At 66.4% G+C, this 56,599-nt stretch carries 50 protein-coding genes (1 of these 50 cut by a window edge); 23 read left to right on the top strand and 27 right to left on the bottom strand.

The genetic code is table 11. The annotated features are described in order from the left end of the window. From ASD75_RS22350 to ASD75_RS22335, 4 genes are all read left to right on the top strand, one after another. Positions 1-115 carry the 3' end of a MoxR family ATPase gene (locus ASD75_RS22350; RefSeq protein WP_056748171.1) on the top strand. Its footprint begins 812 nt before the window's first position, so 115 of the gene's 927 nt are visible here — the last part of the coding sequence; its start codon lies off the left edge, out of view; the stop codon is at positions 113-115. A 10-nt stretch (positions 116-125) separates the two neighbouring features. After that, positions 126-1,340 (top strand): VWA domain-containing protein, encoded by a 1,215-nt coding sequence (locus ASD75_RS22345; RefSeq protein WP_056748169.1) that lies wholly within the window; start codon positions 126-128, stop codon positions 1,338-1,340. 94 nt (positions 1,341-1,434) lie between these two features. Next, the gene (locus ASD75_RS22340; protein WP_056748168.1) at positions 1,435-2,067 is read left to right on the top strand and encodes a CoxG family protein; all 633 of its coding nucleotides are present in this window, start codon (positions 1,435-1,437) and stop codon (positions 2,065-2,067) included. Positions 2,068-2,096: 29 nt separating this feature from the next. Further along, positions 2,097-3,170 carry an XdhC family protein gene (locus tag ASD75_RS22335; RefSeq protein WP_056748166.1) on the top strand — a complete coding sequence of 358 codons (1,074 nt, stop codon included), beginning with the start codon at positions 2,097-2,099 and terminating at the stop codon, positions 3,168-3,170. A gap of 13 nt (positions 3,171-3,183) precedes the next feature. Here the strand turns inward: ASD75_RS22335 and ASD75_RS22330 are convergent, their stop codons facing one another. The 5 genes from ASD75_RS22330 to ASD75_RS22310 form a co-directional block, all read right to left on the bottom strand. Then, positions 3,184-3,693 (bottom strand): low molecular weight protein-tyrosine-phosphatase, encoded by a 510-nt coding sequence (locus tag ASD75_RS22330; RefSeq protein WP_056748163.1) that lies wholly within the window; start codon positions 3,691-3,693, stop codon positions 3,184-3,186. A 15-nt stretch (positions 3,694-3,708) separates the two neighbouring features. Next, positions 3,709-4,398 (bottom strand): glutathione S-transferase family protein, encoded by a 690-nt coding sequence (locus ASD75_RS22325; protein WP_199170833.1) that lies wholly within the window; start codon positions 4,396-4,398, stop codon positions 3,709-3,711. Positions 4,399-4,469: 71 nt separating this feature from the next. Continuing rightward, positions 4,470-5,237 (bottom strand): MHYT domain-containing protein, encoded by a 768-nt coding sequence (locus ASD75_RS22320; RefSeq protein ID WP_056748161.1) that lies wholly within the window; start codon positions 5,235-5,237, stop codon positions 4,470-4,472. Positions 5,238-5,494: 257 nt separating this feature from the next. Further along, positions 5,495-6,229 carry a response regulator gene (locus ASD75_RS22315; RefSeq protein ID WP_056748160.1) on the bottom strand — a complete coding sequence of 245 codons (735 nt, stop codon included), beginning with the start codon at positions 6,227-6,229 and terminating at the stop codon, positions 5,495-5,497. Continuing rightward, positions 6,226-6,867 carry an excisionase family DNA-binding protein gene (locus ASD75_RS22310; protein WP_156401075.1) on the bottom strand — a complete coding sequence of 214 codons (642 nt, stop codon included), beginning with the start codon at positions 6,865-6,867 and terminating at the stop codon, positions 6,226-6,228. The genes ASD75_RS22315 and ASD75_RS22310 overlap by 4 nt, the downstream gene beginning before the upstream one ends. Before the next feature lie 181 nt (positions 6,868-7,048). Between ASD75_RS22310 and ASD75_RS22305 the strand changes: the two genes are divergently transcribed. The 4 genes from ASD75_RS22305 (at position 7,049) to ASD75_RS22290 (ending at position 11,619) form a co-directional block, all read left to right on the top strand. Further along, the gene (locus ASD75_RS22305) at positions 7,049-7,420 is read left to right on the top strand and encodes a response regulator transcription factor (protein WP_056066973.1); all 372 of its coding nucleotides are present in this window, start codon (positions 7,049-7,051) and stop codon (positions 7,418-7,420) included. An 80-nt stretch (positions 7,421-7,500) separates the two neighbouring features. Then, complete coding sequence (locus ASD75_RS22300; RefSeq protein ID WP_233193875.1) at positions 7,501-8,196, top strand: HD-GYP domain-containing protein; 696 nt, start codon at positions 7,501-7,503, stop codon at positions 8,194-8,196. A 71-nt stretch (positions 8,197-8,267) separates the two neighbouring features. After that, positions 8,268-9,080, top strand: coding sequence for an ABC transporter substrate-binding protein (locus ASD75_RS22295; protein ID WP_082565131.1), 813 nt, complete (start codon positions 8,268-8,270; stop codon positions 9,078-9,080). Position 9,081: 1 nt separating this feature from the next. Then, positions 9,082-11,619, top strand: coding sequence for a PAS domain S-box protein (locus tag ASD75_RS22290; RefSeq protein ID WP_056066977.1), 2,538 nt, complete (start codon positions 9,082-9,084; stop codon positions 11,617-11,619). Positions 11,620-11,707: 88 nt separating this feature from the next. Here ASD75_RS22290 and ASD75_RS23980 read toward each other — a convergent pair whose 3' ends face one another. The 6 genes from ASD75_RS23980 to ASD75_RS22265 all read right to left on the bottom strand — a co-directional run bounded on the left by ASD75_RS23980 (position 11,708) and on the right by ASD75_RS22265 (position 16,187). Then, a complete protein-coding gene (locus tag ASD75_RS23980) occupies positions 11,708-11,878 on the bottom strand; it encodes a hypothetical protein (protein ID WP_008902830.1) in 171 nt (56 codons plus the stop codon). A 117-nt stretch (positions 11,879-11,995) separates the two neighbouring features. Beyond that, on the bottom strand, positions 11,996-12,883 hold the full coding sequence (locus ASD75_RS22285; RefSeq protein ID WP_056748158.1) for a transglutaminase family protein: 888 nt from the start codon (positions 12,881-12,883) through the stop codon (positions 11,996-11,998). Positions 12,884-13,216: 333 nt separating this feature from the next. Continuing rightward, positions 13,217-13,891, bottom strand: a complete 675-nt coding sequence (locus tag ASD75_RS22280; RefSeq protein WP_235511674.1) for a histidine phosphatase family protein — start codon at positions 13,889-13,891, stop codon at positions 13,217-13,219. Further along, entirely contained in the window at positions 13,863-14,831 is a 969-nt protein-coding gene (locus tag ASD75_RS22275) for an MBL fold metallo-hydrolase (protein ID WP_056748157.1), read from the bottom strand. The genes ASD75_RS22280 and ASD75_RS22275 overlap by 29 nt, the downstream gene beginning before the upstream one ends. Before the next feature lie 162 nt (positions 14,832-14,993). Further along, a complete protein-coding gene (locus ASD75_RS22270) occupies positions 14,994-15,362 on the bottom strand; it encodes a hypothetical protein (RefSeq protein ID WP_056748156.1) in 369 nt (122 codons plus the stop codon). A gap of 45 nt (positions 15,363-15,407) precedes the next feature. Then, complete coding sequence (locus ASD75_RS22265) at positions 15,408-16,187, bottom strand: IclR family transcriptional regulator (RefSeq protein ID WP_056748155.1); 780 nt, start codon at positions 16,185-16,187, stop codon at positions 15,408-15,410. A gap of 62 nt (positions 16,188-16,249) precedes the next feature. On the opposite strand from ASD75_RS22265, the gene ASD75_RS22260 reads away from it, so the two are divergent. From ASD75_RS22260 to ASD75_RS22210, 11 genes are all read left to right on the top strand, one after another. After that, positions 16,250-17,080 carry an SDR family oxidoreductase gene (locus ASD75_RS22260; protein WP_056748153.1) on the top strand — a complete coding sequence of 277 codons (831 nt, stop codon included), beginning with the start codon at positions 16,250-16,252 and terminating at the stop codon, positions 17,078-17,080. A gap of 31 nt (positions 17,081-17,111) precedes the next feature. After that, complete coding sequence (locus tag ASD75_RS22255) at positions 17,112-18,461, top strand: NAD(P)/FAD-dependent oxidoreductase (protein WP_056748151.1); 1,350 nt, start codon at positions 17,112-17,114, stop codon at positions 18,459-18,461. 4 nt (positions 18,462-18,465) lie between these two features. After that, positions 18,466-19,401, top strand: a complete 936-nt coding sequence (locus ASD75_RS22250) for a bile acid:sodium symporter family protein (RefSeq protein ID WP_082565127.1) — start codon at positions 18,466-18,468, stop codon at positions 19,399-19,401. Next, positions 19,398-20,408, top strand: coding sequence for an SDR family oxidoreductase (locus ASD75_RS22245; protein ID WP_056748150.1), 1,011 nt, complete (start codon positions 19,398-19,400; stop codon positions 20,406-20,408). Before ASD75_RS22250 ends, ASD75_RS22245 begins: the two co-directional genes overlap by 4 nt. Further along, the gene (locus ASD75_RS22240) at positions 20,405-21,322 is read left to right on the top strand and encodes an EamA family transporter (RefSeq protein ID WP_056748148.1); all 918 of its coding nucleotides are present in this window, start codon (positions 20,405-20,407) and stop codon (positions 21,320-21,322) included. The genes ASD75_RS22245 and ASD75_RS22240 overlap by 4 nt, the downstream gene beginning before the upstream one ends. A 30-nt stretch (positions 21,323-21,352) precedes the next feature. Next, positions 21,353-21,973, top strand: a complete 621-nt coding sequence (locus tag ASD75_RS22235) for an ABC transporter ATP-binding protein (RefSeq protein WP_056748146.1) — start codon at positions 21,353-21,355, stop codon at positions 21,971-21,973. A gap of 143 nt (positions 21,974-22,116) precedes the next feature. Further along, complete coding sequence (locus ASD75_RS22230) at positions 22,117-22,758, top strand: LysE family translocator (protein WP_056748144.1); 642 nt, start codon at positions 22,117-22,119, stop codon at positions 22,756-22,758. A 150-nt stretch (positions 22,759-22,908) separates the two neighbouring features. Then, positions 22,909-24,693 carry an efflux RND transporter periplasmic adaptor subunit gene (locus ASD75_RS22225; protein WP_056748142.1) on the top strand — a complete coding sequence of 595 codons (1,785 nt, stop codon included), beginning with the start codon at positions 22,909-22,911 and terminating at the stop codon, positions 24,691-24,693. Positions 24,694-24,747: 54 nt separating this feature from the next. Then, positions 24,748-27,861, top strand: a complete 3,114-nt coding sequence (locus ASD75_RS22220; RefSeq protein ID WP_056748140.1) for an MdtB/MuxB family multidrug efflux RND transporter permease subunit — start codon at positions 24,748-24,750, stop codon at positions 27,859-27,861. A 171-nt stretch (positions 27,862-28,032) separates the two neighbouring features. Continuing rightward, positions 28,033-31,206, top strand: a complete 3,174-nt coding sequence (locus ASD75_RS22215; protein WP_056748139.1) for an efflux RND transporter permease subunit — start codon at positions 28,033-28,035, stop codon at positions 31,204-31,206. A gap of 59 nt (positions 31,207-31,265) precedes the next feature. After that, entirely contained in the window at positions 31,266-32,696 is a 1,431-nt protein-coding gene (locus ASD75_RS22210) for an efflux transporter outer membrane subunit (RefSeq protein ID WP_056748349.1), read from the top strand. Positions 32,697-32,709: 13 nt separating this feature from the next. On the opposite strand, the gene ASD75_RS22205 is transcribed toward ASD75_RS22210, so the two are convergent. From ASD75_RS22205 to ASD75_RS22175, 7 genes are read right to left on the bottom strand one after another with little or no spacing between them, the layout of a single operon-like run. Further along, positions 32,710-33,585 (bottom strand): LytTR family DNA-binding domain-containing protein, encoded by an 876-nt coding sequence (locus ASD75_RS22205; RefSeq protein ID WP_056748137.1) that lies wholly within the window; start codon positions 33,583-33,585, stop codon positions 32,710-32,712. Continuing rightward, positions 33,582-34,670 (bottom strand): sensor histidine kinase, encoded by a 1,089-nt coding sequence (locus ASD75_RS22200; protein ID WP_056748135.1) that lies wholly within the window; start codon positions 34,668-34,670, stop codon positions 33,582-33,584. Before ASD75_RS22200 ends, ASD75_RS22205 begins: the two co-directional genes overlap by 4 nt. Then, complete coding sequence (locus ASD75_RS22195; RefSeq protein WP_056748347.1) at positions 34,667-34,957, bottom strand: 2TM domain-containing protein; 291 nt, start codon at positions 34,955-34,957, stop codon at positions 34,667-34,669. The genes ASD75_RS22200 and ASD75_RS22195 overlap by 4 nt, the downstream gene beginning before the upstream one ends. 57 nt (positions 34,958-35,014) lie before the next feature. Continuing rightward, positions 35,015-36,091, bottom strand: coding sequence for an alpha/beta hydrolase family protein (locus tag ASD75_RS22190; protein WP_369817520.1), 1,077 nt, complete (start codon positions 36,089-36,091; stop codon positions 35,015-35,017). A gap of 37 nt (positions 36,092-36,128) precedes the next feature. Then, complete coding sequence (locus tag ASD75_RS22185; protein WP_056748131.1) at positions 36,129-36,422, bottom strand: 2TM domain-containing protein; 294 nt, start codon at positions 36,420-36,422, stop codon at positions 36,129-36,131. A gap of 37 nt (positions 36,423-36,459) precedes the next feature. Then, the gene (locus tag ASD75_RS22180) at positions 36,460-37,029 is read right to left on the bottom strand and encodes a DUF6622 family protein (protein WP_056748130.1); all 570 of its coding nucleotides are present in this window, start codon (positions 37,027-37,029) and stop codon (positions 36,460-36,462) included. A gap of 40 nt (positions 37,030-37,069) precedes the next feature. Beyond that, positions 37,070-37,480, bottom strand: a complete 411-nt coding sequence (locus tag ASD75_RS22175; protein WP_056067036.1) for a DUF2306 domain-containing protein — start codon at positions 37,478-37,480, stop codon at positions 37,070-37,072. Between the two features lie 216 nt (positions 37,481-37,696). Here ASD75_RS22175 and ASD75_RS22170 point away from each other — a divergent pair, with 216 nt between their 5' ends. The 3 genes from ASD75_RS22170 to ASD75_RS22160 all read left to right on the top strand — a co-directional run bounded on the left by ASD75_RS22170 (position 37,697) and on the right by ASD75_RS22160 (position 40,920). Next, positions 37,697-38,521, top strand: coding sequence for an undecaprenyl-diphosphate phosphatase (locus tag ASD75_RS22170; protein WP_056067100.1), 825 nt, complete (start codon positions 37,697-37,699; stop codon positions 38,519-38,521). A 10-nt stretch (positions 38,522-38,531) separates the two neighbouring features. Further along, complete coding sequence (locus ASD75_RS22165; RefSeq protein WP_056748128.1) at positions 38,532-39,425, top strand: MipA/OmpV family protein; 894 nt, start codon at positions 38,532-38,534, stop codon at positions 39,423-39,425. Between the two features lie 169 nt (positions 39,426-39,594). Next, positions 39,595-40,920, top strand: coding sequence for a diguanylate cyclase domain-containing protein (locus tag ASD75_RS22160; protein ID WP_056748127.1), 1,326 nt, complete (start codon positions 39,595-39,597; stop codon positions 40,918-40,920). A 44-nt stretch (positions 40,921-40,964) separates the two neighbouring features. On the opposite strand, the gene ASD75_RS22155 is transcribed toward ASD75_RS22160, so the two are convergent. From ASD75_RS22155 to mutS, 9 genes are all read right to left on the bottom strand, one after another. Then, entirely contained in the window at positions 40,965-42,452 is a 1,488-nt protein-coding gene (locus ASD75_RS22155; protein ID WP_056748124.1) for an FAD-binding oxidoreductase, read from the bottom strand. 130 nt (positions 42,453-42,582) lie between these two features. Beyond that, positions 42,583-44,379, bottom strand: a complete 1,797-nt coding sequence (locus tag ASD75_RS22150; protein WP_056748121.1) for a diguanylate cyclase — start codon at positions 44,377-44,379, stop codon at positions 42,583-42,585. Continuing rightward, complete coding sequence (locus tag ASD75_RS22145; RefSeq protein ID WP_056748118.1) at positions 44,376-46,166, bottom strand: diguanylate cyclase; 1,791 nt, start codon at positions 46,164-46,166, stop codon at positions 44,376-44,378. Before ASD75_RS22145 ends, ASD75_RS22150 begins: the two co-directional genes overlap by 4 nt. 5 nt (positions 46,167-46,171) lie before the next feature. Then, positions 46,172-47,959 carry a diguanylate cyclase gene (locus ASD75_RS22140; RefSeq protein ID WP_056748116.1) on the bottom strand — a complete coding sequence of 596 codons (1,788 nt, stop codon included), beginning with the start codon at positions 47,957-47,959 and terminating at the stop codon, positions 46,172-46,174. Between the two features lie 11 nt (positions 47,960-47,970). Further along, positions 47,971-49,494: an oxygenase MpaB family protein gene (locus tag ASD75_RS22135; RefSeq protein ID WP_056748114.1), complete on the bottom strand. Its 1,524-nt coding sequence runs from the start codon at positions 49,492-49,494 to the stop codon at positions 47,971-47,973. Then, positions 49,491-50,312, bottom strand: a complete 822-nt coding sequence (locus ASD75_RS22130) for a carotenoid biosynthesis protein (RefSeq protein ID WP_056067063.1) — start codon at positions 50,310-50,312, stop codon at positions 49,491-49,493. The genes ASD75_RS22135 and ASD75_RS22130 overlap by 4 nt, the downstream gene beginning before the upstream one ends. 174 nt (positions 50,313-50,486) lie before the next feature. Continuing rightward, on the bottom strand, positions 50,487-51,308 hold the full coding sequence (locus ASD75_RS22125) for an alpha/beta fold hydrolase (protein WP_056748346.1): 822 nt from the start codon (positions 51,306-51,308) through the stop codon (positions 50,487-50,489). An 81-nt stretch (positions 51,309-51,389) separates the two neighbouring features. Further along, a complete protein-coding gene (locus ASD75_RS22120) occupies positions 51,390-52,217 on the bottom strand; it encodes a proteasome-type protease (protein WP_056067065.1) in 828 nt (275 codons plus the stop codon). Positions 52,218-52,450: 233 nt separating this feature from the next. Further along, complete coding sequence (gene mutS, locus ASD75_RS22115) at positions 52,451-55,069, bottom strand: DNA mismatch repair protein MutS (RefSeq protein WP_056748113.1); 2,619 nt, start codon at positions 55,067-55,069, stop codon at positions 52,451-52,453. A gap of 199 nt (positions 55,070-55,268) precedes the next feature. On the opposite strand from mutS, the gene ASD75_RS22110 reads away from it, so the two are divergent. Beyond that, positions 55,269-56,599: PAS domain-containing protein (locus tag ASD75_RS22110; protein ID WP_235511673.1), on the top strand; the 1,331-nt coding region annotated here is incomplete at its 3' end.

Genomic DNA, 56,599 nt, shown 5'->3' with positions numbered 1-56,599 from the left:
CCCCGAGGTGGTGTCCGATACCGCAGGCATCCTGTTCAAGCAGCGGGAGGATGTGGCGGCGCTTACCCGCGACATGGCGGTGCAGTTGCTGCAACCCGCCGATGCCGATGCATGAGAACCGGCCGATGGCCGAGGGCGCGATGTTCTCCCAACTCGGCGATGCCCGCACCGGCAAGCTGGCCGACAACCTGAGCGGCTTTGGCCGCACGCTGCGCCGCGCGGGCGTGCGGGTGGATGCGGCCCGCATGGCGCTGGCCCAACAGGCGGTGATGCTGGTGGGCCTGCAGCGCGAGGACTTCGGTGCTGCGCTGGAGGCCGTGCTGGTCAGCCGCGAGCAAGACCGCATGGTGTTCCGCGAGCTGTTCGATGCCTACTTTCGCAATCCCAACGTCGCACAAAAGCTGCTGGCGCAGATGCTGCCCAGCGCAGAATCCAAGGCCGAGCCCGTCAAACGCCGCCCGCGCGTGAGCGAGGCACTGGCGCCCGTGCGTGCCGCGCGCAACGCACCGCCCGCGCGCGAAGAAGACAAGATCGAATTCGATGCCGCCATGACGGCCAGCGACCTGCAGCGCCTGCGGCAGGCGGATTTCAACCAGCTCTCGGCCAGCGAATACATCCTGGTGGAGCGCCTGGCGCGCGATGTGCCCTTGCCGTTGCCTCACTACGCGGCCCGCCGCACCCGGCCGGGCGCACGCGGCAGCCGCCCGCACTGGCCCGGTGCCATGCACCATGCGGCGCGCAGTGGGGGCGAGGTGCTGCACATCCCCTTGCTGCAGCGCCGCCAGCAACCGCTGCCGCTGCTGGTGCTGGTGGACGTTTCGGGCTCGATGGAGCGCTACGCGCGTTTACTGCTGGCCTTCTTGCACGCCGCCACCGCGCCGCGCCACACCGGCGCTGCCGTGCGCCGGGACGTGTTTGCCTTTGGCACTGGCTTGACCGATCTCACGCCCGCCTTCCGCCTCGCCGACACCGACGCCATGCTGGAGACGTCCAGCCATGCCATCACCGACTTTGCGGGCGGCACCCGCATGGGCGACAGCCTGGGCCAGTTGCGCCTGCAGCATGCGCGGCGCCTGGTGGGGCGGCGCACGCTGGTGCTGCTGATCAGCGATGGGTTGGACACGGGCGCCCCCGAGGTGCTGGAGCGCGAGCTGGCATGGCTGCGCCGCCACTGTGGCCGCCTGCTGTGGCTCAACCCGTTGCTGCGCTACGAGGGGTATGCCCCCACGGCGCGCGGTGCGTCGGCCCTGCACCGCCAGGCCCACGGCATGGTGGCCGTGCACAACCTGAGCCACCTGAAGGACCTGGCCGCCGGCCTGGCAAGCGTGCTGCGGCAATGAGGGCGCGGCCCCGTACCGCATCGAGCCCAGCCATGCAGCGGACCGATTGAATTCCCACAACATCCACACCCAATGAAGACCGAGAGGACCCACCATGGAAATGCAAGCCAGCCGAACCCTTGCCGTCAGCCAGCAACAGGCCTGGGAGGCGCTCAACGACCCTGAGGTGCTCAAGCTGTGCATTCCCGGCTGCGACAAGGTCGAGCCCACGGCCGAGAACCAGTATTCGGTGGCCATGGCGCTCAAGATCGGGCCCGTGTCGGCCAAGTTCGCCGGCAAGATCACGCTGTCCGACATCGTGCCGCCCGAGAGCTACAACATCGCCTTTGACGGCTCCGGCGGTGTGGCGGGCTTTGGCAAGGGCAATGCCCAGGTCAAATTGGTGCCGTTGCCCGCCGATGCGTCGGGGCAGGCCAGCTGCGAGCTGCATTACACCGTGCATGCCTCGGTGGGCGGCAAGATCGCCCAGCTGGGCCAGCGCCTCATCGACGGCGCCGCCAAGAGCATGGCCGAAGACTTCTTCAAACGGTTTGACGACGAGATGCAGCGCCGCTTTCCGCGTGCTGAAGCCGCCCCGGCAGATGCAGTAGCCAGTGCCGATGCCGTCACCCAGCCGGGCGCCGTGGAAGGAGGGAGTGCCACCCAGGGCGGCGGTATCCCTGCGTGGATGTGGGGTGTTGGCGTGGCGGCCCTCGTACTGCTGGCCTGGTGGTTCAATCGGGGTTGAGTGCTATGGGTACCGGAAGGAAGTGAGTCATGGAAAATTTGGACGTCGTCGTGCTGCGCACGCTGCAGGGCTGGCGTGCCGCAGGGCGCCGTGCGCTGCTGGCCACGGTGGTGCGCACGTGGGGCTCGTCGCCACGGCCGGTGGGCTCAATCATGGCGCTGTGCGAAGACGGCGCGGTGGTGGGTTCGGTGTCGGGCGGGTGCATTGAGGACGACCTGATCGACCGCCACACCCGCGCCTATGCCCAGGCGGGCGCTGCGGCAGACGGTGCCGAGCACCGCATCCCCAGCGGGCCGCCATCGTTTGTCAAATACGGTATCAGCGCCGACGAAGCACACCGCTTTGGCCTGCCCTGTGGCGGCACGCTGGAGCTGCTGCTGGAATACGACCCAGATCCCGCTCTGCTGGCCGATTTGATTGCCCAGCTGGCCGCCGGGCGCCTGGTGCAGCGCACCGTGCGCCTGTCCGATGGCGCAGTGACCCTGGCGCCTGCGCAGGCACCCGAGGATCTGAAGGTGGATGCACAGCAGCTCACCAACACCTTCGGGCCCGAGTACCGCATGCTGCTGATCGGGGCGGGGCAGCTCACCGAGTACCTGGCCACCATGGCCTTGTTCAACGGCTTTGCCGTGACGGTGTGCGACCCGCGCGAGGAGTATCGGGGCAGCTGGAGCGTGCCGGGTGCCACCGTGGTGAGCGACATGCCCGACGATGTGGTGCTGACCTTCAAGCCTGACCGCCGCACCTGCGTGGTGGCCCTCACGCACGACCCCAAGCTGGACGACCTGGCGCTGCTGGAGGCTTTGAGCACCGAGGCGTTCTACGTGGGCGGCATCGGATCGCGCCGCAACAACGAGGCGCGGCGCGCCCGCATGATCGAGCACTTTGACCAGACCGAAGCCAGTCTGCAGCGCCTGCGCGGGCCCATTGGCATCTACATCGGCAGCAAGACACCGCCCGAAATCGCGGTGAGCGTGATGGCCGAGATCCTGGCCGTCAAGAACGGCGTGACCCTGCCGCGCGACATGGAAGTGGCCCAGGCCAAGAACGACCGCGAGCAGGCGCACAACGACCCCGGCGCCCTGGTGTGCGGAGTGCGGTAGCCACGCAAGCAGGTCAGTGCCGGGCTTTGGGTTCCTGCGCCTGCGCCTGCAGTTGTCGCTGCGCGTGCCTGAGCAGCCCTTCGCAGGCGTCTTCCACCAGGTCCAGCACCTCCTCAAACCCCTGGCTGCCGCCGTAGTACGGGTCGGGCACCACCGGGCTGTCGAATTGCAGACAGAACTCCGTCATGCGCCGCAGCTTGTGCGCGTGTGCAGGCGGGCATTGGTCTTGCGCCAGGGCCAGGTTGTCCCAGTCCATGGCCAGGATCAGGTCGTAGCGGGCAAAGTCGGCATCAATGATTTGCCGTGCCCGCAGGTCCGAAAGGTCATAACCGCGCTGCGCCGCGTGGCGCTGGGTGCGGGTGTCGGGCGGCTCGCCGGGGTGGTAGTTGTGCGTGCCTGCCGAGTCCACCACCACACTGTGCGCCAGGCCGCTGTGGATGATCTTGTGGCGGAACACGCCGTGGGCTGTGGGGCTGCGGCAGATGTTGCCCATGCACACAAAAAGAATCGCGTAGCGAGACATGGTGGTGGCGTGCGTTCAGGCCTCGATCACCACCGGGCCGCCCTTGGCGATGCCCCGTTGGTAGGCCGGGCGTGCGTGCATGCGTTCCAGGTAGGCCTGCAGGTGCGGGCAGCGGCTTGCGTCGTTAGCGCGTGACATCAGTGCCTCCACCGCAAAGCTCATCTGAAAGTCCGCCATGGTCAGGTGCTCCCCCGCAAACCAGCGGTGGGTGCCCAGGTGCTCTTCAATGAACGCCAGCGCCGTGTCCACGTTGGGGTCGATGAGCTTTTGCTGCACCGTGCCGCACAGGGCGCGCGCAATGGGCTTCACGAAGAACGGCATGGGCTGCGTGGGGATGGTCTTGAACACCAGCTTCATCACCAGCCAGTTCATCAGCGAGCCCTCGGCGTAGTGCATCCAGAAGCGGCACTGGCGGTGCTCGGCGGTGCGGGCTGCTGGCTGCAGGTGGGCCAGGTCGCCACGGGCCTGTTCGCCATAGGTGTCCACCAGGTATTCGATGATGGCGCCCGACTCGGCAATCACTTCCTCACCATCGGTGATGACTGGCGACTTGCCCAGGGGGTGAATGGCCTTGAGCGCAGGCGGGGCCAGCTTGGTGGCCTTGTCGCGTGGGTAGATCTTGAGCTCGTAGGGCACACCCAGCTCTTCCAGCAGCCAGAGAATGCGTTGCGAGCGCGAGGTTTCGAGGTGGTGCAGGGTGATCATGGTCGCCATCTTATTGAAGAGTGGGCCGAATGCACCCTGGTGCAGCCCTTGTTTTGCGGTTGCTGTCTGGTTCAGGCCTCACGGCGGCGCTGCTGGCCGATGGAGCGTTGCATCCATTGCACATACAGATCCACCGAAATCAGCACGGCCATGGCAAATGCGCAGGCGGCCACGATGGGGCCGAGGCCCAGCGAGCTGACCAGCCCGACGCCCTGCACGGTGGCAAAACGGTTGGGGGTGGTGCAGACGAACTCGGCCGCGCCCATGCCGGTGTAGTGCATGGCGCACACGGCGGTGGCCATTAGCAGGGCGGCCCCCACGCGGCTGCCCAGGCGGCGGGTGTTGAAGGCCAGCCACAGGGCAGCCGTGCCTGCTGCCACCGCAATCAGCACCGACAGCGCCACGGTGCGCAGGTCCCAGTGGATGTAGCCGCCAATCTTCATGCCGTACATGCCCAGGTAGTGCATGCCCGCCACACCCAGGCCCAGCAGCAGTCCTGCGCCCAGAATCCGTGCCAGCTCCCGGGGGGCCTTGGACACCACGATGAGTGCAGCCGAAGTGCAGGCCACGGCCACCAGCAGAGACACCGCGCTTTCAACGATGCCGTAGCTGCTGGCGACGTCCAGCCGCAGAGCCACCATACCCACAAAGTGCATGGACCACACCCCGATGCCGCCCAGCGCCACGCCGGCCGTCAACGTGGCTGCGCGGTTGAGCGAGCCGTCCTTGTGGCGGATGCGGCGCGTGACCATCAGCGCGATCAATGAACCAATGAACGCCAATGCGAACGAGATGGCGACAAGGTGGGGGCGGTATTCGGAAACGACGGTGGGGTCCATGGAGCGCTGCCTGAGACGGGGGTGGAGGAGAGCTTCACACCGCATTTGAGGCGATTGAAACCAATTGTTTAAATATTAGACAAATTGGTTATTTTTTGCTCTGAATGGTTACGTTTCAGAAAAAAGGGTCCACCCCGGCTTGCTCATGGGTCTTCACGTTCGCCTTCCGGAGACGGCGATGGGGTGGGTGAATCGCCCGTCATCGGGCCTCTTCAAGGCCAGGGCGGTTGGTGGCCAGCCGGGCTGCTGGCGTGGGATCAGAGTTGCAGCAGGAAAGCGCGCAGCATGCGCCAATGTTCCTGGCATGCCTCTGCGGCAGACTGGGCGGCTGCGTTTTCCAGCTGGCGGGCGCGCACGCTCTGCGTCGGATGGCCCAGGGTGAGCAGCACGGTGGCCAGGCTGTGTGCCAGGCGCCGCAGCGCCGGCCAGTCTTGCGCTGCGCAGGCCGCGTCACCTTGCCGCACGTCGGTAGGGAACTGCTGCAGGCAACTCGCGCAGTAGGCCTTGAACAGAAACTCGTCGCCCGCAAAGTGGGTGGCAATGGCCTTAGCCTCATCGTCGGCCGCTTCATCGGCAGGCGTGGCTGTTGTGGCTGGCGCATTGGCAGGGGTATCCGCCACCAGCGCCAGCGCATCGGTTACGCAGGCCTCCAGCTCTGCCACCGATGCAGGTTTGGACAGCATGCGCCACACCTTCATGGCCTGGAGTTGCTCGCGCACTGGCGGCGTCAGGCCCGCGCTGAATACCGCCACCGGAATTCGGCGTTCGTGCACAGGCTCTTGCAGCAGCCGCTGTACCAGGTCAATGCCGGACTCGCCCGGCAGCATAAGGTCCGTGATGATGAGTTCCACGCCTCCCGCATGCAGCGCCTGCATGGCGTCAGGCACGTTGGCGCAGGTCACCAGCTCGATGGGAAGTTCCTCGAGCGCCATCTGCACAAAGCGTGCGATGGAGCTGTCGTCTTCCACGAGCAGGACCTTGGGCGCGCTCATGCGGATACCTGGGCCTGTGGAATGCACGCGGCCAGAGCGCTAGGTAACTCGGCCACCAGCCGGGGCTTGTGGATCACCTTCACACCCTGCAAGGCAAATGCATACGGCTCGCGCTGTTGCTCGTCGAGCGAGGTGACCACGATGAGGTGGCTGCGCGCAAATTGGGGGTGCGAGCGCAGCGTGGTGATCAGGGTGGCGCCGTCGATGCCTGGCAGCAGGATGTCCACGATCAGCACCTCGGGCTGAATCTGCCCATACAGCGCAAGGCCGGTGATGCCATCGTTCGCCACATGCAACTGCACTCCTGGCAGGTGCTGCTGCACGATGAGGCCCACGAGGTTCTGGAAATGGATGGAGTCCTCGATCAGCAGGATTTGTGGTGCATGCCCTTTGGCAGGTGCCACCGGTGCGGCCAGGGGCGCGCGGGCGGCGACTGGAGCGCCGACGGCGGGTGCCTGGGTAGCGCCACCGGCGCCATGGGCGGTCATCCAGCGTTCCACCGATGCACGCGAGATGCGACGGTGCCCGCCAGGGGTCTTCCAGGCCTCAAGTTCGTTGCGGTCCACCATCAGCTGGACCGACCGCACGGCCATGCCCAGCATCTTGGCGACTTCCAGCGTGGTGTAGTGGTCCGCCATGGCGTGCTCCGCGAGGGAATTGTCAGATTGCATAGATCACGCATTTTCTCCTAATTTTAATTTTTACTCGACTTGCATTTGATAAAAATGATTGATATGATTCAATCAATGGCAAGAAATCACGTTAAAGCGTGTTTTTTTGTATTCCAAGCCGATTCCCGGCCCCACAAAGGCTACCGCCATGAAAAAGATCCTGATCGTCGAAGACCACATCGATATCCGCAAACTGCTCAAGATGACGCTGGAGTTTGATGACTTTGAGATCCACGAAGCCGCTACGGGCGATGCGGGCTGGCTGCTGGCCAGTGAGTTGCAGCCGGACATCGTGCTGCTGGATGTGATGATGCCGGGCACCCTTAACGGCCTGGATGTTTGCCGCCGCATCAAGTCCGACCCGGACATGCGCCACACCAAGGTGATCATGTTGACGGCCCGGGTGCAGTCGGACGACAGGGCGGCAGGCTTCGCGGCGGGAGCCGACGACTACCTGATGAAGCCCTTCAGCACTCTGCAGGTTCTGGAAACCATCTACCGCATGGAGGCAGCGCTGTGACCTCCGTGCCTCGACCCGAGCACGAACTGCTGGCGCAGCCCATCGATGCACGTTGCTTTGATGAGGCTGCTGCAGCTCAGATGGAGAGTTTTGTGCGCGACTTCGGGCGCATGTATCGAGAGCGGAATGAAGCCCTGCGCGAGGTCACCCGCGCGCACCACGCCGCACTGTTGCACCTGTCGGCTGCGGCCGACCTCAAGGACGATGACACCGGCGTGCACATCGTGCGCATTGGTTACCTGGCCGAGGCCCTGGCCCTGGCTCTGGGGCAGACGGTGGGCTACGCACGCATGCTGCGCAAGGCCGCGCCCATGCACGATATCGGCAAGATCGGCACCCCCGACAGCGTGCTCAAGAAGCCCGGCAAGCTCACCCCAGAAGAGCGCCAGACCATGAACTGCCACGCCGCGATGGGTGCCGAGATCCTGGGGCGTTCGCACATTCCAGTGTTTCGCATGGCGGCCGAGGTGGCGCTCACGCACCACGAGCGCTACGACGGCCAAGGCTACCCGGCGGGCCTGTCGGGAGAGTCGATTCCTTTGTCGGGCCGCATCACCGCCGTGGTGGATTTTTTTGACGCGCTGACCATGGACCGGGTGTACCGCCCTGCCTTTGCGGTGCCGGTGGCGCTGGAGATGCTGGCGGCCGAGCGCGGCCGTGCTTTCGACCCGGTGATCGTGGACACGTTTTTGGCGCATGCTGAAGCCATCGATGCGCTGCGTTGCAAGATCACGCAGGAATGTCCCTCTTTTGATGCACTGATCGACGCGCCCTGATCCCCTTTTTTCTGACCGCTCAGCGGCAGGCCACTGCGGGCACGGTGGTGTTATTGATTCAAGGATTCTCAATGATGATGACGATGATGCAGTGGCTGAAACCGTGGGCGTTGACCGTCACCCGCGTGGCTCTGGCCGTTTGTGCGACCAGCGCGCTGGCGGGGCCTGTGGCCGAGCGGATCCAGAGCCAGTCGGTGTTGCGTGTGTGTGTCTGGCCGGACTACTACGGCGTGACCTACAGGCACCCGCGTACACAGCAACTCGGGGGTATCGACATCGACCTGTCTGCCGAGCTGGCGCGCGACCTCAAGGCCAGGGTCGAATATGTGGACTCTTCTTTTCCCACCCTCATTGACGACCTGAACCAGGACCGTTGCGATGTGGCCATGTTTGCCATCGGCATGCTGCCCCAGCGGATGGAAAAGCTGGCTTTTACCCAGCCCTACATGCGCAGCGACATTTACGGCATCACCACCAAATCCAATACGGTCATCAAGCAGTGGGCCGACATTGACAAGCCGGGTGTGTTGGTGGGCGTGCAGGCAGGCACATTCATGGAACCCATCATGGCCCAGCGCCTCAAGCAGGCCACACTGGTGCGCATCCAACTGCCCGCCACCCGCGAGCGCGAACTGACTGCCGGGCGCATTGACGTGTTCATGACCGACTACCCCTACAGCCGGCGCCTGATGGACAACGCCGACTGGGCCCGGCTCATCGAGTCTCCCGAACCATTTTCGGTGCTGCCCTATGGCTATGCAGTCAAGCGCGGCGATGCCGCCTGGCTGGCTACGGTGGATGCCTTTGTGGCGCGCATCAAGGCCGACGGCCGCCTGCAGCGCGCGGCCTCTCAAAATGGCCTGAACGCCATCGTGGTGCGCTGATATGGCCGACCTCCAGGCGCTCCCTTCGGTCTGGACCAGGCTGCGCACGTGGGTGTCGCAGACCAGCCATCTGGTCCTCATCACCGGAGGGCTGTCGGCATTGGCGGCACTGGTGGCCGTCGGCGCGTTGGCCGTGAACGACTTTCGCACGGTGCGTACCAGCCACCAGAACCATGCCGCCATGCTGGCTCGGGTGCTGGAGGATCAGGCTACGCGCACCATGCAGACGGCCGAACTGGCGCTGGAGTCGCTGGCCACATCGCCAGCCCTCACGACGGTGGCCTCGGAACCCCGGCGTATGCAAGATGCCCTGGGCCAGGCGCTGGCGGCGCTTTCATTTCTTCGGGGGTTGGCCGTGGTGGACGCTGGTGGGCGAGTGGTCGCCAGCACCCAGCCCGGCGATGCCGAGAGTTTTGTGGACCTGGCCAAGCTCGGCCCTCTGGTGGCCGTGGGGCGGACGGTTCAGGGCGGCCTCACCCCGGGCCGCAGCCTACAAAGTGTGCGGCTGGGAGGCGCAGCGGCGGCGGCTCCTGCGGGTGTCGCTTTTATCCCTGTGATGCACGGCTACAAGAACGAAGCAGGGCAGGCGCTGGTGCTGGTGGCTTTGGTCAATCCCGACTCGCTGTCCAACTTTCAGCACCTGACGCTGGAGTCCGAGGTTTTTGACTCGGTGGTGACCTCGTACAACGGCCAGGTGTTGGCCACTTCGGGGGCCGCAGCTGCTCTGGCAGGTACGCGGGTGAACAACATCCCCGTCTTCAGCCAGTTCCTGCCCCGGCAGGAGCACGCCACCTACCTGGGCGTGGGTGTGCTGGGTGAGCGGCAGGTCGTCAGTTTTCGGGCCTCTGCCGCCATGCCGCTGGTGGTGGTGGTCGAGACCTCGTACCGAACAGCCGTGCAGAGCTGGCTGGCGGATGCCCGCGCGCTGATCGGTATTGGCCTGGCCCTGGTGGCCCTGGTGCTGGGCCTGACCTTTGCCGTGTGGCGTGGCCTGCGCACCCGTGAGCGGGCGCGGCTGGCCATTGACGCTGCACAGGCCCGCATTGCCCGCAACGAGCGGGATCTGTCGGTGCTGATGCGCAGCGTGCAAGAGCTGATTTTTCGTACCGATGCGCAGGGCGTGATCACCTATGTGAATGCCCATTGGACTGTGATGACGGGCACGGCGCCTGACCGTGCCATTGGCAAACGTCTGCACGACCTGGTCGAGCCACAAAGCCGCAATGATGTGGCGCGGGCCATCGACCCCCGGTCGCCGGATGGAGTGCGGGTATGCCAGGTGGTGTCCCGCTCTGCCGAGGGCAAGGAGATGATGTTCCAGGTGGCAGTGGTGCCTCTGGTGGCTGCCGGGCGTGTGATTGGTTTTGCGGGCAGCGCGGTGGATGAAACCAAGCGCTGGATGGCCCAGCAACAGCTACAGGCCCAAATTGCGTTTCAGGATCTGCTGCTGGACACCAACCCGCTGCCCATCTCTGTGACTGACGCCCAGAACCGCTTTGTGCGCGTGAACAAGGCCTGGGAGGAATACAAAGGCCGTACTCGCACCGCCGTGTTGGGCAAGGCCTTTGACGAGTGCCTGCCGCCAGACGAGGCAAACGTACATAAGTCGGCCAACAAGCAGCTGCTGCGCTGGGGGGGGCGTGCCCTCGTCGAGACCCAGGTGCGCCATGGCGACGGATCGCGCCGCGACACGCGCCTGGCCAAGGCGGCCATTGCCGATGAGCACGGCCAAGTCACAGGTGTGCTCACCATCCTGATGGATGTGAGCGAGTTCCGTGAGGCCGAGCGCGCCACCCGGGAGGCGCGTGACGCGGCCGAGGAGGCATCCCGCACCAAGTCGGAGTTTGTGGCCAACATGAGCCACGAGCTGCGCACGCCGCTGCAGTCCATTCTGGGCTATGCCGAACTGGGCATGCTGCGTGGTCGCGCGCAGCCCAAGCTGGCGGGCATGTTTGAAGACATCCATTCTGCGGGCCAGCGCATGTTGACGCTGGTGAACGACTTGCTAGATGTCTCCAAGCTGGAGAGCACGGTGGGCACATTCCACATGGAGCGCATCGACTTGCGCGGCGTGGTGCGCCCGGTGATCCGGGAGCTGGAGCCTTTGCTGGAGCGCAGCCACCTGATGATGGATTTGCGCATGCCTGACCTTCCGCTGGTGGCGAAGGCCGACCCGTTGCGGTTTCAGCAGGTGATCCGCAACGTGGTGGCCAACGCCATCAAGTTTTCGCCGCCTGGCAGCACGATCACCCTGGAGGGCTACGCGGACCCGCAGGGCCAGACGCATCTGGTGGTACGGGATGAGGGCCCGGGCATCCCTCCTTCAGAGCTGCAGAGCATTTTTGAGGCCTTTGTGCAGTCCAGCAAAACCAAGGATGGATCTGGGGGCACTGGCCTGGGCCTTGCCATCTGCCGCAAGATCGTCGAGGCCATGGGCGGGCGGATCTTTGCCGAGAACGTTCCGGCCAGCGGTGCAGCGTTTCACATCATCCTGCCCGCCAGAGGCCACGTGGAAACCATGCCGGCCCCGTTGCAATAGACGGCTGTATCGCCCGCAAAAAAAGCCCTCTGACGAGGGCTTTTTTTGTGGGTGCTGGCGGGGCGCCGCAGCGCCCCCGGAGGGCTGATCAGCCGCCCTTGCGCGAGCGCTTGCCAGGGTTCTTCTTGCTGCGCGTGGCGACACCACGCTCCAGGCTCACACGCTGACCACGGCCAGGGGTGTTCAGCGTCACGCCGGGCATTGGCTTGGGTTGGGGGGTGCGCTTGCGGTCTGCTTCGGTGACGATCTTGTTGCCCATGGTAGGTCTCTGAGAAAGTGGAGAAAAGGGGCATATTAGGCCACAGCCGCAATCAGGGGTGGCCAACAGGCCTTTCTGCCGCCCCCGCCAGAGGCGGCAGGCGGAAGGTCGAACTCCCTATTGCGCGACGAAACGCGCCCCGTAAGACGTCCCCTGGTCGGTGGACAGCGCCTCGGCGCAGTGGTGCGGCAGCACCCACCCCTGAGCAGGGTCCTCCACCGCGCGGGTGTGGATGGTGGGGGGCTGTGCCCGCACTCCGCCAAAGATGGTGGCAAACGCCACGTCGGCGGCATCTCGGCCGGTGCCAAACCGCAGCAGCCCCATGGGGATGGCCGTGCCGGAGGGGTCGAACAGATACCAGCGGTCGCCCAGATACACCTCCACGTAGGCATGAAAGTCCGGCGGGCCCAGCGCTGGGTCGGCACCGTAGTCGGTGCCCGTGGTGAAGCGGGCCGGAATATTCACGGCGCGGCACAGTGCAATCATCAGGTGGGCGAAATCCCGGCACACCCCGACCTGTTCCACCAGCGTGTCGACGGCCGAGGTGTTGGAGTTGGAGGTGTTGGACGTGAACGCCACATGCCGGTTCACCCAGTCACGGATAGCCTGCACGCGGCTGTGGCCCTGCCACAAGGCGCCGAACTCGTTCAGGGCCAGCCGCAGCAGGCGGTCAGACTGGCAATATCGGCTGGGGTAGATGTAGCCCATCACATGCGGCGGCAGGTGCCGCACAGGCACCTCGGCCAGTTGGGTGGGGTCGGCACGGTGGTGGCGGATGTCCACCGTAGCGCTGTAGGTCAGCTCCAGCATGCCGGGCTCGCCATGCAGCCGGAGATAGCGGTTACCCGTCGCAGGGTCTGTGTTGATCTGGTGGGGAATGTCCTGGCTGAGCACCAGGCGCTCGTTGTGGACGATCTGGTGGGGTGTTTGTGCGGCGTGGATGTTGAACACGAAATCGGCGCCGTAGCTGTCGATCTCATAGCGCAGGTCAATCTGCAGGTCCATGCGAACACCACGCTGGCTGCCTGGGATTGCCTGCGCCAAGGGCGCGCCGGTATTCGCGGGCCATCGCGCAGGCTCGTTGGACGCGGTGGTAAGGCGAGGGGCACTGGAGAGGAAGGCCATAGCAGCTCTCAGCGACGTGGCCTGCAGGCTGCGGGTTCACCCAGTGTGTGGGACGGTGTCATCGGCGGCTCCTGGGTGTGCGCCGCGCCGGGGTATCTGGCAGGGCTGGGAATCTTCAGGATACGCCCCAGGGCATCGCCAGCGTGTAGTCCGATGGCCCGTGCACCACGGTGCGCGGGAGCGCGATCTCCCGCCAGCATCAGCAGGCGCTGGTCAGGTTGATCCGGTGACCGAGAGCTTCGCCAGCACCTGCACGTCGCCACCTCGAGGGGCTCGCAAGATCAGCGCATCGCCCGAGCTGGTGCTGTCGCGTGCCAGATCGGACTGCACAAACATGTGGCTGAACCACACCTCAAACCGGCCATTGCGCGCAGATGCTGCGGCCAGCGCCTGGCGCAGTTCGCGCAGGTGGCTCTCACCCGTGGTCTCGGAGTAGCCCCTGGGCGAACCCAGAGCCGTCCACACCTGTGGTGCACCGAAAGCCAGGGTGGCACTGTCGATGCAGCGGCACCAGGGGCTTGACAGCACCTTCTCCGGACGCAATTGCCGTGTCTGGAACCACTCGCCAATGCGCCGGGCCTGGGTCCGGCCTTCATCGTTCAGGTTGCGCTGGGTGCTGCAGTCGCCCAGGCGGAAACCCGGGGGATCGAAGGTGCCGGGGGCCAGCGCGTGGCGAAACAACGCCACCACTCCGCCCTGGCGCAGCAAGACCTCGGCACCCGCTTCCTGGGCTGCCCAGGTCTGCAGGGCTGTGAGGGCCAGTCCGCTACCCAGTGCGCCTGCCGCGCCCCTGCCCAGCAAGGTGCGACGTGTGACGCGCGTACCTTGCGTCGCAGCCTGATCCCCGGCTGCTTCGGCCTCAGGCAGCTGGCTGGAAGGCATAGCCATTGCCCGCTGCTGCTACGCGACCAAACGCAGGGAAGGGGAAGTGGAAGCCACCCAGCATGGCATTGCTGGTGGTGATGCGCTGGAACACCTCGCGGCGGACCTTTCGCGCAGCCTCTGCGTCCATGTCAAAGGTCACGGCCCAGTCGGGATTGCGCGCGAACAATGCGGGCACGTTGGTCAGGTCTGCCACATAGAAGAAGTTCTGGCCTGCCGACTTCAACTCGAACAACGTGTGGCCCGGCGTATGGCCGTAGGCGGCCACCGACTGGATGCCTGGCGCAACCTCGGTGCCCGCTTCAAACCGCACCAGCGTATCGGCTGGCATGGTGGCAAAGGTGCGGCGCACATTGTCAAACGCACCCTTCATGCCGGCGGGGGCGGCGGCTATGCGCGCGTCGTCCATCCAGAAGGCATGTTCGGCTGCAGGCACCATCACCTTGGCTTTCGGAAACACCAACTCACCCGCCTTGTTGCGGATTCCATTGATGTGGTCGCCGTGGTAGTGGCTGACGAGCACGGTATCGATGTCTGAGGCCTGCATGCCCGCAGCGCGCAGACTGTCCAGCAGCTTGCCGGTGGTGGCACCACCAAACTCGCCCAGGCCGGTATCGATCAGGATCTTGCGTGCGCCCGCCACCACCAGGAAGGGGGTGTACGGCACATCGATGTAGTCGGTGGGCAGTCCTTGCGATGCGAGCAGCGCACGCACTTCGGCCAGCGGTGCGTTCTTCACAAATTCTTCCCCCAAAGGGCGGCGAGTGATGCCATCGTTCAGTGCGATCACCTCCACGTCTCCCACCTTCATGCGACGGAAACCAGGGCTGGGCAAGGTGGGCGTGCCGAAATTGGGTGCGTTCTGCGCCCACACGGGCACGAACGAGCCCGCAGCGTAAACGGTGGTGGCCAGGCTTGCGCCCAGGAAGTGACGGCGTGACAGCATGAAACTCTCCAGTCTCGGGTTGAACTAATGAGTCGCAACTGTAGCGCTGGACCTCAGGAAAGCGTGGGCTGGCGCACTAACCTGTTTGCAACGTGGGGCTTTTGGTCGCTAATTGGGGTTAACCCTTTGAATTGGCTGGGGAAGAGGCCATGAGGAGGAGGCTCATTCCATATCGAAGGCTTCGCGCAAAGCGGTACAGAAGTCGCTGCTGCCACTGAGGGTGAGGGTCAGCGTGGTGCGCGGTGGCGCGGCACTGCCTGTGGTCATGTGCAGTTGCCCCGTCGCATCGTCAAATGACAAGGTCAAGGGGCTCTGCACCTCTTGCACGCCGTGCAGGTCATAGTGCCACGCGCCGCCGTCTTCCTGCGGTGCGCAGGCGCCGGGCCAGTGCGCATGCGCCCAGGCCAGCACGGCAGCGATCTCGTTCTGCAAGGCAGGCAGTTGCGCGGGCAAGACGCTGGCCATGGCATCCAGGGTGCCGTTGCCGTCAGCGTCTTCGCTGTAGTCAAAGTCGAGGTAGTTCAGTGGCATGGTGAGCGCAGATGGTGAATGCGTCAGGGGTTGTTGCGTGATGGCTCAAGCCCAGGTCCGGCCCAAGGCCTGTGCGGCTTCTCCCAGCCGGGGCACCAGTTGCAGCGCCCGCGTCAGTGGCATGCGGGCAGAGGGTGCCTGCAGTGCCACGGCGCTGCGCACCTGGCGCCGCCCACCGGCCAACACGGGCACGGCCACACAGACGAGGCCGTCCACAAACTCCTCGGCGTCCGTGGCATAGCCTTGCCGCAGGATCTGCTCTAGCTCTGCTTCCAGAGCGGCGCGGTCGGTCAGGGTGGTGGCCGTGTGGCGGGTGAGGGGCAGGCCGTCCAGGATGGCGGCCCGGCGTGCGGACGACAGGTGGGCCAGAAACAGCTTGCCGCTGGCCGAACAGTGGATGGGCACCCGGGTGCCAGGCCGCAGTTCCATGCGCAGCGGAAAGGCTGACTCCACCCGGTCCAGGTAGATCACTTCTGCGCCGCTCAGCGCCGTGAGGTTGCAGCTTTCTCCAATGTCTGCCACCAGTTGCCGCAGCACAGCGTGGCGCACCCCATGCTGGGTGCCCGCGCTCAGCGTGCTTTCGGCCAGGCGCAGCAGACGTGGTGCGGGGGTGTAGCGCCGCCCGTCTGGCTCGCGCGCCAGCAGGCCACCGGCCTCCAGCTGGCCCAGCATGCGGTGCACGCTGGGCTTGGGCCAGCCGGTGGCCTCGATGGCATCGCCCAGGCTGAAGGGCTGGCCCTGGGCGCACATCGTTTCCAGCAGTTCAAACAAGCGCAGGCTGGGCGGTGTGTTGATCACAAATCTCGGAATTCGAGACGAATTCATAAAACATTTCGGGATTATTCAGCATTGTGGCTAAGCTGCAAACCCAATTCACCGGGAGCTTCATGACCGCCTTTTTCCAGAACGTAGTGCTCACCGGCGCCTGTGGCGGGCTGGGCCAGGCGCTGGCGCGCGAGCTGATCGGCCAGGGCGCCGCCGTGGCGCTGGTGGGCCTGAGCCGGCCCGTGCTGGAGACCCTGGCCGCGCTGGCGCCAGAGCGCTGCGCCGTCTACACGCCCGATGTGGCCGACACCACCGCCATGCAGGCCATGGCCGCCGACTGGATGGGCCGCCGGGGAACGCCTGACCTCGTCATCGCCAATGCCGGGGTGGCCGGGGGTTTTGACACCGCCCAGGTCGACGACTTGGTTGTGATGCGGCGCATGCTGGAGATCAACCTGCTGGGCGCCGCCACCACCTTCCAGCCCTTTGTGTCGGCCCTGCGCGCGCAGCGGCGCGGCGCGCTGGTGGGGGTGGCCAGCATTGCGGGCTGGCGGGGCATGCCGGGCAATGGCGCGTACTGCGCCAGCAAGGGCGGGCTCATCCGTTACCTGGAGAGTCTGCGTGCCGAGCTGCGCGGCGATTCCATCGTTGTGAGCACGGTCAGCCCTGGCTACCTGCGCACCGCGCTCACGGCAGGCAACCGTTTTGCCATGCCCGGCCTGATGGAGCCCGAGGACGCCGCGCGTGCCCTGCTGGCCGCTGTGGCCCGGGGGCGCACCCACATCGTGCTGCCCGCGCGCATCGGCTGGCTGGCGCGCCTGTTGAACCTGTTGCCTGATGCCCTGCACGACCGGCTGCTGCTGGGCCAGCCGCGCAAGCCGCGCGTGGGCGAGGCGGGGGCCACCGCCATTCCGGGGTTGCCCGTGCGCGAAGACAAGAACATCGACACCTGAGAGAAAAAAGCGAATGACGACAACAACAACGATGACGGAGACAAGCCCTTCGACGCCGCTCGCACAGGACATGCGCTGCCACATCGCCCTCATCGGCGCCGGCCCCAGCGGGCTGGCTGCGGCGCGCAATCTGCAGAAGCTAGGTGTGCCTTTTCAGGGCTTTGAAGCACACACCGATGTGGGTGGTTTGTGGAACATCGACAACCCGCGCAGCACGGTCTACGAATCGGCGCACTTGATCTCCAGCAAGCACACCACGGAGTTCACCGAGTTCCCCATGCGCCCCGAAGTGGCCGACTATCCGAGCCACCGGGACATGCGCCAATATTTCTTCGACTTTGCAGAGCACTTTGGCCTGCGCCAGCACTTCTGGTTTGGCACGCGCGTGCTCCGGGTCGAGCCGGTGGGGGAGGGCACTGCGCCGCTGTGGCGCGTGACGTGGACGCAGCACGGTGGGCCCGCGCAAACGGCAGAGTTCAAGGGCGTGGTGATTGCCAACGGCACGCTGGCCGAACCCAGCATGCCGCGCTTTGAGGGGCACTTTGACGGGGAGCTGCTGCACACCAGCGCCTACAAGAGCGCCGAGCTGTTCAAAGGCAAGCGCGTGCTGGTGGTGGGCGCGGGCAACTCGGGCTGCGACATTGCGGTGGACGCGGTGCACTACGCGCGCAGCGTGGACATCTCGGTGCGGCGCGGCTACTACTTTGTCCCCAAGTATGTGTTCGGCAAGCCCGCAGACACGCTGGGCGGCAAGTTCAAGATGCCGCCCTGGCTCAAGCAGAAGGTGGACAGCGTGGTGCTGCAATGGTTCACTGGCGACCCTGCGCGCTTTGGCCTGCCCAAGCCCGACTACAAGATGTACGAGTCGCACCCGGTGGTCAACTCGCTGGTGCTGCACCACCTGGGCCATGGCGACATCCACGTCAAGCCCGATATCGCGCGTTTTGAAGGTCACACGGTGCACTTCAAGGACGGCAGCGCGCAGGACTACGACCTGGTGCTCTGCGCCACCGGGTACAAGCTGCATTACCCCTTCATCGACCACAGCCTGCTCAACTGGCAGGGCATGGCGCCGCAGCTCTACCTCAACATCCTATCGCCCCGGTTCGACAACCTGGCCGTGATGGGCATGATCGAGGCCAGTGGCATCGGCTGGCAGGGGCGCTATGAACAAGCGGAGCTGGTGGCGCGCTTTTTCAAGGCGCAGGCCGAGGGATCGCCGCGCGCCGAGGCGCTACGACAGGCCAAGGCCGGGCCGCCGCCCGATCTGTCGGGTGGCTTCAAGTACCTCCAGCTCGAACGCATGGCGTATTACGTGCACAAGGACACCTACCGCAACGCGGTGCGCGCTGCCGCCGCAGCCCTCGCCAGAAAGGACTGACGCCATGCTGCCTGTGGACGAAATACGCCTCAACTTCAACCCCGCGTCGCTGGTGGTGCTCAATGTGGTGCTGGGTTTTCTCATGTTCGGCATTGCGCTGGATACGCGCGTGGCGGACTTCAAGCGCGTGCTGCGCATGCCCGGTGCCATGGCGGTGGGCATTGCCGCGCAGTTCATCGTATTGCCTGCGGTGACCTTTGTGCTCACGCTGCTGCTCAAGCCCGGGCCCAGCATCGCGCTGGGCATGATTCTGGTCGCCTGCTGCCCGCCCGGCAATGTGAGCAACATCCTCACGCACCGCGCAGGAGGCAATGTGGCGCTGTCGGTGTCGATGACGGCCATCTCCAACGCGCTGGCCATCGTGCTCATGCCGCTCAACTTCGCGTTCTGGGGCGGCATGCACCCCACGGCGGCGCCGCTGCTGCGCAGCATTGCGCTTGACCCGTTGGAGATGGCGGGTCACATCGTGGTGATCATCGGGCTGCCTTTTGTGCTGGGCATCCTGTGCGCAGAAAAGCTGCCGCGCTTCACACAGCGCGTGAACAAGCCCGTGCGCATCCTCAGCTTTCTGTGTCTCATCGGTTTCATCGTGGGCGCGGTGGCGGGCAACTGGCGTTACTTTCTGGACTACGTGGGCCTGGTGCTGCTGGCCGTGGCACTGCACGATGCGCTGGCCTTCGGCACCGGCTACGCCTGCGCGCGGCTCAGCGGCTTGCCGGACTACGACCGGCGCGCGGTGAGCATCGAGGTGGGTATCCGCAACGCAGGGCTGGGTCTGGTGCTGATCTTCAGCTTCTTTGGCGGGCTAGGCGGGATGGCCGTGGTGGCGGGCGTGTGGGGCTTCTGGGACATCATCGCGGGGCTGGCGCTGGCAGGCTGGTGGGGGCGCAGGCCCGCCGAACTACCGGCGGCCGATGCCCGCAAGGAGCAGCGCACATGACCGGCATGGGGTGGAAAAGCCGCCGCATTCTGGTCACTGGAGCAGACGGTTTCTTGGGCCGCAGCGTGGTGGCTGCACTGGCGCGTGAAGGGGTCGGGACCATCGTGGCGACCGATGTGCGCGATGTGCCCGCCGAGCGCCGCCTGCCCGGTGTGACGTACCGGGTGCAGGACGTGCGCGACCCCGCATTGGCGCAGACGCTGGCGGACCATGCCATCGATAGCGTGGTGCACCTCGCTTCCATCGTCACGCCCGGCAAGGGTTCCAGCCGCGAGTTTGAATATTCGGTGGACGTGCTGGGCAGCCAGAACGTGCTGGATGCCTGTGTGGCCACCGGCGTGACGCAGTTGGTCGTCAGCTCCAGCGGTGCCGCGTATGGCTACCACGCCGACAACCCCGCGTGGTTACGCGAGACGGACGCGCTGCGGGGCAACGAGGTCTTTGCCTATTCGCACCACAAGCGGCTGGTGGAAGAGATGCTGGCGCAATACCGCACGCAGCACCCGGCGCTGGCGCAGACGGTGCTGCGCATCGGCACCATCCTGGGCGAGCGGGTGGACAACCAGATCACCGCCTTGTTTGAAAAGCCGCGCCTGCTCGCCATCCGGGGCAGCGAGAGCCCGTTCGTGTTCATCTGGGACGAAGACGTGACTGGTGCCATCCTGCATGCGCTGCGCACGCAGCGGGCGGGCTGTTTCAACCTGGCGGGCGACGGTGCCTTGCCCTTGCGCGAGATCGCCCAGCGCTTGGGCAAGCCCGTGCTGGAGCTACCTGCAGGGCTGCTGCGCACCGCGCTGGCCGTGGGCTCCGCGCTGGGTGTGAGCCGCTACGGCCCCGAGCAGCTCGACTTTCTGCGCTACCGGCCTGTGCTGCTGAACACTGCACTCAAGGAGGTGCTGGGTTATGTGCCGGGCAAGACCAGCGCCCAGGCGTTTGAGGCCTTCGTCGCTGCCCGGGCGCTGCAGGGCCGCCCCATAGCTGCGGGCGTGTCCGTGGCGGCCGCATGAGTACGCCAGCGGCCTTGAGCCGTGGCGACCTGTTGCGTGCCCTGGCGGTGGTGGTCATCTGGGGGCTGAACTTTGTGGTGATGAAGCTCGGCCTGCAGGGCCTGAGTCCCATGCTGCTGGGCGCGCTGCGCTTTACGGCGGCATCGCTGCCCTTTTTGTTGTTCGTACCGCGTCCGGCCTTGCCCTGGCGCTTTGTGGTGGGCTACGGGATGGCGCAGGGGCTGGGGCAGTTCGGCTTTCTGTTTCTGGGGCTGCAGCTGGGCATGACGGCGGGTATGGCGTCGGTGGTGATGCAGACCCAGGCGTTCTTCACTTTGCTGCTGGCCGCGCCATTGCTGGGGGAGCGCGCCAAGCCCTGGCAGTGGGGGGGCTTGTTGCTGGCGTTCGGCGGCTTGATGACCATCGGCCTCGCGCATGGCGAGGGGCCGGGCCAGATGACGCTGGCGGGGTTTGTGCTCACCCTCGGCGCCGCATTCATGTGGGCGGTGTCCAATCTGGTGGCGCGCCGCGCGGCACAGGCCGGGGCGTATGCGCCGTTTCCGTTCATCGTGTGGAGCAGTGTGGTGCCTATTGGGCCGTTCTTTGCGCTGGCGTTGTGGAGCGAGGGCTCCACCGCCGTGTGGGCACAGCTGCAGTCTTTGAGTGGCACGGGGCTCTTGGCCGTGGCCTACCTGGCCTTCTTGGCCACGCTGCTGGCCTACACGCTGTGGACGCAGCTGCTGCAACGCCATGCGGCAGGGCGGGTCACGCCGTTTTCGCTGCTGGTGCCGGTGGTGGGGCTGTGGGCGGCTTATGCCTTTCTGGGTGAAACCCCGGCGCCTCTGCAGTGGTTGGGCGCAGCCGCAGTGCTCTGCGGGCTGGTGGTGAACCAGGTGGGAGGCTTGTGGTGGGCCCGGCGTGCTGCAGCCTCCTAGAATGTTCGCTTTCCGCATCGAGGAGACAGGGTGGCTGAGAGCGTGTTTTTGTGGGTGAAGGGGTTGCGGTTTGCGTACCCGGAGTGTGCGGTGCTGGACAACCTGTCGCTGGCCTGGCCCCCGGGCCTGGCTCTGGTGCGGGGTGATGAAAGCACCGGCAAGACCACGTTACTGCGTCTGCTGGCTGGCGAGCTGACGGCGCAGGCTGGCAGCATCATGCTGCAAGGGGTGGACCTGAACCAGGCCGCCAAGGCCTCGGCACCACGGGTCTTCTGGGCGGACCCGCGATCCAGCGAGTGGGACCCGCTCACTGCCAGGGGTTGGCTCGACAGCCTGCCCGCACGCTACCCCCAATGGGATGGGGCAGCCCTGGTGGAGCACATCGACGGGTTCAGCCTGCACGAGCATCTGGACAAGCCTTTCTACGCCCTGTCCACCGGCAGCAAGCGCAAGGTGCTCATGGCAGGGGCCTTGGCCTCGAATGCACCGCTGACCTTGATCGACGAGCCTGTGGGCGGGCTGGACAAGCCCTCCATTCGCTATCTGGCGCAGGCCCTGGCATCCCAAGCGGCCAGACCAGACCGCCTGACCGTGGTGGCGCATTACGAAGCCCTGCCCGATGTGCCCTGGGGCTCGGTGCTGGATCTGTAAGAACCTGTTCTAAGGCGTTGTGAGGAGGTAGAGGGCGCCCTGGGGGCATGTGCCCTGTGGTCGGCCGTGTAGGCAGGGTCTGCCGTAGACTGCGGTGCTGACCGTTCCCCCTCACACACGCCTCACCCTGCAAGGACTGTCCCATGGATGCGCTGCTATTTGTTCCGGTTGCCATCGCCATCTCGCTCACCCCGGGGCCCAACAACTTCTGTGGCCTCAACAACGGCATCCGCGTAGGCGTGGGCCCCGCGATGATCGCCACGGTGGGCCGGGCAGCGGCGTTCGCGATCTTTCTGACGGTGTCTGCGGTGGGGCTGGGGGCGATGCTGCTGGCGTCCGAAGCGGCGTTCACTGCGGTGAAGTGGGTGGGTGCTGCCTACCTGTTCTGGCTGGGCTGGAAGGCCTGGCACAGCCGCGAGTTCAGCGGCCTGGCGCTGGAGGATGCACCTGGCAGTGGCCAGGCATCGGGTCAACCGGCACAGTTCCATCTGCGTGCTCTCATTGCGCAGGAGTTTTTGCTGGGCATCACCAACCCCAAGGCGATCATCCTGTTCGCGGCGATCTTTCCGCAGTTCATCGACCCCGCGCAGCCTGCAGCGCGCCAGTTTCTGGTGCTGGGCTCCATCTATCTGGGCAGCGAATTCGTCTCGACGGCCGTGTACGCCAGCTTCGGGCGCCAGATCCGCCGCTTCATCCGCACCTCGCGCGGTGTGGCCCGCCTGAACAAGGCCACCGGCGGTTTCTTCATGGGTGCTGGCGGCCTTCTGCTGGCCACCAACCGCTGATTGCTGCCCCCTGGCGGGGCTGAGCCGATGCATCGGTAAACCCCGCCCAAAGCGCGCGTAAATCCCCGGTAAAGGGTACCCGCCGGGCGGCAGCCCCGGGGGGTGCGCTGGCTACCATACCCGTTCGCTCATTCCTCGTTGCGCCCCACCATGCCCCTGAACCGTTCGTTGACCCGTCCACAGAGGCCCGCAAGATTGCAGTCTGGCAAGCTGCGCTGGATCTCCGCGTTGTTACTGGCCTCCGTGGCGCTGGCTGCGGTGGGAGGTGGTGCCTGGTGGTGGAAACAGCGCCAGGATGCAGCGGCCGCGGCCAGCGCTGGCGGTGCCGCCACGGGGCCCAACGCGGCGCGCAAGCCCGGCAGTGGGCCCGGGCGCTTTGGCGGCGGCAACGTACAGCCCGTGTCGGTAGGCACCGTACAGCGGGGTGATGTGCGGGTGGTGGTGAGCGCCATCGGCACCATGAGCGCCCGCGCCACCGCCGTGGTGCGCGCCAAGGTCGGCGGCGAGCTGACGTCGGTGCGTTTCAAGGAGGGTGACGAGGTGCGTGCAGGCCAGGTGCTGGCCGAGATCGATGCGCGAAGCTACCAGGCGGCGCTGTCGCAGGCACAGGGCACGCTGCAGCGTGACCAGGCGCTGCTCAAGAATGCGCAGCTCGACCTCAAGCGTTATCAGGATCTGCTGGCGCGCGACTCCATCGCCAGCCAGCAGGTGGACACCCAGGCCGCACTGGTGCGGCAGCTGGAAGGCACCGTGGCCTCGGACCAGGCGCAGGTGGATGCCGCGCGCCTGCAGCTGAGCTACACCCAGGTCACCGCACCATTTGCCGGCCGCCTGGGCTTGCGCCAGGCGGACCGGGGCAACGTGGTGGGGCCGAGCGACGCGAACGGCATCGTCACCATCAACCAGGTGCGGCCCATCGATGCAGCGTTCTCCGTGCCCGAGGCGCACCTGCCCCAGATGCGTCGCCGCATGGCCGCAGGCGAAGAGCTGAGCGTGGAGCTGTGGGACCGCGACAGCCGCCGCCAGCTGGCCAAGGGCCGTGTGGTGGCACTGGACAACGCCATCGACAGCGCCACCGGCACCATCAAGGTGAAGGCCGCTTTTGCGAATGAAGACGGCGCCCTGTACCCCAACCAGTTCGTCAACGTGCGCCTGCAGGTCAACCTGCTCCAGGGCGTGCTGACCGTACCGGCCACGGCCGTGCAGAACAACTATGTCTACCTGGTGCAGGAAGACAGCACCGTGACCCAGCGCCGCATCCGCGTGGGCGTGACCGATGGCGACCGTGTGAGCGTCGAAGGCGAGCTGCGCGAGGGCGAGCAGGTGGTCACGGACGGCATCGACCGCCTGCGCGAAGGCGCCAAGGTCGCGGTCATCGATGCCGGTGCCGTCACCCGCGCCGACCAGGCGGCCCAGGACCAGGCCGCGCAGCGCCGCGCCTTCATGGCATCCCTGCCCCCCGATGTGCGTGAAAAGCTGCAGAAGATGAGCCCCGATGAGCGCCGCGCCTTCTTGCGCGAGCGGCGAGCGCAGATGGGCGCGAGCGGCGCAGCGGCTCCAGCATCGGCGGCGTCTGCTGCAGCCCCTTCGGCGTCGGGTGTGGGTGCTCCCGCCGCTGCCCCGGCGTCTGCCCCGCAGGCCTCTGCAGCGCCACAACAGCAGCGCAGCGAAGCACCACCCAGAGCAGCTGCACCGCAAGCATCCCCAGGCGCTGCACCGCCCGCTGCCCCCGCAGCGCCTGCAGCGCCTGCAGACCGTAGCTCCGAACCCCCAAGGGGCATCCCTCCGCAGGTGAAGGCACTGCTGGACCAGATGCCCGCCGACGAGCGCGCCCGCGTGATGGCAATGCCGCAGGAGGAGCGCCGCGCCTACGTCCGCGAGCGGCTGCAACAGCAGCCGCCGTCCCAGGGTGGCGCAGCCAGCCCGGCGCGCTGAGCGCAGCGGCACCCCGGTTTCTCCCCTGCCTGTCTTGCCAGCGCACCCGCCGCCATGAACCTGTCGCGCCTTTTCATCCTGCGCCCCATCGCCACCGCGCTGCTGATGGTGGCGATCCTGATCGCGGGGCTGATGGCCTACCGGCTGCTGCCCACCTCGGCCCTGCCCGAGGTGGACTACCCCACCATCCAGGTCACCACGCTGTACCCGGGCGCCAGCCCGGACGTGATGACCTCCAACGTCACGGCCCCGCTGGAGCGGCAGTTCGGCCAGATGCCGGGGCTGTCGCAGATGTCGTCCACCAGCTCGGGCGGGGCTTCGGTGATCACGCTGCGTTTTGCGCTCGACATGGCGCTGGACGTGGCCGAGCAGCAGGTGCAGGCGGCCATCAACGCGGGCAGCAACCTGCTGCCCAGCGACCTGCCCATGCCGCCGCTGTACAGCAAGGTCAACCCGGCCGATGCGCCCATCCTCACGCTGGCCATCACCTCGCCCTCGCTGCCCGTGATCCGCGTGAACGACCTGGTGGAAAACCGCCTGGCACCCAAGCTCTCGCAGGTGCAGGGCGTGGGCCTGGTGGCGATTGCGGGCGGTCGCCGCCCGGCTGTGCGCATCCAGGCCAACCCCACGGCATTGGCGCAGCTGGGCCTCACGCTGGAGGACGTGCGCACCTCCATCGCAGCCGCCAACGTCAAACAGGCGAAGGGCGGCTTTGACGGCCCGGCCCGTGCCTCAACCATCGATGCCAACGACCAGCTGCAGTCGGCGGCTGAATATCGCGACCTCATCATTGCCTTCAAGAATGGCGCCCCCGTGCGCCTGAAGGACGTCGCCGAAACGGTGGACGATGCCGAGAACACCCGCCTCGCCGCCTGGGCGGGCACGGCAGACACCGGGGCCAAGCCCGGCGTGATCCTCAACATCCGCCGCCAGCCCGGCGCCAACGTGATCGACACGGTGGACCGCATCAAGGCCCTGCTGCCGCAGCTGCAAAGCACCTTGCCCGCGTCGCTGGATGTGCAGGTGCTGACGGACCGCACGGTGACGGTGCGTGCCTCGGTGCGCGACATGCAGGTGGAGCTGGGCCTGGCTGTGCTGCTGGTGGTGGCGGTGATCTTTGTCTTCCTGCGCAGCCCCTCGGCCACGCTGATCCCGAGCGTGGCTGTGCCGCTGTCGCTCATCGGCACCTGTGGCGTGATGTACCTCGCGGGGTTTTCCATCAACAACCTCACGCTGATGGCGCTGACCATCTCCACCGGCTTTGTGGTGGACGATGCCATCGTGATGATCGAGAACATTGCCCGCTATGTGGAAGAGGGCGAGGCACCCCTCGCGGCTGCGCTCAAGGGCTCGCAGCAGATCGGCTTCACCATCATCTCGCTCACCATCTCGCTGATCGCCGTGCTGATCCCGCTGCTGTTCATGGGCGATGTGGTGGGCCGGCTGTTCCACGAGTTCGCGATCACGCTGGCCGTGTCCATCCTGATCTCGGCCGTGGTGTCGCTCACGCTCACGCCGATGCTGTGCGCGCGCCTGCTGCGCCACACGCCCGAGGAGAGCCATGGCCGCCTTTACCGCGCCACGGGACATTTTTTTGATCGCACCATCGCAGGCTATGGCCGCATGCTGGGCTGGGTGCTGAACCACCGGGGCACCACCTGGCTGGTGTTTGCGGCCACGCTGGCGCTCACCGTGGTGCTGTATCTGTTCATCCCCAAGGGCTTCTTTCCGGTGCAGGACACTGGCACGCTGCAAGCCACTACCGAGGCGGACCAGTCGATCTCGTTTGCCGGCATGGCCGAGCGCCAGCAGGTCGTGGCCGAACGGCTGCTGCAAGACCCCGCCGTGCGCAGCGTCTCGTCGTTCATCGGCGTCGATGGCGCCAACACCACGCTCAACACCGGCCGCCTGCTGATCGACCTGCAGCCGCATGCACAGCGCGACAAGGCCGGTGTGGTGCAGCAGCGCCTGGCCGAGCGCGTGCAGAACCTGCCGGGCATCCGCCTGTTCATCCAGCCCGTGCAGGACCTGACCATTGAAGACCGGGTGGCGCGCACGCAGTACCAGTGGCTGCTGTCATCGCCCGACATGCAGCAGCTCACCACCAGCACCACCGAGCTGCTGCGCCGCCTGCGCGCCTTGCCCGAGCTGACGGATGTGGCCAGCGACCTGCAGGACCAGGGCCGCCAGGCCTATGTGCAGATCGACCGCGCCCAGGCCAGCCGGTTGGGGGTGACGGTGGCGGGCATCGATGCCGCGCTTTACAACGCCTTTGGCCAGCGGCTGATCTCGACTATCTTCACGCAGTCCAACCAGTACCGCGTGGTGCTGGAGGTGGCGCCACAGTTCAAGGTGGGGCCCGAGGCGTTGCAGAGCATCTATGTGCCGTCGAGCGCTGGTGCGCCGGTGCCACTGTCATCGGTGGCGCGCATTGAGGAGCGCAACATGCCGCTGGTGGTCAACCACGTGGGCCAGTTGCCCGCCGCCACCATTTCGTTCAACACCGCGCCGGGGGTGTCGCTGGGCAACGCTGTGGCGGCCATCGAGCGCGAGAAGGCCGCCGTGCAGGCCGAGGGGCAGTTACCGCTGTCGGTGGAGACGAGCTTTCAGGGGGCGGCGCTGGCGTTCCAGGCGTCGCTATCGAACACGCTGCTGCTGATTCTGGCGGCGGTGGTCACCATGTACATCGTGCTGGGCGTGCTGTATGAGAGCACGGTGCACCCGGTCACGATTCTGTCGACGCTGCCCTCGGCAGGGGTGGGGGCCTTGCTGGCGTTGATGGCAGCGCGGCTGGACCTGGACATCATTGCCATCATCGGCATCGTGCTGCTGATCGGCATCGTGAAGAAGAACGCGATCATGATGATCGACTTTGCGCTGGAGGCGCAGCGGGACGAAGGCCTGAGTGCGCGCGATGCGATTTATCAGGCGTGTCTGCTGCGGTTCCGGCCCATCTTGATGACGACGTTGGCGGCCTTGCTGGGTGCCTTGCCGATGATGCTGGGGACGGGGGTGGGCAGCGAGCTGCGGCATCCGCTGGGGGTGACGATGGTGGGCGGGCTGATCCTGAGTCAGTTGCTCACGCTGTTTACGACCCCGGTGATTTACCTCACTTTTGAGGGGTGGGCGCAGCGGTGGCGTGGGCGTTCCGAGGTTGTGAATGCCTGAAGCGTTGCTGTTTTTGAATGGCGTGCTTAGTTTGAGCGCGGGAGCCGGGCGACGCCCGGCCTCCGCCGCCAACAAAGGCACATCGTGCGCTACGTTATCGATAGCAAAAAAACCAATAGACACTAGCGCAGTCAGCCAAAAACACCCAAAAATCACCCGGAGAGCCCTCCCATGAGCCTCTCCACCCCCTTCATCCATCGCCCCATCGGCACCATGCTCCTCACCCTGGGCCTGGCCCTGGCGGGTGCGGTGTCGTTCTTCCTGCTGCCCGTGGCGCCGCTGCCGCAGGTGGACTACCCCACCATCTCGGTCAGCGCCAGCCTGCCCGGTGCCAGCCCCGACACCATGGCCGCCACCGTCGCCACGCCGCTGGAGCGGTCGCTGGGCGCCATCGCGGGTGTCACCGAGATCACCTCGCGCTCCATTCTGGGCAGCACCTCCATCACGCTGCAGTTCGACCTGGACCGCAACGTGGACAGCGCAGCGCGCGATGTGCAGGCCGCCATCAACGCCGCGCGCACGCTGCTGCCCACGGGCATGCCCAGCAACCCGACCTACCGCAAGGTCAACCCGGCCGACTCGCCCATCATGATCCTGGCGCTCACGTCGGACCTGCTCACACGCGGGCAGATGTACGACGCGGCCTCTACCGTGCTGGCGCAAAAGCTCTCGCAGGTCGAGGGTGTGGGCCAGGCCACGGTCAGCGGCGGCGCGCTGCCTGCCGTGCGTGTGGAGCTGGACCCGGTGCGGCTCGCATCCAATGGCATCTCGCTGGAGCAGGTGCGCAGCGCCATCGTCAGCACCAACGCCAACCGCCCGCTGGGCGCGGTGGAGCGGGAAGACCACTACTGGCAGGTGGCCACCAACGACCAGGCCCGTGTGGCGGCCGACTACGCGCCCCTGGTGCTGCGCTGGAAGAACGGGCAGGCCGTGCGCCTGCAGGACGTGGCCGACGTGGTGGACTCGGTGCAGGACGTGCGCAACTTCGGCGTGGCCAATGGCAAGCCGGCGGTGCTGCTGCAGGTGTACAAGCAGCCCGGCGCCAACATCCTTGAAGCCGTAGAGCGCGTGCGCTCGCTGCTGCCCGCGCTGCAGGCCTCCATCCCGGCGGCCATCGACATCGAGGTGGTGTCCGACCGCACACCCACGCTGCGGGCTTCCGTCAAGGAGGTGGAGCGCGCGCTGCTGATTGCCGTGGCGCTGGTGGTGCTGGTGGTGTTCTTGTTCTTGCGCAACGGGCGTGCCACGCTGATCCCCAGCGTGGCGGTGCCGGTGTCGCTGGCAGGCACGTTTGGCGTGATGTACCTGGCGGGCTACACGCTCGACAACCTCTCGCTGATGGCGCTCACGGTGGCAACCGGCTTTGTGGTGGACGATGCCATCGTGGTGCTGGAGAACATCATGCGCCACATGGAGCGGGGCAAGACCGCGCTAAGGGCGTCGCTCGACGGCGCGCGTGAGATCGGCTTCACCGTGGTGTCCATGAGCATCTCGCTGATTGCGGTGTTTGTTCCCATCCTGTTCATGGGCGGCATCGTGGGGCGGTTTTTCCGCGAGTTTGCCATCGTCATGTCCTCGGCCATCCTGGTGTCGATGGTGGTGTCGCTCACCACCACGCCCATGATGTGTGCCGCGCTGCTCAAGCCCCACAGCCCGGCAACGGCGCGGCGCAGGGGCTGGGCTGCGGCCTTCAGCCATCGGATCGGTCGCTGGGTGGATCGTATGCAGGTGCGGGGCATGCGCCTGTACCGCCGCAGTCTGGCCTGGTGCCTGCGCCACCAGCCCGTGGCCCTGCTGGCGCTGGTGTGTGTGGTGGGGCTCAACGTGTACCTCTACACCGCCATCGACAAGGGCTTCATGCCCGAGCAGGACACCGGGCGCATCTCGGGCTTCATCCGGGCCGACCAGGCCACGTCCTACCAGGCCATGGAGCAGCGGCTGCAGCGTTTCCTGTCCATCGTGCAGGCCGACCCGGCCGTGGAGCATGTGACCGGCTTCACGGGGGGCTGGCAGCGCAATGCGGCGCAGATGTTCATGACCCTCAAGCGTGGGCCCGGGCAGGAGAGTTCGGAGGCCGTGATAACGCGGCTGCGCGAGCAACTCAAGAACGAGCCGGGCGCGCGCCTGTTCATGGTGCCGCAGCGTGACATCCGCATTGGCGGGCGGCAGAGCGGTGCCTCGTTCGACTACACCCTGCAGGCCGACGACATTGGCGACCTGCGCACCTGGGAGCCACGCATCCGCCAGGTGCTGAGCCAGCTGCCCGAGCTGGAGGACGTGAACAGCGACGTGCAGGACTTTGGCCTGCAGACCTCGCTGGTCATCGACCGCGATGCCGTGACCCGGATGGGCCTGACCATGGCGCAGATCGACGCCACACTCAACAACGCCTTCGGCCAGCGCCAGGTGGGCGTGATCTACAACCCGCTCAACCAGTACCGCGTGGTCATGGAGGCCGCGCCGCGCTACCTGCAGAACCCCGAGACGCTGCGCGGATTTTTCTTCGTCAACAGCCAGGGCCAGCAGATTCCGCTCACAGCGTTTGCGCGCATCACCACCACCAATACGCCGCTGTCGGTCAACCACGACCGGGGCACACCCGCCAGCAGCATCAGCTTCAGCCTGGCGCCGGGGGTATCGCTGTCGCAGGCCACCGAGGCGGTGAACAATGCGGTGGCCGAGCTGGGCGTGCCAGTGTCGGTGCGTGGCTCGTTCAGCGGCACGGCGGGGGCGTTCCAGGACGCGCTGGCGGGCCAGCCGCTGCTGATCCTGGCAGCAATCATCACCATCTACCTGGTGCTGGGCATGTTGTACGAGAGCCTGGTGCACCCCATCACCATCCTGTCCACGCTGCCGTCTGCGGGCGTGGGGGCGTTGCTGGCGCTCATGTTGTTCAAGACCGAGTTCTCGCTCATCGCGCTCATTGGCGTGATCCTGCTGATCGGCATCGTGAAGAAGAACGCGATCATGATGATCGACTTTGCCCTCACGCGGCAACGCCAGCAGGGCGAGCATGGGCGGGCGCCCGTCACCGCAGCGCAGGCCATCTACCGCGCATGCAACCTGCGGCTGCGCCCCATTTTGATGACCACCGTGGCCGCCATCTTTGGGGCCCTGCCACTGGCACTGGGGCGGGGTGATGGTGCCGAGCTGCGCCAGCCGCTGGGCATTGCGATTGTGGGCGGCCTGCTGGTAAGCCAGTGGCTCACGCTCTACACCACGCCGGTGGTGTATGTGGCGCTCGACCGGCTGCGTGCGCGCGTGCTGCGTGCCGTGCAGCGGCGCCGCAAGCCGGCGGGCGCCATGCCCGTAGCCCCGGTGGTATTGCAAGGAAACGACGGATGACCTCTTTCACTTTTTCACGCCAGGTCACCTGGCCTGCGGCGCAGGTCAGCCGGGCTGCCATGCCTGCGTTGCTGGCCAGCGGCCTGTGGCTGGCAGGCTGCGCGCAGACGCCGCCGTACGAGCGGCCCACCATGGACATTCCGGCCGCTTACAAAGAGCAGACCGCCGCCCAGGCCCAGGGCATCTGGAAGCCCGCGCAGCCGCAGGCCTCCGTCGCCTTGCCAGAGACCTGGTGGACGGTTTACGGCGACGCCGTGCTGGACCGCCTGCAGCAGCAGGCCGAGGCCCACAGCCCCACCCTGGCGCAGAGCGCTGCCCGCCTGCGTGCGGCCCAGGCGGCTGTGACCAGCAGTGGCGCGGCCGCCTTGCCCACCGTGGGGGCCAATGCCAGCAGCAGCCGCGCGCGCAGCGGCACGCAGCTGAGCAATCAGGGGGATGGCAGCAGCACCGCGCGCATCAGCACCAGCCATTCGCTGGGCCTCACCGCCAGCTGGGAGCTGGACCTGTGGGGGCGCGTCTCCGCCGGGGTGAGTGCCGCGCAGGCGAGCGCCCAGGCCAGTGCCGACGACCTGGCTGCTGCGCGCCTGTCGCTGCAGGCGGCTGTGGCGCAGACATATTTTTCACTGCGCGCGGCCGAAGCCCAGGCGGCGCTGCTGGGCGAGACGCTCAAGGCCTACGACCGCAGCTGGGAGCTGACGCGCAACCGCCAGGCGGCCGGTGTGGCCTCCAGCGCCGATGTGGCGCAGGCCGAGGCGCAGTACAAATCCACCCAGGTGCAGCTGCTGGAGGCGCAAACCACGCGCAGCCAGCTGGAGCACGCGCTGGCGGCGCTGCTGGGGCAGGCGCCTGCCGCCTTTGCGCTGGAGCCCACCGCCGCGCTGCCCGCACCGGCAGACGTGCCCCAGGCCTTGCCGTCCGACCTGCTCCAGCGCCGCCCCGATATTGCCGCTGCAGAACGCCGCGTGGCCGCGGCCAACGCGCAGATCGGCGTGGCGCGTGCGGCGTATTTCCCCACGCTCACGCTGTCGGCAGCGGGGGGCTTCAGGGGATCGCCCCTGGCCGACCTGTTCAGCGCGCCCAACCTGTTCTGGTCGCTGGGGCCTGCGCTGGCGGCGTCGATTTTTGATGGCGGCGCGCGCAGTGCCGCCGTAGAGACGGCCCGCGCCAACCACGCGCAGGTCACGGCCGCCTACCGCCAGACGGTGCTGACCGCGCTGCAGGAGGTGGAGGACAACCTCACGGCCGCCGCTGCGCTGGCGCAGGAGGAACAACTGCAGCGCGAGGCCACCGCCGCTGCGCAGCGTGCGCTGGACGTGGTGGAGAACCAGTACCGTGCGGGCACCGTGGGTTACCTGAATGTGCTCGCGGCCCAGACCACCGTGCTGTCGTCACAGCGCAGCCTGATCGACGTGAAGAGCCGCCGCCTGACGGCAGTGAATGCGCTGCTGAAGAATGTGGCCGGGCGCTGGGAGGCGCTGCCGCCCGCTTGAACTGAGGGCGCAGCTACATCGCCTTGAACAGGTGCGCGTAGAGGCGGCTCACCGGCAGCCGCTCGGGCCGCCCGCGCAGGCTGATGTGCTGCTTGCCCGCCTCGTCGCGCGTGACGGTGGCAATGGCCGTGGCGCGCACCAGGGTGCTGCGGTGCACCTGCCAGAACTCCTGCGGGTCGAGCTGCTCGATCAGCTCCTTGAGCGCAGTGCGGATCAGGTATTCACGCTCGGCCGTGAGCACGCGCACGTACTTGTCGGCCGCCTCGAAGTACACAACGTCCGCCACCGGCACCATGTGGATCTGCGTGCCGTGGCTGGCCTGGATCACGTTCAGCCGCGTTGCGGCGGTGGGAGGCGCGGCGGCGGGTGCAGTGCCCACGCCGGGCGCGCCCAGCAGCGCGCGCAGCTGGGCCATGGTGGCTTCGAGTTCGGGTGAGGACAACGCTGTCGAAGGTGCAGAGGGTGGCGCACCGGTTGCTGCAGCGGCTGAGGCACGCTGGCCCAGCAGGCCCTGCACCTTGGCCACGGTGCGCGCCAGCCGATCGACCTGGATGGGTTTGAGCAGGTAGTCCACCGCCTGCGCTTCAAACGCCTGCACGGCGTACTGGTCGTAGGCCGTGGCAAACACCAGCGCCGGAAAGGGCAGGTCATCCGGCCATGCGTCGGCCAGTTCGGCGGCCGCCTCGATGCCGCTCTGGCCGGGCATGCGGATGTCGAAGAACAGCACATCGGGCCGCACGTCCAGCGCCTGCCGCACCGCCGAGCGGCCGTCGCCCACCAGGGCCACCACTTGCAGCTCTGGCCATGCGCGGGCCAGGTCTTGCTGCAGGGCAGCGGCCAGCAGCGGTTCGTCTTCGGCAATCAGGGCACGCGGGGCTCGGTCTGTCATGTTGTGGCGGCAGATTTCAAGGGAAACGTGACGGTAGCGCTAGTGCCATTTGGCTCTATTGCTATCAATTCAAGAGCGCCTGCAGCACCGTGCAGCGTGGCCAGACGCTCGCGCACCTGGGCCAGGCCAAAGCTCTGGCCGGGGCCTGGGACGGGCAGGGTGGCGGGCAGGCCCGCCCCGGTGTCTTGCACCTCGATGACCAGCAACAGGCCTTGGGGGCTTGCCTGGGTGCTGGCACGCACGGTGATGTGGCCGCCTTCCACCTGGGGCTCCAGCCCGTGGCGGATGGCGTTTTCCACCAGCGGCTGCAGCAGCAGCGGTGGCACGGGCACGTCGCGCAGCGTGTCGGGCAGGTCCAGTGTGTAGGCCATGCGTGGGCCCATGCGCACGGCCATCAGCTCCAGATAGTCGCGCAGGCGCTCAAACTCCAGCGCCAGCGGGTGCTGGGTGCTGCGCGATGCGCTGAGCGTGGCGCGCAGGTAGGCAATCATGCGGTCCAGCATGTGCTGCGCCCGGGCCGGGTCGGTGCCGATGAGCACGCGCAGGTTGGCCAGGGTGTTGAACAGCATGTGGGGTTCCAGCTGGGTCTCCAGCAGCTTCAGGCGCGATTCGCTGGCGTGCATGCGCGCCTCGGCCATCTTGCTCTCCAAGTAGGCCGACTTGTTGACGGCGTAGAAGTAGAACGTGCCCACCAGCCCCGCAATGGCCGTGATGAGGATGGACGTGCGCTGGTCTGCACCGGAGATCAACGCCCCCGGCGGATAGAAGTGAAAGTAGTGCACGCACAGCGCGTCGGCCAGCAAGGTGCCCGCCAGGTAACCCACGACGATGCCCACCAGGACCAGCGCAATGCCCTGCCAGCCGTGTGGCCAGCCCGTTTCGGCGGCGGAGGGTATCAACTCCCGCCCCAGGTCGATGATGGCCCAGGTGAAGGTGCCGATCAGCACCGAATACACCACGGGCGGCCCATAGGGCTTGTCGGGCATGAACGTGCACTGGATGGTGGCCACGACCAGTGTGAAGGCCACCACCTGCAGGTAGTGCCGCAGCTTGCTGACCCCGTTGAACTCGTGGCGCAGCTTCATGGCCGGTCTTGGCGGCGCTGCAGGGCCTCGCGCTCGCGCTGCACCATGCGCTCGCGCAGGCCGCTGCCGGAGCCCAGCAGAAACACCGACACCCCATGCAGCACCAGCCCCAGCCCCCAGCCCAGCAGCGGGTACACCGACCACGGGCGTGTGCCAAACGCATAGCGCGACATGGCAAAGATGAGGGCGTTGACCAGCACGAAGGCCATTGCATGCAGGTACCAGCCCAGCTTGGCGTTGGCGCGGCGGCGGGCGAGTTGGTCGAGGTCTTCGGGTGTCATGGGCATGGAGCTTTGCATTCTAGGCGGCTCAATGGGCGCAGCAACGCGTCCGCATGGGTACTGTCATGGGCGTTTCGAGGGCATCACCGGCTGCAGCGGCTGCAGGTGCTTGGCAAAGAATGCCACGGTGCTTGCGTCCACCTGCGGCAGCACGCTGCGGTCAAAGCCGGGCGGGTCGCCCAGCAGTGCGCGGGTCAGGTCGTTCATGCGGTCGAGGGGCGGCATGGGCGACAGCATGATGCCGTGGCTGCCGTCCTGCAGGTCGGCAAGGTGGGTGCAGCGGTCCTGGCACGCGGCCAGCACGGCGCTGCTGTGAAAGCGTGGGATCTGGTTGACGTCTTTGCCCGCAGTGATGAGCCCCAGCGCGATGCGTGGGGTGGCCAGGCTGCCCATGTCGAAGTCGGCTGCAAACGGCACCACGGCCACCGTGGCCGCCACGCGCGGGTCGGTGTGTGCATGCAGCGTCTCGTCGCCAAAGCTGTGGCGGATGATGGTGATGGCCACGGCCTTCTTGATGCTGTCCAGCCAGTTGCCGTGCAGGCGGGTGGTGAAGCCGACGCAGGACGAAAAATCCTCCGCCAGATGGGCCTCGCAGTGCTGCTTGAAGCGGGCGGGAGACCATTGCCCCCCGGCAAACACCAGGGCGGTGTGGCCCCCGGCCGAACCACCGAACACGCCCACCTTGTCCAGCGCCAGCAGCGGCGCCAGGCGCGCATCCTGTGCGACGGCATCTACTGCGCGGGAGACCTCGGCGGGGCGGCGCTTCCAGCTCTCCGGGCCGGGGGTGGAGTGGTCTTTGTAGTTGTCGCCCGCATGCTCGGGCAGAGCCACCACGAACCCGGCCTGCACCAGCGCACGGGCCAGGTCGGTGTGCACCCAGGGGCTGCCGCCCGAGCCGTGCGACACCACCACCAGACGGCCGTTGCCCGCCACAGGTGTGCCCTGCCAGGCCAGCTGCAGCGCAAAAGGGCCGCGCTGCACGGGCTGGTCGGCCTCTTGTGCCGGATAGAACACCGTGACGGGGCCGTCGCCCTGTTGCCCGGGCAACTCTGCGAGACCCACGCCTGCATGGGCGGGGCTGGCTGTGATGACGGCTGCGGCCAGCAAGGCCAGGCACCAGGCCATCCAGGTTTTTGTCATGGCCGTGTTTTTGTTGGGATGAGTCATCATCAGCCGATCAGCGGGGGTTTTGCGCAGCAGCCAGTCGGTCGCGTTCCGCCTGCACCATGCGCTCGTGCAGGTCGCTGCCACCCGCAAGAACGAACACCACCACGCCATGGATGGCCAGGCCGATGCCCCAGCCCAGCGCCGGGAACACCGCCCAGTGCCGCCCGCTGCCCACGGACAGTGCGACCAGCAGCAGGTTGACGAGCAGGTACACGCTGGCATGGATGTACCAGCCCATTTTGGCCCCGGCACGGCGGCGTGCCAGACGTTCGAGGGGATCGGTGGTGAAGGTGTGGTGGCGCATGGGGGGGCTCCTGTGCTGAGGGATCGTTACGGGGGGCTCAGGCGGTGGCGGGTGATGTGGCCAAGGGGGCGCTGCGTTGCACCAGCTTCCACAGCCGCAGCGCGCGGGCCGCGAACAGGCCGTTGAACACGCCATACAGCGCAGCGATCTGCAATGCAAAGCCGCTGTCACGGGCCAGGGCGGGTTGCAGGGCCAGTTCCACCCCCACGAGGTATTTGGTGAGAAAGATGCCCAGGATCAGGGCCAGCGGCATGGCGCTGCCGGGAATGTAGAAGCAGCGCGACTTGCTTTCGTACAGCGTGCCCTGGGGCGCCGCTGGTTGCAGCCACAGCGCCACGCCGGCAATCAGCACGGCGGCGGCCAGCCAGGCGCCCACCGGCAGCAGGGCCTGGCCCGCAGCGCCAAAGGCCGAGGCGATGCCGTACACCGACAGGCCGGTCATCGCCACCGGCATGACCATGGCCCGCACCAGACTCACGTTGCGGGCCAGCAGCTGGCTGCCGCCCAGCCAGAGCAGACCGGCCAGCAGGGCCCAGACCCAGTAGGGCGTGTTTTCGATGATGCGACCCAGCATGTGGGGTTGTTGGACAAGGAGGTTGAGCAGCATGGTGGTCGTCCTGTTGTAAACAATGAATGGAGGGGTGGGGTCAGATCAGTCCGAGTGCGGACCAGACCGTGTGGCCCAGAAAACGGTCGGGCAGCAGCGTGAAGCCGCCAGCCACCACACAGGCGCCGATGTAGGTGCGTTGCATCATCTTGCGGTGGCCGACGATGTTGCGGCGGGCGAGGAACACAAAGGCCATGGCCAACATGCCCAGGGTGACGGGGATCAGCAGGTGAATCAGTCCGAAGCTGCCCCAGCGCGGGCCGGGGCCGCCGGTGATGAAGAGGGCCGACACGGCAGTGGCAACCATCAGCGTGACCCAGGCGTAGCCGGCCGCGCGGTGCAGGCGGGGGCGCTGCGTGGCCCCTTGGCGGGCCCACAGGGCAATGGGGCCGATGGCAACGGCCGCCAGCGCGGCGGCAAGATGGATGGCGATGACGGGGGTGATTTGCATGGCGGGGCTCCTGGCGGGTTCGATGGAACGAACTGTGCCGATGCCCTTCCCGGGGCGCCACAGCCCTGCGACGAAATGCAGCCCACCGGGCGTGAAATGCCGCCACGCGGAGTGAGTGGTGGGCGGATTGGGCCGCCAGAAGCAACGCGGCGTGCCTTTTGCCAGGGGGCTGGAGCCCACGGCGGATAATCCCGCACCTATTTGCAAGGAGTGCGCGTGGACGTTGTATTGCTGGTCAAGGCCGCCATCATGGGGGTCGTCGAGGGGTTGACGGAGTTTTTGCCCATCTCTTCCACTGGGCACCTGATCCTGGCCGGGTCACTGCTGGGGTTTGACGATGCCAAGGCCAAGGTGTTTGACATTGCCATCCAGACGGGCGCCATTTTTGCGGTGATCCTGGTGTACTGGGCCAAGATCCGCTCCACGCTGGTCGCCTTGCCCACCGAGCGCCAGGCCCAGCGGTTTGCGCTCAACGTGTTCATCGCCTTCGTGCCTGCCGTGGTGCTGGGGCTGCTGTTTGGCAAGGCCATCAAGGCACACCTGTTCACACCGGTGGTCGTGGCCAGCACCTTCATCATTGGTGGCTTCATCATCCTGTGGGCCGAGCGGCGGCCGCCCTCGGCCACCCGCATCCACAGCGTGGACGCAATGACGCCGCTCGATGCCATCAAGGTCGGCCTCGTGCAGTGCCTGGCCATGATTCCTGGCACCAGCCGCAGCGGCGCGACCATCATCGGAGGCATGCTGCTGGGCCTGTCGCGCCAGGCGGCGACGGACTTTTCGTTCTTCCTGGCCATCCCCACGTTGATTGGCGCCGGGGTATACAGCCTGTACAAAGAGCGCGCGCTACTGTCGGCGGCCGACATTCCGCTGTTTGCCACGGGGCTGGTGTTCTCCTTCCTCAGCGCGTGGCTGTGTGTGCGCTGGTTGTTGCGTTACATCAGCAGTCACAGTTTTGTGCCGTTTGCCTACTACCGCATCGTGTTCGGCGTCATCGTTCTGGTGACCGCGTGGACCGGCTGGGTGCAGTGGGCCGACTGATAATCGGGCCATGCGTTTCATTACCGGTCGGGTCTCCTTTCCCTTGATTTCCTTGCGGGCGCTGGCGCTCGCCGGCTTGTCGGTCAGCCCCTGGGTGGGCGCCCAGGGCTTGCCAGAGGCGGCCAGCACCGAAACCACGGTGTCCGACAAGGCAGAGAGCCAGCAGGCTGCGGCTCCCAAATTCAACTACGCGATCGGCGCCATCGTGGGCAGCAGCCCCGACTACGCCGGGGGCGATGGCCGCAAGAACAGCCTGCGGCCCGCCTGGGCCATCGAGTACGGCCGGTTTCGCCTGAGCACTTCGCGCGGCAGCGCCTTCATGGGCCACGGCCTGGGGCCCCGCGAGTCCGGCGCCAGCGCCACGCTGGCGCAAAGCGACCGCTTCAGCCTGAGTGCAGCCTTGCGCATTGACAAGGGCCGTGACGGGTCGGATGCCCCCATCCTGGTGGGGTTGCCGTCAGTGCGGTCCACCCTGCGGGCAAGGATCAGCGCGGGCTATGCCCTCACCGACCGCTGGGCCGTGGGGGCCGGGGTTTCGCAAGACATCCTGGGCCGCGATGGTGGCGCGCAATGGTCTACCAGCATTGGCTACACCTGGCCCGTGACGGAGCAGACCAAGGTCAGCTTCGGGGCGGGCGCGAGTTTTGGGGACCGCACCTACGTGCGGGGGCATTTTGGGGTGCCGGCCGGTGGCAGCAGCCCCTTGCCTGCGTTCGAGCCACGCGGCGGGCTGTACAGCGTAGATGCCGGGGTGGAGGTCATGACGGCGCTCAACCGGCACTGGGTGGTGCTGGGCGCGGCCCGCGTGTCGCAGCTGCAGGGCGATGCGCGCCGCAGCCCGTTGACCGTGCAGCCGGTGGGCTATTCGGTCTCCGTGGGGCTGGCCTACCGGTGCTGCCGCTAGGCGCATCCGCTGTAGCAAGGGTTCAACGGGAGCGGTTGTGCCTGGCGAAAGTGCTAAGCTGCCGCTCACAGACAGTTACGCCCAGGCGGCCGCACCCCGTGCCATCACCCTGTCGTGGTGTGTGAAGCTGCCCCTCCGCTGATCCTTTCCCCCACTGGGGTATTGCCGCATGACGCCAGAAGCGCCCGAGTTGTCCTCGCACCCGGAGACCGCCCGCCAAAAGGTGTGGTCCAAGGCGGACCTGCTTGATGTAATCACTCGCAGCGCAGGCGCCACCATGGCTGTGATCGACCGCAGCCTGTCGATGATCTATGTGAACGACGAATACGCGCGCTGGTTCGGCACGGTGCCGGAGGAACTGGTCGGCAAGACACTGGTGGAGGTCTATGGCGAGCAGGACTGCGCCCGGTTCATGCCGTTTGTGAACCGCGTGCTCAGCGGCGAGCGGGTGCAGTACGAGCGCATGCTGCGCACGCCCTACGGCTTTGACGAGTGGCGCACCATCTGCCTGACGCCCTGGCACAACCCGCAAGGCGCGATTGACGGTTTCATCACCACGGCGCTGGACGTGCACGAGCTGCAGGTCACCATGAATGCGCTGCGCGCGGCCAACCAGCGCCTGTCCTCCCACATGGAGAACAGCCCCCTGGCCGTGGTGGAGATGGACCACCAGCTGCAGCTGCTGCATTGCTCGCAACGCGCGGTGCAGCTGCTGGGATGGCTGCATGTGGCGGGACTTGAGGGGCGGCTGCTGACGGACCTGCTGGCCCCAGCCTCGATGGACGACAGCCTGCAGCAGGCGCTGCATCGGCTGCAGTCCGGCCAGGAGTCCCAGAACCGCGCCGAAACCTGTTTTGTGCGCAGCGATGGCACAGAGGTGCACTGCGAGTGGTTCAACTCTGCCCTGACCGACGCCGACGGCCAGGTGACCTCAATCATGGCGCTGGTTCAGGATGTTTCCGCCAAGATCCAGATCGCGCGGCAGCAGCACTACCTGGCCAACCACGACTCACTGACCGGGCTGCTCAACCGGGCCGCGTTCCAGGGGCGGTTGGAGCAGTCGCTGCTGCATGCGCGGCACACCGAGGGGTCGGTGGCGCTGTTGTTCATTGACCTGGACGGTTTCAAGCACGTGAATGACGCCGAAGGCCACCGCGCGGGCGACGAGGTGCTGCGCATCGTGGCCCAGCGCATCGCCAGCACGGTGCGCGCGGGCGACACCATGGCGCGGCTGGGCGGTGATGAGTTTCTGGTGATGCTGGACCACGAGGTGACGCGTGAGGTCACCGATACCATCGGCCACCGCATCATCGACGCCCTGCAGCAGGGCATGACGGTGGACGGGCGCGAGCTGCGCATTGGCGCCAGCATTGGTGTGGCGGTGTACCCTCCGCTGGAGGGAGACATCGACGCGCTGATGAACCGTGCCGACCAGGCCATGTACGCTGCCAAACGGGCGGGTAAGGGCCGTCTGCATTACGCGTTGACGGCCTGAGCCCTTTTCCTCCCTCTGCGCCCCCGCAGAGCAGGGGCACGGCATCACGGCAGCCGGATGCTTTGCTGGAAGTGGAAGAAGTTGCCGGGGTCGTAGGCCGCCTTGATCCGCTGAAGCTGCGGGTAGGCCGGGCCCCAGTAGGCGGAGGCAAAGTCGGCCAGCCGCGCATCCGGGTAGTTCTGGTACACGTGGCCGTTCAGGAAGGGCCGCACGAGCTGCATGAAGCCGTCGAGCCAGGCTTCCATCTGGGCGCGCTCCGCCGGGTTGCGCCAGAACACATCCACCACCAGGTCGGCGTCGACATTGCGATGCACAAAGGCGCTGTCGGCCACTGGGTAGCGGTTGATGGCGCCGCCATAGGGCTCCAGATAGGCCAGCGACCAGGGGTTGGGCGACGTCTTGAAGTAGTCGATGATGCGCTGCCAGTCGGCGGGCGAGAGCCGGGTGTTGATGTATCCGCTGGCCTTGGTTTCGGCGATCCCGTCCGGCAGGTTGTCGGGCAGGGTGTAGGGGTGGTCTTCCAGCCACACGTTCATGTCGGGATAGGTGCCGGTCTTGTCCACCAGCAGCTGCGCGCTGGGGATGGCCATCAGCGGTGCAATGGCTGCCAGCCCGTCCTCGCGGCTGCCGCAGAACATGCCCTGCACCATGTACACCGGCACACCGTTCTGGAAGCCCAGGTTCATCATGTAGCCCAATGCGTCGGGCGCACCGGTCTTCATGTAGCCGGCCTGCATCAGCGTGAGCACCTGGGCCGCGTGCACGGCGTCCCAGCTGATGGCCCAGGCCCAGACCTGGTCCAGCCGCTGCATGCGGTAGGTCACCTGCAGCACCACGCCAAAGTTGCCGCCCGTGCCGCCGCGCAGGGCCCAGTAAAGGTCGGAATGCTCCTGCGCGCTGGCGGTGACGATGGTGCCATCGGCCAGCGCCACACGGAAGGAATCGACCAGGTCACTCTGGATGCCGAACGCGCGCGATGTGTAGCCGTAGCCGCCACCTTGTACAAAGCCCCCCACGCACACGCTGCCACAGGCGCCCGTGGGCACGTGCCAGCCGGTGTGGTTCATGGCGCCGTTAAAGTGGTCAAAGTCGGTGCCTGGCAGCACGTGCACGCGTTCGCGTGCAGGGTCCAGCACCACGCCCTGCAAGTCGCTCAGGTCCACCACCATGCCGCTGTTGACCGAGTAGCCCGCAGTGCTGTGACCGCCGCAGCGCACGGCCACCCACACCCCATAGGTGCGGGCTACGGCCAGGCACTCCAGCACATCGTTCTCGCAGGCGCAAAAGACGATGATCTCCGGATACGACTGGAAGGCTGGGTTTGACTCCTGCCGCGCTGCGTTGTAGTCGGGGCTGGAGGGCAGCACGATGCGCCCTACGATGCGCGCCTCCAGAGCAGCCACCGCCTCCCATGTGAGCACCGGCGTGCTGGCCTGCGCAGTGCTCGACGCCGGCTGTTTTGCCGCTAAAGATAAAAAGTGTGCGACGCGTGCGTCTTTGGCAAGGCGGGCCGAACTTTTGCGATGGGCCATGGCGAGCGATCCTTCAGGAAGTTGCGAAGCCCCGGGTGTACCGGAGCAGGAGCGCTTTGACCAGAGGGAAATGGCAGGCGTGTCTTTCAGCCCGCTGCTGGGCAGCCACCTCTGGATCGTGAAAACGATCTCAGGACGAGGACAGCGCGAGGTCGCCCGTGTTGCGCCGCAGGCAGAACTTGCCGCCCTGTTTGCCGCTGTACATGGCGGCATCGGCCAGCTTGAGCAGGCCAATGGCGTCGGTGCTGTCGTGCGGCGCGATGGCATACCCAATGGTCAGACCGATCTCCACCTGCACGTTGTTCAGCGAAAACGGTGAGCGGAATGCATCCAGCAGCTTGTGGCCCAGCTCTTGCGCCTGCTGCAGGCTGTGCAGCTGTCCAGCCATCACCACGAACTCGTCGCCACCCAGGCGAGCCACCAGGTCACTTTGGCGCACATGGCCTTGCAGGCGCCGGGTCACGGCCACGAGCAGCTCGTCGCCCACGTCGTGGCCATGCTGATCGTTGACGGGCTTGAATCCGTCGAGGTCCATCACGTACACGGCCAGCATTTTTTCTGCGCTACAGCGCGACAGGGCCGATGCGAGCGAGATATTGAGCCCGCGCCGGTTGGGCAGGCCGGTGAGCGGATCGGTGTGGGCGAGTGAGCGCATCACGTCGCGCTCGCGGTTGGCGTCCAGCGCCTCCAACCGCAGCGCCTTGGTGCGCAAGCCCAGCACACGCATGAACAGCAGCATGTCCAGCGTGGCGCCAAACTGGAACGAGTGCAAGGTCCAGAAGTTCACCGGCACCCAACCCTGGATCACGCCAATGACCGTGGCGGTGGCCAAAAAATACAACAGCCAGGCGAGCAGCAGGGTGGAGCCCACCGGGTCGCCCAGCCTTGCGCGGCGCACCGCCCCCGGAATGCCCATGAGCGCTGGCACCAGCCCCAGGATGCTGACGATGCCTGTCACTGCTCGGGTGCTGAGCAGGTCCAGTGCATACAGCGCCGCCAGCACCACGCACAGCACCGCGCCGCCACGCATGCTGCGCAGCAGCCAGCTGCGGGGTCTGTCACCCGCCAAGGCCTGGCTGATGAAGAGAAAGGAGCCGCAGGTGGCCGTGAGCGCAGCCAGACTGGCTGCATGCAACTCCACCCACGGCATATCGCGCCACAGGTACTGCGTGCCCAGGCCGAACAGGTGCAGCGAAAACAGCAGGCTCCCCGCAATGAGCAGTGCGTACTGGATGAACAGCACGTCGCGCAGATTGAGCCACTGCGCCAGGCTGTAGATCAGCAGGCACAGCGCCAGCCCCGTGAGAATGCCTTGCAGCATCTGCTCGTTCAGAGCCTTGCTGTGCCAGGTGGTGGGCTTGTTCAGTGTGATGGGCAGCACCATTGCACCCCGGGTCTCCACGCGCAGCAGCAGGTCGTAGGTGTGTCCGGGCAACATGGCCAGGGGCAGTGCATGGGTGCGGCTGCGCAGCGGGCGCTGGGTGTAAGGCTGCAGGCTGCCCAGCGTGGCCTGCTGGGTCACATGGCCGTCTGCAGCCAGGTACACCTCGATGCGTTGCAGAACGGGATAGTCGATGTCCAGCACCCACAGGCCGCTGGATGAAACGGGCACGGTGACCGGGATGCGCACCCACACCGGCTCGGCCCGCACGCCCAGGGTACCGCTGGTGCCGGGTGGGGCCTGAAAGCGTGACAACTCCGCAAGGACATCATTCACGAGCAGGGTGCCGGAGGGGTCTGGCAGCACAGTGACGGCGGGCCAGGCCTCGATGGAAAGCAGGTCATCCCGCAGTTCGAGAGGGGCTGCCCGCGCACTGGTCGGTAGGGCTGCCAGCAGAAGACACAGTGCCGACAGCAGGCAGGCCACTCGCCACCAGCTAGCAAGAACCGGGCGATGCACAAACCCACTCAAGCGCGTGTACGTCATGAGGCCAGCGCCAGTTCGCCCGGGTTGCGGCGGATGCAGTGTTTGCCACTCTCCTTGCCTGCATACATGGCTGCATCCGCGAGCCGGACCAGGTGCTGTGCATCGTCACTGTCCAGCGGTGCCAGCGCGTAGCCGATGGTCAGGCCCACCTGGATGGAGAGGTGGCTCAGCCGGAATGGCTTTTCAAATGCATGCAGCAAGGCCCGCCCCAGTTCCTGGGCTTGTTCGGGGGTGGCCAGTTCGCGCGCCATGACAATGAATTCGTCCCCGCCCAGCCTTGCCACCAGGTCGGTGTGCTGTCGCACATTGGCCTCCAGCCGGTGGCCCACCGCCACCAGCAGGTCGTCGCCCACATCGTGGCCGTAGGTGTCGTTGACCGGTTTGAAACCGTCCAGGTCCATCAGGTAGAGCGCTACCAGCCGTTGGGGGCTGGCCTGCGCCAGCGCCGATTGCAGCGCCATTTGCATGCCGCGGCGGTTGCACAGCCCGGTCAGTGAGTCGGTGTAGGCCAGCGAGCGCATGGTGTCGCGCTCGCGCAGCGCTTCAGAGGCCGCGTGGCGCAAGGCGGCAGAGCGTTGACCCAGCACCCGCAGGAACAGCAGCATGTCAGCCGCTGCGCCGAGCTGGAAGGAGTGCAGCGTCCAGAAATTGACCGGCAGCAGGCCTTGCACCAGGCACACCATGGTCACGGCCGCCGTGAAGTACGCAACCCAGGCCGCGAGCAACGTGGTGCTGACGGAGTCCCCCCGGCGTGCCCGCGCTACGGCGATGGGCAGGCTGATGAGAGAGGGTAGGGGGCCCAGGACGCTGATGATGGCGGTGGTGGTCCGGGTGTTGATCAGATCGACCAGGAAGGCCACGAGCAGCACCAGGCTCAGCGCTGCCCCCGCCTGCATCACCCTCAGGAACCGGCTGTGTGGCATGTGGCCCATCAGCGCATGGCCCATGAACAGGAACGAGCCCGCAATGGCCAGCAGCCCCGCCGCCCCAGCTGCGTGGACTTCGATCCAGAGCCGGTCGCTCCAGAGGAATTGGGTGCCAACGCCGAAGAACTGCAGCGAGAACCCGGCACTGCCCACCACCAGCATGCAGTAGTAGAGAAACAGCTTTTCGCGCTGGCTGACCCACTGGGTGAAGCTGTAGACCACCAGGCACAGGGCCAGCCCGGCCAGCACGCCCTGGAACATCTGCTCCCGCAGCGACCGGTGCACCAGGTAGGGCGCCTTGCTCAGGGTGATGGGCACGATCATCGCGCCCGAGGTCTGCACGCGGATCAGCAGTTCATAGGGAGTGTCGGCTGCCAGGTCCAGCGTCATCGCTGGGGTGCGGCCCCGCAGCGGGCGCTCGGAATAGGGGCGCAGGTTGCCCAGCGCGGCGTGTTGAGTCAGACGGCCTTGCTGGGTCAGGTAGATGTCGACTTCGTTGAGCACCGCAAAATCGATGTTCACGATCCATTCATTGCCCGACGCCACGCGCGACATCAGCGGCACGCGCAGCCAGATGGCCTCCTTGCGCACACCCAGGCTGCCGCCACGGCTGGGGGGCTCTGCAAAGTCAGGCAAGCGTTCCAGTGCGTCTTGCACGCCCCATTGCAAAGATGGGTCGGCCAGCAACGTGGCCACCGACCACACGTTCACCGGGCGGGCATCGGCTGGCAGCACGAGCGGGCCGGGTTCAGCGGCCCGCGCAGTGGGCAGGGCCAGTACCTGCCACATTGCCAGCACCAGCAGCCACAGCAGGGGGTGCCAGGGTGTCGGCCGACTGGGGAGCAGTGCGTTGCGATGCATCGTCGTCATGCCAGTGCTGCCGTGGCGGGGATGCGCCGCACCGAGTGCTTGCCGCCTTGTTTGCCCGCGTACATCGCGGCGTCTGCATGCCGCAGCAAGCCCTGCGGGTCGTCACTGTCGAGGGGGGCCAGCGCGTACCCGATGGTCAGGCCCACCTGGATGCGCAGATGGCTCAGCGTAAAAGGGTGCTCAAAGGCCCGCAGGAGCGAGCGGCCCAGGTCCTCCGCCTGCTCGGGCGTGGCCAGGTCGCGGGCCATGATGATGAATTCGTCACCGCCGAGCCGGGCGACCAGGTCGGTCTGGTGCCGCACATTGGCCAGGAGGCGGTGGCCCACGGCCACCAGCAGGTCGTCGCCCACATCGTGGCCGTGCGCGTCGTTGACGGGCTTGAATCCATCCAGGTCCATCAAGTAGACCGCGACCAGCCGCTGCGGGGAACAATGGGCCAGCGCAGCGTGCAAAGCATGCTGCAGGCCGCGCCGGTTGCTCAGGCCGGTGAGTGGATCGGTGTTGGCCAGTGACTGCATCAGATCCCGCTCGCGCATGGCCTCCTGGGCCTGTGCCTGGGCCGCGCGGGCGCGCAAGCCCATCACGCGGAAGAACAGCAGCATGTCCAGCGTGGCGCCAATCTGGAACGAGTGGAGTGTCCAGAAATTGGCAGGAATCCAGCCTTGCACCAGGCACACCATCGTTCCGGCGGCCACGCCAAAGGCGATCCACGCCACCAGCAGGGTGGCGCCAATGGGGTGCTTGTCCCGCACTCGCGCCATGGCGGCAGGCAGGCTGATGAGCGAGGGGAGGGCCCCCGCCAGACTCATGAAGGCAATGGCAAGGGGCACGGTCAACCAGCCCACCACCAAGGCGATACAGACCGCTGCGGTGACTGCCGCGCCCAACCGCATGGTGCGCGCATACCGGCTGCCAGGGGTGTCGCCGGCCAGCGTGTGGCCCAGGAACAGAAACGATCCCGCCAGCGCCATCAGCCCTGCTGCCGGACCCGAATACCGGTCCATCCACGGGTTATCGGGCCAGAGATACTGCGGGCCGACGCCAAAGAACTGCAGCGAAAAGCCCGCACTGCCCAGAACCACCAACGCATAAAAGCCGAACATGCGATCACGCTGCGTGACCCACTGGATCAGGCTGTACGCGAAGAGGCAGAAGGCCAGCCCGTTGAGCAGGCCCTGCAGCATCTGCTCGCGCAGGGCCTGGCGCAGGTGAATGGGCATTTCGCTGACCGTGATGGGCAGAATCAGCGGGCCGGTGGCCTGGACCCGTATCAGCAGGTCGTAACGTTGCCCCGGCTGCAGGTCGAAGGCCATCGCAGGCGTGCGGCCAGCCAGCTGCGCTGGGTCGGACTGGCGTGCTCGGGCCTGCTGAAGCAGCTCGCCACCCCGGGCCAGGTACAAATCGGCCCTGAGCGAGCTGTAGCCAATGTTGACCACCCACGGGGTGCGCAGCGCCTCGGGCGCAACCAGGGGGATATGCAGCCACATGGCCGCCTTGTGTACGCCCAGCGAGTTGTTGCTCCGTGCTGGAGCCTTGAACTCGTCCAGGCGGTCCAGCATGTCCTGTACCGAGAGCTCGTAGGTGGGGTCGGCTTTGAGGGTGATGGCTTCCCAGGCATCCACCTGCGGTCTGTCCTGTGTGAGCACCAAGGGTGCGCCCGCCTGTGCGCTCCGGGGCAAGACTGCAGTTACCAGTACCAGCAGACACAGCACCCACGTTGCCACGCCGCAACGCGCGCGCCAAAAGCGGGCCAGTATCGGGAGGTTGCGCGGCAGCGGTTGCATTGGCGTGGTGGCTACGGCGATGTGGCTTGCTGTGCCTGGCCTGTCTGGCCCGCCTGCGCGGGCTTCGCCTTGCCAGCCAGGCCTCGGCTCCAGCTGCCAGAGGTGGTCAGCCGATCCTCGATGCGGTTGAGCCAGCCCGGGGCATGGGGGTCGTCGCTCCAGCTGTGCACCACGGTGTCCACCTGGTTGAGCAGTTCGGTGGGCAGTTGCAGCGGGCGCGTCTGGCTCATCAGCACCCGGCTCATGAAGTGGTAGCCCAGCGCCCGCGTGAGCATGCGCACGATCGAAAAACGCGGCAGCAGCAAACCAACCACCGCATCGATGGCGCGGGCCAGCAGCAGAACGCACCAGAACAGCAAGGCCGACAGCCGGGGCACGGGCTGGTTCAACCCCAGGTCCTCGGCGGTTTCTCGCCCGCACAGGTAGCGGGTCATGAGCTGCGGGAAGGGCTTGACGATGCGCCAGGGCAGCGCGTTGGCCATGGTCTGCATCAGGGCCTGCCCCAGGGCCGGGCGCGGGTCGGGCGTGACCGGCTCTGCGCGGCCACGGGCCTGCATCAGTGTCATCAGTGCATCGCCCTGCGCCATCGTTTCCACCATCAGGGAGCGGTCGATGCCAAGCACGTGACCCACCACATTCCAGGCGTGCAGGTAGGCTTCTTCGTCGCCGGGCGGCAGACCGAGACCCAGCCGACGCATGCTGCGCAGGAACACGTAGCCAAAGGTCAGCAGCGTGTAGGCCAGCTCCTCCTGGTTGCAGGGCAGACCTTTGGCGGCCAAGTTCCAGCCACGTGCATACAGGGTCTGGTACATGACGGACCTGCCGCCACCAGCGGGGGCTGCGCGTGGCACGATCAGGCCGTCTCCGCCAGTCTTCCATTGCGCGATGGCATGTTCGGGGCTGCCGTGCAGGATGAGATTGCGCACCGTGGCGTGGATCAACCGCACCTTGAGCACCTGTGCCACACCGGCACCCCGCGGGCTGAGGCCTCCGTGCAGCATCACCGGGAAGATCATGGCCGCCGTGGAACGGATGCGGTATTCGGTGTTCTGTTCCAGCTGGCCGGTCGTGTGCAACACGCTCGACAGGTCCGGGACCACGTAACACTCGGGCAGGCTGGCACAGAACAGCAGGATGCAAGACAGCGCACCGTGGTCCATGAAGAGTTTTTCGGCGCGCTCGATCTTGCGGGCATCGGCCCAGGGCGGCAGCACCTGCGCCGCCTGCACATAGTCGTTGAGCGCCTTGGCCATCTCGGCGGTCACATAGCCTTTGGCGGCCTTGTCACCATCCCCCACCTGCACCGGGCCTTCGGTTGCCTGCCAGGTGGCCAGCGTCGCGTTGTCGGTCCACTGGCTGAACAGCAGGTTCACCGTGTTGATGTGCGCCCATTGCGGAGCGGCGGCGGCGACGTCGCCGGGGGGCCAGGGCCCAAGGATCCTGGCAATCGTAGCGTCTGCCAGAAGGTCGGCGTGGTGCTGCATGGGTGCCAGATCGGCAGCTGGCAGCAGAGGGTTGTGGGGCTTGCTGGTCATGCCGCGACCTTACCCGGTGCGCGCCAGCGTTGGAAGCCCGCCAGCGCGCAGAGCAGCGGAATCCCCATGGCAAAGGCTGCAATGGTCCGGATTTCTACCGGGCTGCCCAGAATCATCTGGAACACCATGCCAGCCGCGTAGATGGTCAGCGGCACCATGGCGTGGCGCCGCAGGAAGGGGCTGGCGGGTTGCAAGGGGAGCTGGCGCGCCGACATGCGAAAGCTGAAGATGATCACAAAGGCCACGAACACCCAGCCGAAGAAGCCCTGCACGGTTTCGCCAAACCAGGCCCCATCGGTCTTGGCCATGATCCACGCCTTGAGGGTGTACACGAAGTAGGGGTCTGCGCCCAGGTCGAACGCGGTCACGATCATGGCAGCCAGAAATGACAGCATGGCGGCATTGCCCAGGCCGGGAGCCCCGTCCACCGCCGATTGCCAGACGATGAGGTTGCTGATCACATAGCCCGCATACGTCAGTGCAAACCACATCATCGGAATGACCAGTGGCACGTCCAGCAGACGGGGGCCCAGCACATCGGTGTAGGTGTAGTGCCCGAAGAACCAGCCCCGGCTGGAGCCCATCTGTTCGGCAAACCAGCCCAGGCTGACCGCGATCAACACAAACTGCAGGGCAGCGCGGGTGCCCAGCAGATGCGCTGCACTGGTCCAGCAGCAGGCAAACATCAGCACCGAGGCGATGACGATGGCGATGGTGGTGTCATTGTGGGTGCGCACCGCTGTTGCGATGACAAAGGCGGCCAGCAAGGCAAAGCTGAGCGCGGGTAGGCGCCCGGCCGTCGGGGGCTGTGCAGACATGTCGGGTGTATCACGCTGTAACAATTTCGCCAGTGTAGGGGATTGGCGCGGCGTGTGTGTCCCCTGTTTGCCCTGATCCGGGGGCGGTGTGGGGCGTTTTTTCGCGCCCTGCGATCCGAATTTGGTGGTAAAGCGGAACGCAGGCGACCCTGCGCGGGGATCTGCCAGTACGACTTAAGTCTGGCGGGGCGTGAGCATGGCCAGGTTGAGCAGCGCTGCCTCAATGGCTGCTGCAGTGGCCACGGGCTGCTCCATGGGAAACAGGTGGCTGCCGTCCAGCATCATGGTGCGGCCCTCGGTGACACGCAGCGTCATAGCCATGCCGACCTGCTTCATCTCTTCGGAATCGCGCCCGCCGATGAAGGCGGCCGGGCACTGCAGCGGGTGCTTGCTCAGCAGGCGGCCCAGGTTGTGCGGCAGGGTGTTGTAGATGGCGGTTTCCACCGCGCGGTCAAAGCCCAGCACCCGCTTGCCGTCCTGGTCTTGCAGGCCGTGGGTGATGTAATCGTGCAACACCTCGGGGTGCCAGCGTGCAAAAGCCTTCTTCTTGCGAAAGTGCTCCAGCGCCTCTTCGTTGCTGGCCCAGCTGAACCGCCGCTGGCGGCTCACCCGGCCCGGCGATATCGAACCCACCACCTGGGTGCGCTTGGCCACGCTGACCACGTTGGCCTTCCAGCCGCCAATGAGGGGCGAGTCGATCAGCAGTACGCCGCGCACCAGTTCGGGGTTGCGGGCGGCGGCCATCACGCTCAAAAAGCCGCCCAGCGAATGTCCCACCAGAAACACCGGCTGGCCCAGGCGCTGCACCTGCACCGTTGCAAAGTCGGCTAGCTGCTGCACCAGGTGTGGCCAGTTGCTGGTCACCGGGTACTGCGGGTCGTGGCCATAGCGTTCGACCGCGCTGACTTCAAAACCCCGGGTCTTGAGGTGCTTGAACAGCACGCGGTAGGTGCTGGCCGGAAAGCTGTTGGCGTGCGAGAAAACGATGGGGAGCATGGAGGGCATGGCGGGGTGGCGGGGCCGTGGTGCAGGCGCGCACGCGGCCGGGTGCCGTGGGGTGCGCTGGCCTGCAGGGCGTCAGATCAGCCGGTCGGTATGGTTGGTGATCTTCTTGAGTGGCTTGCTGCGCGCCGGGCTGACCATGATCGGCACCTCGGTAGCGCCGCCGGTCCAGGCGGGGTCTTCGATGCTGTCGAACACCTGGCGCAGCTTTTGTCCCCAGCTGTCGTGCAGCATCCGAAAGTACGGGTTGTTCTCGTCGATGCAGATAACCTTGTCGGTGGCAAAGCGGTCCACCTCGTACACCACCAGGTCCAGCGGCAGGCCCACCGACAGGTTGGACTTGAGCGTGCTGTCCATCGACACCAGTGCGCACTTGGCAGCCTCGTCCAGCGGGGTCTCGGGCGTGAGCACGCGGTCGAGCACGGGTTTGCCGTATTTGGATTCGCCAACCTGGAAGTATGGTGTTTCGGACGTGGCCTCGATGAAGTTGCCTGCCGAGTACACCTGGAACAGGCGCATGCCCTCGCCCTTGATCTGGCCGCCAAACACCATGGACACATTGAAGTCCACGCCCGAGCGCTTGAGGGCTGCGCCGTCGCGCTCGTGCACGTGGCGCACAGCGGCGCCCAGCACGCGGGCGGCATCGAACATGCTTTTGGCATTCCAGATGGTGATGGCTTCGCCCGACTCGCCGTCCTTGATCTGCTCGGTCTGCAAGATCTCTCGCACCGATTGCGAGATGGACAGGTTGCCCGCCGACAGCAGCACCATGAAGCGGTCACCCGCCTTCTCGTAGACCATCATCTTGCGAAATGAGCTGATCTGGTCCAGGCCGGCATTGGTGCGGGAATCGGACAGGAAAACCAGCCCGGCGTTGAGTTTGATGGCGACGCAGTACGTCATGGAGCAATGGGGGTTGTTGTTTGGAGGTAACCCGCGAGTTTAGTCGCCTGTGGCATGGGCGGCCTGTGTGCCCTGCAGGCGGCCCCCAGTTGTTGCGGGGTGTGGATACTCAAAAATGATAGCGGCCAGGGCATATGGCACTAGCGCCTGATGCCCCTGGGACTCAAAAATGCGCTGGCGGTGTGCCCTGAGCCCGGTCAGCAGCCTGCAGCGCAGCCGGGGTGGGCGTCGCTTCAGCCTGCCATCTTCTTGAGCTGGTACAGCGCATCCAGCGCTTCGCGCGGGCTCAGGGCGTCGGGGTTGATGCCGGCCAGCGCGGCCTCGAGAGGGCTGGCGCCCGCGCTCTCGGGCACCTCGGGCGCGGCGAACAGGTCCACTTGCAACTCATCCTCACCCGCGCGCTCTTCGAGCGCTGCCAGCGCATGGCGGGCGTGGTGCAGCACCGGCGACGGCATGCCGGCCAGCTTGGCTACCTGGATGCCGTAGCTGCGACTGGCCGGGCCGGGCTGGATCTCGTGCAGGAACACGATGTCGGTGCCGGACTCGGTGGCGCTCACATGCATGTTGATCGCGTGGCGCGCTTTTGCTGGCAGCTCGGTCAGCTCGAAATAGTGCGTGGCAAACAGCGTGAAGGCGCGGGTCTTGTCGTGCAGGTGGGTGGCAATACCGCTGGCCAGCGCCAGGCCGTCGAACGTGCTGGTGCCCCTGCCGATCTCGTCCATCAGCACCAGGCTGTGGGGCGTGGCGGCGTGCAATATTTGCGCAGCCTCGGTCATCTCCAGCATGAAGGTGGACTGCGCGTTGGCCAGGTCATCCGCCGCGCCAATGCGGGTGTGGATGGCGTCGATGGGCCCCAGGCGGCAGCTCGCGGCGGGCACATGGCTGCCCATGCTGGCGAGCAGCACGATGAGCGCGACCTGGCGCATGTAGGTCGATTTACCGCCCATGTTGGGGCCGGTGATGATCTGCATGCGCGTGTTGGCGTTCAGGCGCGTGTGGTTGGCGATGAAGCTGCCGCTGGATGTCTCGGCCAGTCGCGCCTCCACCACCGGGTGGCGGCCGCCCTCGATCTCGATGCAGGGCTCGGGCACGAACTGCGGCGCGCACCAGTGGAGGGTGAGCGAGCGTTCGGCCAGCGTGCACAGCACATCCAGCGTGGCCAGGGCCTGGGCCAGGCGGGTCAGCTGCGGGATGTGGGGTTGCAGCTGGTCCAGGATCTGCTCGTACAGCCATTTCTCGCGGGCCAGGGCGCGCTCGTTGGCCGACAGGGCCTTGTCTTCAAACGCCTTGAGTTCGGGTGTGATGAAGCGCTCGGCGTTCTTCAGCGTCTGGCGGCGGCGGTAGTCATCAGGCACCTTCTCGACATGGCTGCTGGTGACCTCGATGTAGAAGCCGTGCACCTTGTTGAACTGCACGCGCAGGTTGGGGATGCCGGTGCGCGCCTTTTCGCGCGTTTCCAGGTCCAGCAGGAAGGCGTCGCAGTTGGTCTGGATGGCGCGCAGCTCGTCCAGCTCGGTGTCGAAGCCGTTGGCGATCACGCCGCCGTCGCGCACCAGGGCGGCGGGCTCTTCGGCAATCGCGGTCTGCAGCAATGCCATGCAACCCTCGGGTGGTTGCAGGTGGCTGAAAATCTGCATCAAAAATGGCTCTGGTGCCCTTCCGTTCAGCGCAAGCAGCTCTGATTTTTGTAGCGTTTTGCCCAGCGCGACCAGCTCGCGCGCGCGCACCTGGCGCAGCGCAATGCGGGCGGTGATGCGTTCCACATCACTCACGCCTTTGAGTTCGCCGCGCAGCGTGGACCAGGGGCCCGCACCGCCGCCTGCACCGCCCGCGCCACGCAAGGCCGTGGTGGCCGAGAGGCGCTGGCGTGCCTCGGCGCGGTCGCGGCGCGGCTCCAGCAGCCAGGTCTTGAGCAGTCGGCTGCCCATGCCGGTCATGCAGGTGTCGAGCAGCGAGAACAGCGTGGGTGCATCGTCACCACGCAGGGTCTTGACCAGCTCCAGGTTGCGGCGCGTGGTGGCGGGCAAGTCGATGAGGTCGTCGTTGCGCTGCACCTGCACGCTGTGTACGTGGGTGAGGGTGCGGCCCTGCGTGTGCTCGGCGTAGGTCAGCAGTCCGGCGGCGGCGGCGTGGGCCTCGCCCAATTCGTGTGCACCCCAGGCCTGGAGGCTGGCCGCGCCCAGGTTTTCGAGTAGCTTGCGCTCGCCCAGGGCACTGTCGAACTGCCAGTCGGGCCGCAGGCTCATGGGGCAGGTGAAGGCGCCGCCTTGGCGCAGCACCTGCAGTTGTTGTTCAAAGCGCTCGGTCACGCCTGCGCTGTAGATCAGTTCGCTGGGCGCCACGCGGGCCAGCCAGGCGCCCAGTTCGTCGTGCGCACATTCGGCCAGGTACACGCGGCCCTGCGTCACGCTCAGCCACGCCAAGCCACAGCGCGCGCGGGGCGCCTGGTGCACGGCCATCAGCATCGATTCGGATTTGTCGGACAGCAGTTCGGTGTCGGTCAGCGTGCCGGGTGTGACCACGCGCACCACCTTGCGCTCCACCGGGCCCTTGTTGGCGCCCACTTCGCCCACCTGCTCGGCAATCGCCACCGACTCGCCCATCTTGATCAGGCGCGCCAGATAGTTCTCCAGAGCGTGGAAGGGCACACCGGCCATCACCACCGGCTGGCCGCCCGACTGGCCGCGCTGTGTGAGCGTGATGTCGAGCAGGCGCGCGGCCTTCTCGGCGTCCTGCCAGAAGACCTCGTAGAAGTCGCCCATGCGGTAGAACAGAAGCGTCTCGGGGTACCCGGCCTTGAGGGCCAGGTACTGCTGCATCATGGGTGTGTGGTGTTCGAGCGTGTCGGACATGCAGGGGGTGGCAGGAATGAGGCGTGGACTGTAGCAGTTCGATCATCGGGTTTCCCCCTGGGCAATTCCACTGCGTTCTGCCAAGATGTTACGTTTTGACATACTCTTGGCTGTATGCTGGCAGCTTGACCCTGAACGGAGCCACTCTCCGTCGAGAGTTGGTGTTTCAACCCCAGGATTCAGAGGCTTCAGAGCGACCGTGATTTCGTCCGAACTGTTGATCGACCTCCTCGCCCCTACCGGGGAAGGCGTCATCGAGCCCATGGCGCAGGCGCGCCTTCAAGCGCTGGTGGACGCGGTGCCGGTGGCGCTCATGGAGTTTCGTCTGCAAGACGGCCGCCTGCTGCTGCTGGCCGCCAACGCTGCGGCACGGCGCATGCCAGGGCTGGGAGCGGTACGGCATCCGGGCGTGGATGCGTCCGAGGTGTTTGACCTGCTGGCCAACACGCCGCTGCTGGACCAGTTGCTCGGCGTGGTGCGCGTGGGGGCTCCGCTGGAGTGCCGCCAGGTGGTGCGCGAGCCCGGTCGGCTGTTGCTGGCCTGGGACTTGTCGGCCCGCCGCGTGACCAATGACTGCATTGTGGTCACGGTGCGCGATGCCTCTGAAGCCGAAAATCTGCGGGTATCACTGGCCGCATCCGAGCGTGCGCTGGAAGAAGTGCGGCGCGAGTTGCGCGAGCAGACCGACGTGTTCAACACCATGGAGAGTCTGGCGCGCACCGGCCACTGGCGGCGCATTGAAGACCCGGGCGAAACGGTGCTGCTCTGGTCGCCAGGGCTGTGCGACATCGCCGGGTTTGAGCAGCAGGAATGGGTGGACCCCGAGCGCGCGGTGAGTGGCATCTTGCCGGAAGACCGGCACGTGTTCGACAAGATCCGAGAACGGGGATCTGGCCTGGATGTGGAGTACCGCTGGCGACGACCAGATGGCGAAGTGCGCTGGATGCGCTCGCGGGTTCAACGCACGCTGCCGCGCGACGGTGTGCAGGTCGTCATGGGGGTGGTGCAGGATGTAACGGACGAGCACCGCGCTGCGGAGCAATTGCGCGAACAACTCTTGTTCATTCAGCGCATTGCCAGCCGCATCCCCGGCTTCATCTACGAATACCGGCTGCATACCGATGGTGGCACCAGCGTGCAGTACATCAGCGATGCCGTGCGCGAATTCATGGGCGTGGAACCGCACGAGGTCACGGCCGACCATGGCGTGCTCATGCACCGCGTGGTGCCCGAAGACCTGCCGCTGGTGCAGCGCTCGGCCATGATGTCGGTGCGCAAGCTGGTGCCCTGGCAGTGCGAATACCGTGTGCGGATGAATGACGGGAGCGTGCGCTGGCACATGACCAACGCCATTCCACACCGCGAGGCCGATGGCTCGGTGGTGTCCCATGGCTTCACCATGGACATCACCGATCGCAAGCTGGCAGAACAGGAGATCGAACGCCTGGCGTTCTACGACGCGCTCACGGGCCTGCCCAACCGCCGCCTGCTGCTGGACCGCCTGCAACGCTCCATCGCCGCCTGCCAGCG

It is taken from the genome of Acidovorax sp. Root568, assembly GCF_001427445.1.
Taxonomy (GTDB): domain Bacteria; phylum Pseudomonadota; class Gammaproteobacteria; order Burkholderiales; family Burkholderiaceae_C; genus Acidovorax; species Acidovorax delafieldii.
The sequence above is the reverse complement of the archived record's forward strand: the minus strand, read 5'-3'. Positions and strand labels throughout refer to the sequence as shown.

What these genes read in the sequence shown, in the direction of transcription:
- ASD75_RS22250 (WP_082565127.1), top strand. Translation starts at nt 18,466, where the DNA reads ATGCTGCCTGTGGACGAAATACGCCTCAACTTCAACCCCGCGTCGCTG.
- ASD75_RS22340 (WP_056748168.1), top strand. Translation starts at nt 1,435, where the DNA reads ATGGAAATGCAAGCCAGCCGAACCCTTGCCGTCAGCCAGCAACAGGCC.
- ASD75_RS22245 (WP_056748150.1), top strand. Translation starts at nt 19,398, where the DNA reads ATGACCGGCATGGGGTGGAAAAGCCGCCGCATTCTGGTCACTGGAGCA.
- ASD75_RS22210 (WP_056748349.1), top strand. Translation starts at nt 31,266, where the DNA reads ATGCCTGCGTTGCTGGCCAGCGGCCTGTGGCTGGCAGGCTGCGCGCAG.
- ASD75_RS22140 (WP_056748116.1), bottom strand. Translation starts at nt 47,959, where the DNA reads ATGCAACCGCTGCCGCGCAACCTCCCGATACTGGCCCGCTTTTGGCGC.
- ASD75_RS22190 (WP_369817520.1), bottom strand. Translation starts at nt 36,091, where the DNA reads ATGACAAAAACCTGGATGGCCTGGTGCCTGGCCTTGCTGGCCGCAGCC.
- ASD75_RS22295 (WP_082565131.1), top strand. Translation starts at nt 8,268, where the DNA reads ATGATGATGACGATGATGCAGTGGCTGAAACCGTGGGCGTTGACCGTC.
- ASD75_RS22180 (WP_056748130.1), bottom strand. Translation starts at nt 37,029, where the DNA reads ATGCTGCTCAACCTCCTTGTCCAACAACCCCACATGCTGGGTCGCATC.
- ASD75_RS22240 (WP_056748148.1), top strand. Translation starts at nt 20,405, where the DNA reads ATGAGTACGCCAGCGGCCTTGAGCCGTGGCGACCTGTTGCGTGCCCTG.
- ASD75_RS22205 (WP_056748137.1), bottom strand. Translation starts at nt 33,585, where the DNA reads ATGACAGACCGAGCCCCGCGTGCCCTGATTGCCGAAGACGAACCGCTG.
- ASD75_RS22320 (WP_056748161.1), bottom strand. Translation starts at nt 5,237, where the DNA reads ATGGACCCCACCGTCGTTTCCGAATACCGCCCCCACCTTGTCGCCATC.
- ASD75_RS22230 (WP_056748144.1), top strand. Translation starts at nt 22,117, where the DNA reads ATGGATGCGCTGCTATTTGTTCCGGTTGCCATCGCCATCTCGCTCACC.
- ASD75_RS22135 (WP_056748114.1), bottom strand. Translation starts at nt 49,494, where the DNA reads ATGACCAGCAAGCCCCACAACCCTCTGCTGCCAGCTGCCGATCTGGCA.
- ASD75_RS22165 (WP_056748128.1), top strand. Translation starts at nt 38,532, where the DNA reads ATGCGTTTCATTACCGGTCGGGTCTCCTTTCCCTTGATTTCCTTGCGG.
- ASD75_RS22290 (WP_056066977.1), top strand. Translation starts at nt 9,082, where the DNA reads ATGGCCGACCTCCAGGCGCTCCCTTCGGTCTGGACCAGGCTGCGCACG.
- ASD75_RS22215 (WP_056748139.1), top strand. Translation starts at nt 28,033, where the DNA reads ATGAGCCTCTCCACCCCCTTCATCCATCGCCCCATCGGCACCATGCTC.
- ASD75_RS22155 (WP_056748124.1), bottom strand. Translation starts at nt 42,452, where the DNA reads ATGGCCCATCGCAAAAGTTCGGCCCGCCTTGCCAAAGACGCACGCGTC.
- ASD75_RS22195 (WP_056748347.1), bottom strand. Translation starts at nt 34,957, where the DNA reads ATGCCCATGACACCCGAAGACCTCGACCAACTCGCCCGCCGCCGCGCC.
- mutS (WP_056748113.1), bottom strand. Translation starts at nt 55,069, where the DNA reads ATGTCCGACACGCTCGAACACCACACACCCATGATGCAGCAGTACCTG.
- ASD75_RS23980 (WP_008902830.1), bottom strand. Translation starts at nt 11,878, where the DNA reads ATGGGCAACAAGATCGTCACCGAAGCAGACCGCAAGCGCACCCCCCAA.
- ASD75_RS22275 (WP_056748157.1), bottom strand. Translation starts at nt 14,831, where the DNA reads ATGCTGTCACGCCGTCACTTCCTGGGCGCAAGCCTGGCCACCACCGTT.
- ASD75_RS22200 (WP_056748135.1), bottom strand. Translation starts at nt 34,670, where the DNA reads ATGAAGCTGCGCCACGAGTTCAACGGGGTCAGCAAGCTGCGGCACTAC.
- ASD75_RS22265 (WP_056748155.1), bottom strand. Translation starts at nt 16,187, where the DNA reads ATGAATTCGTCTCGAATTCCGAGATTTGTGATCAACACACCGCCCAGC.
- ASD75_RS22150 (WP_056748121.1), bottom strand. Translation starts at nt 44,379, where the DNA reads ATGACGTACACGCGCTTGAGTGGGTTTGTGCATCGCCCGGTTCTTGCT.
- ASD75_RS22175 (WP_056067036.1), bottom strand. Translation starts at nt 37,480, where the DNA reads ATGCAAATCACCCCCGTCATCGCCATCCATCTTGCCGCCGCGCTGGCG.
- ASD75_RS22345 (WP_056748169.1), top strand. Translation starts at nt 126, where the DNA reads ATGGCCGAGGGCGCGATGTTCTCCCAACTCGGCGATGCCCGCACCGGC.
- ASD75_RS22270 (WP_056748156.1), bottom strand. Translation starts at nt 15,362, where the DNA reads ATGCCACTGAACTACCTCGACTTTGACTACAGCGAAGACGCTGACGGC.
- ASD75_RS22300 (WP_233193875.1), top strand. Translation starts at nt 7,501, where the DNA reads ATGGAGAGTTTTGTGCGCGACTTCGGGCGCATGTATCGAGAGCGGAAT.
- ASD75_RS22145 (WP_056748118.1), bottom strand. Translation starts at nt 46,166, where the DNA reads ATGCATCGCAACGCACTGCTCCCCAGTCGGCCGACACCCTGGCACCCC.
- ASD75_RS22310 (WP_156401075.1), bottom strand. Translation starts at nt 6,867, where the DNA reads ATGGCGGACCACTACACCACGCTGGAAGTCGCCAAGATGCTGGGCATG.
- ASD75_RS22285 (WP_056748158.1), bottom strand. Translation starts at nt 12,883, where the DNA reads ATGGACCTGCAGATTGACCTGCGCTATGAGATCGACAGCTACGGCGCC.
- ASD75_RS22315 (WP_056748160.1), bottom strand. Translation starts at nt 6,229, where the DNA reads ATGAGCGCGCCCAAGGTCCTGCTCGTGGAAGACGACAGCTCCATCGCA.
- ASD75_RS22220 (WP_056748140.1), top strand. Translation starts at nt 24,748, where the DNA reads ATGAACCTGTCGCGCCTTTTCATCCTGCGCCCCATCGCCACCGCGCTG.
- ASD75_RS22160 (WP_056748127.1), top strand. Translation starts at nt 39,595, where the DNA reads ATGACGCCAGAAGCGCCCGAGTTGTCCTCGCACCCGGAGACCGCCCGC.
- ASD75_RS22280 (WP_235511674.1), bottom strand. Translation starts at nt 13,891, where the DNA reads ATGGCTATGCCTTCCAGCCAGCTGCCTGAGGCCGAAGCAGCCGGGGAT.
- ASD75_RS22225 (WP_056748142.1), top strand. Translation starts at nt 22,909, where the DNA reads ATGCCCCTGAACCGTTCGTTGACCCGTCCACAGAGGCCCGCAAGATTG.
- ASD75_RS22125 (WP_056748346.1), bottom strand. Translation starts at nt 51,308, where the DNA reads ATGCTCCCCATCGTTTTCTCGCACGCCAACAGCTTTCCGGCCAGCACC.
- ASD75_RS22330 (WP_056748163.1), bottom strand. Translation starts at nt 3,693, where the DNA reads ATGTCTCGCTACGCGATTCTTTTTGTGTGCATGGGCAACATCTGCCGC.
- ASD75_RS22130 (WP_056067063.1), bottom strand. Translation starts at nt 50,312, where the DNA reads ATGTCTGCACAGCCCCCGACGGCCGGGCGCCTACCCGCGCTCAGCTTT.
- ASD75_RS22335 (WP_056748166.1), top strand. Translation starts at nt 2,097, where the DNA reads ATGGAAAATTTGGACGTCGTCGTGCTGCGCACGCTGCAGGGCTGGCGT.
- ASD75_RS22325 (WP_199170833.1), bottom strand. Translation starts at nt 4,398, where the DNA reads ATGATCACCCTGCACCACCTCGAAACCTCGCGCTCGCAACGCATTCTC.
- ASD75_RS22255 (WP_056748151.1), top strand. Translation starts at nt 17,112, where the DNA reads ATGACGGAGACAAGCCCTTCGACGCCGCTCGCACAGGACATGCGCTGC.
- ASD75_RS22305 (WP_056066973.1), top strand. Translation starts at nt 7,049, where the DNA reads ATGAAAAAGATCCTGATCGTCGAAGACCACATCGATATCCGCAAACTG.
- ASD75_RS22185 (WP_056748131.1), bottom strand. Translation starts at nt 36,422, where the DNA reads ATGCGCCACCACACCTTCACCACCGATCCCCTCGAACGTCTGGCACGC.
- ASD75_RS22120 (WP_056067065.1), bottom strand. Translation starts at nt 52,217, where the DNA reads ATGACGTACTGCGTCGCCATCAAACTCAACGCCGGGCTGGTTTTCCTG.
- ASD75_RS22260 (WP_056748153.1), top strand. Translation starts at nt 16,250, where the DNA reads ATGACCGCCTTTTTCCAGAACGTAGTGCTCACCGGCGCCTGTGGCGGG.